Origin of the sequence: Tabrizicola sp., from assembly GCF_030373185.1 — a bacterium.
Lineage (GTDB): Bacteria > Pseudomonadota > Alphaproteobacteria > Rhodobacterales > Rhodobacteraceae > Tabrizicola.
In genome coordinates this window covers 226,610-282,135 of record NZ_JAUCZH010000007.1, presented here as the reverse complement: position 1 = coordinate 282,135, position 55,526 = coordinate 226,610, and the positions used below count along the sequence as shown (strand labels likewise).

At 64.3% G+C, this 55,526-nt stretch carries 51 protein-coding genes (2 of these 51 running past the window's edge); 29 read left to right on the top strand and 22 right to left on the bottom strand.

What is annotated here, in order from left to right; genetic code table 11:
* Positions 1-37, bottom strand: the beginning of a protein-coding gene (locus QUV21_RS14720; protein WP_300855940.1) for a sulfotransferase family protein. Its footprint begins 782 nt before the window's first position; 37 of the gene's 819 nt are visible here — the first part of the coding sequence; its start codon is at positions 35-37; the stop codon falls past the left edge of the window.
* A 147-nt stretch (positions 38-184) separates the two neighbouring features.
* On the opposite strand from QUV21_RS14720, the gene QUV21_RS14715 reads away from it, so the two are divergent.
* The 3 genes from QUV21_RS14715 to QUV21_RS14705 all read left to right on the top strand — a co-directional run bounded on the left by QUV21_RS14715 (position 185) and on the right by QUV21_RS14705 (position 2,664).
* Entirely contained in the window at positions 185-1,762 is a 1,578-nt protein-coding gene (locus QUV21_RS14715) for a DUF5928 domain-containing protein (RefSeq protein WP_300856081.1), read from the top strand.
* A 5-nt stretch (positions 1,763-1,767) separates the two neighbouring features.
* Complete coding sequence (locus QUV21_RS14710; RefSeq protein WP_300855939.1) at positions 1,768-2,139, top strand: HIT domain-containing protein; 372 nt, start codon at positions 1,768-1,770, stop codon at positions 2,137-2,139.
* A 66-nt stretch (positions 2,140-2,205) separates the two neighbouring features.
* Positions 2,206-2,664, top strand: a complete 459-nt coding sequence (locus QUV21_RS14705; RefSeq protein WP_300855938.1) for a DUF1203 domain-containing protein — start codon at positions 2,206-2,208, stop codon at positions 2,662-2,664.
* A 156-nt stretch (positions 2,665-2,820) separates the two neighbouring features.
* Here the strand turns inward: QUV21_RS14705 and polA are convergent, their stop codons facing one another.
* The 4 genes from polA to QUV21_RS14685 all read right to left on the bottom strand — a co-directional run bounded on the left by polA (position 2,821) and on the right by QUV21_RS14685 (position 7,367).
* Entirely contained in the window at positions 2,821-5,646 is a 2,826-nt protein-coding gene (polA, locus tag QUV21_RS14700; RefSeq protein ID WP_300855936.1) for a DNA polymerase I, read from the bottom strand.
* A gap of 65 nt (positions 5,647-5,711) precedes the next feature.
* On the bottom strand, positions 5,712-5,897 hold the full coding sequence (locus QUV21_RS14695) for a zinc-finger domain-containing protein (RefSeq protein WP_300855934.1): 186 nt from the start codon (positions 5,895-5,897) through the stop codon (positions 5,712-5,714).
* Positions 5,898-6,001: 104 nt separating this feature from the next.
* Entirely contained in the window at positions 6,002-6,778 is a 777-nt protein-coding gene (locus tag QUV21_RS14690) for a TIM barrel protein (protein WP_300855933.1), read from the bottom strand.
* Between the two features lie 16 nt (positions 6,779-6,794).
* Positions 6,795-7,367, bottom strand: a complete 573-nt coding sequence (locus QUV21_RS14685) for a DUF1285 domain-containing protein (protein ID WP_300855932.1) — start codon at positions 7,365-7,367, stop codon at positions 6,795-6,797.
* A 230-nt stretch (positions 7,368-7,597) separates the two neighbouring features.
* Between QUV21_RS14685 and QUV21_RS14680 the strand changes: the two genes are divergently transcribed.
* The 5 genes from QUV21_RS14680 to QUV21_RS14660 all read left to right on the top strand — a co-directional run bounded on the left by QUV21_RS14680 (position 7,598) and on the right by QUV21_RS14660 (position 15,799).
* Positions 7,598-8,602 (top strand): MoxR family ATPase, encoded by a 1,005-nt coding sequence (locus QUV21_RS14680; protein WP_300855931.1) that lies wholly within the window; start codon positions 7,598-7,600, stop codon positions 8,600-8,602.
* The gene (locus tag QUV21_RS14675) at positions 8,599-9,486 is read left to right on the top strand and encodes a DUF58 domain-containing protein (RefSeq protein WP_300855930.1); all 888 of its coding nucleotides are present in this window, start codon (positions 8,599-8,601) and stop codon (positions 9,484-9,486) included. The genes QUV21_RS14680 and QUV21_RS14675 overlap by 4 nt, the downstream gene beginning before the upstream one ends.
* A complete protein-coding gene (locus tag QUV21_RS14670) occupies positions 9,486-12,275 on the top strand; it encodes a DUF4159 domain-containing protein (protein ID WP_300855929.1) in 2,790 nt (929 codons plus the stop codon). Before QUV21_RS14675 ends, QUV21_RS14670 begins: the two co-directional genes overlap by 1 nt.
* Positions 12,272-14,344, top strand: a complete 2,073-nt coding sequence (locus QUV21_RS14665; protein ID WP_300855928.1) for a hypothetical protein — start codon at positions 12,272-12,274, stop codon at positions 14,342-14,344. The genes QUV21_RS14670 and QUV21_RS14665 overlap by 4 nt, the downstream gene beginning before the upstream one ends.
* Before the next feature lie 204 nt (positions 14,345-14,548).
* Positions 14,549-15,799 carry an NAD(P)/FAD-dependent oxidoreductase gene (locus QUV21_RS14660; RefSeq protein WP_300855927.1) on the top strand — a complete coding sequence of 417 codons (1,251 nt, stop codon included), beginning with the start codon at positions 14,549-14,551 and terminating at the stop codon, positions 15,797-15,799.
* Here the strand turns inward: QUV21_RS14660 and QUV21_RS14655 are convergent.
* Complete coding sequence (locus QUV21_RS14655; RefSeq protein WP_300855926.1) at positions 15,767-16,456, bottom strand: DUF599 domain-containing protein; 690 nt, start codon at positions 16,454-16,456, stop codon at positions 15,767-15,769. The two genes, QUV21_RS14660 and QUV21_RS14655, sit on opposite strands and share 33 nt — an antisense overlap.
* Positions 16,457-16,539: 83 nt before the next feature.
* On the opposite strand from QUV21_RS14655, the gene QUV21_RS14650 reads away from it, so the two are divergent.
* The 6 genes from QUV21_RS14650 (at position 16,540) to QUV21_RS14625 (ending at position 22,709) form a co-directional block, all read left to right on the top strand.
* Positions 16,540-17,973, top strand: coding sequence for an FAD-linked oxidase C-terminal domain-containing protein (locus QUV21_RS14650; RefSeq protein ID WP_300855925.1), 1,434 nt, complete (start codon positions 16,540-16,542; stop codon positions 17,971-17,973).
* A 66-nt stretch (positions 17,974-18,039) separates the two neighbouring features.
* Positions 18,040-19,122, top strand: a complete 1,083-nt coding sequence (locus QUV21_RS14645) for an FAD-binding protein (RefSeq protein WP_300855924.1) — start codon at positions 18,040-18,042, stop codon at positions 19,120-19,122.
* The gene (gene glcF / locus QUV21_RS14640; protein WP_300855923.1) at positions 19,122-20,408 is read left to right on the top strand and encodes a glycolate oxidase subunit GlcF; all 1,287 of its coding nucleotides are present in this window, start codon (positions 19,122-19,124) and stop codon (positions 20,406-20,408) included. The genes QUV21_RS14645 and glcF overlap by 1 nt, the downstream gene beginning before the upstream one ends.
* An 82-nt stretch (positions 20,409-20,490) precedes the next feature.
* Positions 20,491-21,300, top strand: coding sequence for a trypsin-like peptidase domain-containing protein (locus QUV21_RS14635; protein WP_300855922.1), 810 nt, complete (start codon positions 20,491-20,493; stop codon positions 21,298-21,300).
* Positions 21,297-22,118, top strand: a complete 822-nt coding sequence (locus tag QUV21_RS14630) for a trypsin-like peptidase domain-containing protein (protein ID WP_300855921.1) — start codon at positions 21,297-21,299, stop codon at positions 22,116-22,118. The genes QUV21_RS14635 and QUV21_RS14630 overlap by 4 nt, the downstream gene beginning before the upstream one ends.
* A gap of 120 nt (positions 22,119-22,238) precedes the next feature.
* Positions 22,239-22,709, top strand: a complete 471-nt coding sequence (locus tag QUV21_RS14625) for an Hsp20 family protein (RefSeq protein ID WP_300855920.1) — start codon at positions 22,239-22,241, stop codon at positions 22,707-22,709.
* Between the two features lie 83 nt (positions 22,710-22,792).
* Here the strand turns inward: QUV21_RS14625 and QUV21_RS14620 are convergent, their stop codons facing one another.
* The 7 genes from QUV21_RS14620 to trpS form a co-directional block, all read right to left on the bottom strand.
* Positions 22,793-24,790, bottom strand: coding sequence for a VWA domain-containing protein (locus QUV21_RS14620; protein ID WP_300855918.1), 1,998 nt, complete (start codon positions 24,788-24,790; stop codon positions 22,793-22,795).
* Positions 24,787-25,323: an RNA polymerase sigma factor gene (locus QUV21_RS14615; protein WP_300856080.1), complete on the bottom strand. Its 537-nt coding sequence runs from the start codon at positions 25,321-25,323 to the stop codon at positions 24,787-24,789. The genes QUV21_RS14620 and QUV21_RS14615 overlap by 4 nt, the downstream gene beginning before the upstream one ends.
* 164 nt (positions 25,324-25,487) lie before the next feature.
* The gene (locus QUV21_RS14610) at positions 25,488-25,958 is read right to left on the bottom strand and encodes a peptidoglycan-binding domain-containing protein (protein ID WP_300855916.1); all 471 of its coding nucleotides are present in this window, start codon (positions 25,956-25,958) and stop codon (positions 25,488-25,490) included.
* Between the two features lie 125 nt (positions 25,959-26,083).
* A complete protein-coding gene (locus QUV21_RS14605; protein ID WP_300855915.1) occupies positions 26,084-27,205 on the bottom strand; it encodes a pyridoxal phosphate-dependent aminotransferase in 1,122 nt (373 codons plus the stop codon).
* 46 nt (positions 27,206-27,251) lie between these two features.
* Positions 27,252-27,980: an SDR family oxidoreductase gene (locus tag QUV21_RS14600; RefSeq protein ID WP_300855914.1), complete on the bottom strand. Its 729-nt coding sequence runs from the start codon at positions 27,978-27,980 to the stop codon at positions 27,252-27,254.
* Complete coding sequence (locus tag QUV21_RS14595) at positions 27,977-28,333, bottom strand: cupin domain-containing protein (protein WP_300855913.1); 357 nt, start codon at positions 28,331-28,333, stop codon at positions 27,977-27,979. The genes QUV21_RS14600 and QUV21_RS14595 overlap by 4 nt, the downstream gene beginning before the upstream one ends.
* A 671-nt stretch (positions 28,334-29,004) precedes the next feature.
* Positions 29,005-30,063 carry a tryptophan--tRNA ligase gene (trpS, locus tag QUV21_RS14590; protein ID WP_300855910.1) on the bottom strand — a complete coding sequence of 353 codons (1,059 nt, stop codon included), beginning with the start codon at positions 30,061-30,063 and terminating at the stop codon, positions 29,005-29,007.
* A 96-nt stretch (positions 30,064-30,159) separates the two neighbouring features.
* On the opposite strand from trpS, the gene QUV21_RS14585 reads away from it, so the two are divergent.
* Positions 30,160-30,849: a rhomboid family intramembrane serine protease gene (locus QUV21_RS14585; protein WP_300856079.1), complete on the top strand. Its 690-nt coding sequence runs from the start codon at positions 30,160-30,162 to the stop codon at positions 30,847-30,849.
* Here QUV21_RS14585 and murJ read toward each other — a convergent pair.
* From murJ to QUV21_RS14570, 3 genes are read right to left on the bottom strand one after another with little or no spacing between them, the layout of a single operon-like run.
* Positions 30,840-32,384: a murein biosynthesis integral membrane protein MurJ gene (gene murJ / locus QUV21_RS14580; RefSeq protein WP_300855909.1), complete on the bottom strand. Its 1,545-nt coding sequence runs from the start codon at positions 32,382-32,384 to the stop codon at positions 30,840-30,842. The genes QUV21_RS14585 and murJ overlap by 10 nt on opposite strands.
* The gene (locus QUV21_RS14575) at positions 32,381-35,155 is read right to left on the bottom strand and encodes a [protein-PII] uridylyltransferase (RefSeq protein WP_300855907.1); all 2,775 of its coding nucleotides are present in this window, start codon (positions 35,153-35,155) and stop codon (positions 32,381-32,383) included. Before QUV21_RS14575 ends, murJ begins: the two co-directional genes overlap by 4 nt.
* 4 nt (positions 35,156-35,159) lie before the next feature.
* Complete coding sequence (locus QUV21_RS14570; protein WP_300855906.1) at positions 35,160-36,335, bottom strand: penicillin-binding protein activator; 1,176 nt, start codon at positions 36,333-36,335, stop codon at positions 35,160-35,162.
* Between the two features lie 88 nt (positions 36,336-36,423).
* Between QUV21_RS14570 and rsmI the strand changes: the two genes are divergently transcribed.
* The 3 genes from rsmI to gshB are packed head-to-tail and all read left to right on the top strand — an operon-like array spanning position 36,424 to position 38,740.
* Positions 36,424-37,314 (top strand): 16S rRNA (cytidine(1402)-2'-O)-methyltransferase, encoded by an 891-nt coding sequence (gene rsmI, locus QUV21_RS14565; protein WP_300855905.1) that lies wholly within the window; start codon positions 36,424-36,426, stop codon positions 37,312-37,314.
* Positions 37,315-37,340: 26 nt separating this feature from the next.
* A complete protein-coding gene (locus QUV21_RS14560; RefSeq protein WP_300855904.1) occupies positions 37,341-37,739 on the top strand; it encodes a YraN family protein in 399 nt (132 codons plus the stop codon).
* 56 nt (positions 37,740-37,795) lie between these two features.
* Positions 37,796-38,740: a glutathione synthase gene (gshB, locus tag QUV21_RS14555; RefSeq protein ID WP_300855903.1), complete on the top strand. Its 945-nt coding sequence runs from the start codon at positions 37,796-37,798 to the stop codon at positions 38,738-38,740.
* A 134-nt stretch (positions 38,741-38,874) separates the two neighbouring features.
* Here the strand turns inward: gshB and QUV21_RS14550 are convergent, their stop codons facing one another.
* From QUV21_RS14550 to cobU, 4 genes are all read right to left on the bottom strand, one after another.
* Complete coding sequence (locus QUV21_RS14550; protein ID WP_300855902.1) at positions 38,875-40,392, bottom strand: YifB family Mg chelatase-like AAA ATPase; 1,518 nt, start codon at positions 40,390-40,392, stop codon at positions 38,875-38,877.
* A gap of 170 nt (positions 40,393-40,562) precedes the next feature.
* Complete coding sequence (locus QUV21_RS14545; RefSeq protein ID WP_300855901.1) at positions 40,563-41,450, bottom strand: glutathione S-transferase; 888 nt, start codon at positions 41,448-41,450, stop codon at positions 40,563-40,565.
* Positions 41,451-41,525: 75 nt separating this feature from the next.
* Positions 41,526-42,104 carry a histidine phosphatase family protein gene (locus QUV21_RS14540; RefSeq protein WP_300855900.1) on the bottom strand — a complete coding sequence of 193 codons (579 nt, stop codon included), beginning with the start codon at positions 42,102-42,104 and terminating at the stop codon, positions 41,526-41,528.
* Positions 42,101-42,667: a bifunctional adenosylcobinamide kinase/adenosylcobinamide-phosphate guanylyltransferase gene (gene cobU, locus QUV21_RS14535; RefSeq protein WP_300855899.1), complete on the bottom strand. Its 567-nt coding sequence runs from the start codon at positions 42,665-42,667 to the stop codon at positions 42,101-42,103. Before cobU ends, QUV21_RS14540 begins: the two co-directional genes overlap by 4 nt.
* A gap of 66 nt (positions 42,668-42,733) precedes the next feature.
* Between cobU and QUV21_RS14530 the strand changes: the two genes are divergently transcribed.
* The 4 genes from QUV21_RS14530 to moeB all read left to right on the top strand — a co-directional run bounded on the left by QUV21_RS14530 (position 42,734) and on the right by moeB (position 46,619).
* On the top strand, positions 42,734-43,612 hold the full coding sequence (locus QUV21_RS14530) for an RNA polymerase factor sigma-32 (protein WP_300855898.1): 879 nt from the start codon (positions 42,734-42,736) through the stop codon (positions 43,610-43,612).
* 212 nt (positions 43,613-43,824) lie between these two features.
* Positions 43,825-45,033: a bifunctional phosphopantothenoylcysteine decarboxylase/phosphopantothenate--cysteine ligase CoaBC gene (gene coaBC / locus QUV21_RS14525; protein ID WP_300855897.1), complete on the top strand. Its 1,209-nt coding sequence runs from the start codon at positions 43,825-43,827 to the stop codon at positions 45,031-45,033.
* 52 nt (positions 45,034-45,085) lie between these two features.
* Complete coding sequence (gene dut / locus QUV21_RS14520) at positions 45,086-45,553, top strand: dUTP diphosphatase (protein WP_300856078.1); 468 nt, start codon at positions 45,086-45,088, stop codon at positions 45,551-45,553.
* 10 nt (positions 45,554-45,563) lie between these two features.
* Positions 45,564-46,619, top strand: coding sequence for a molybdopterin-synthase adenylyltransferase MoeB (gene moeB / locus QUV21_RS14515; RefSeq protein WP_300855896.1), 1,056 nt, complete (start codon positions 45,564-45,566; stop codon positions 46,617-46,619).
* Between the two features lie 47 nt (positions 46,620-46,666).
* On the opposite strand, the gene QUV21_RS14510 is transcribed toward moeB, so the two are convergent.
* Positions 46,667-47,362 (bottom strand): gamma-glutamylcyclotransferase, encoded by a 696-nt coding sequence (locus QUV21_RS14510; RefSeq protein WP_300855895.1) that lies wholly within the window; start codon positions 47,360-47,362, stop codon positions 46,667-46,669.
* A 157-nt stretch (positions 47,363-47,519) separates the two neighbouring features.
* Here QUV21_RS14510 and QUV21_RS14505 point away from each other — a divergent pair, with 157 nt between their 5' ends.
* The 3 genes from QUV21_RS14505 to QUV21_RS14495 all read left to right on the top strand — a co-directional run bounded on the left by QUV21_RS14505 (position 47,520) and on the right by QUV21_RS14495 (position 51,333).
* Positions 47,520-48,305 carry a transporter substrate-binding domain-containing protein gene (locus QUV21_RS14505; RefSeq protein ID WP_300855894.1) on the top strand — a complete coding sequence of 262 codons (786 nt, stop codon included), beginning with the start codon at positions 47,520-47,522 and terminating at the stop codon, positions 48,303-48,305.
* A 38-nt stretch (positions 48,306-48,343) separates the two neighbouring features.
* Positions 48,344-49,141 carry an amino acid ABC transporter permease gene (locus QUV21_RS14500; RefSeq protein ID WP_300855892.1) on the top strand — a complete coding sequence of 266 codons (798 nt, stop codon included), beginning with the start codon at positions 48,344-48,346 and terminating at the stop codon, positions 49,139-49,141.
* A 182-nt stretch (positions 49,142-49,323) separates the two neighbouring features.
* Positions 49,324-51,333 carry a M3 family metallopeptidase gene (locus QUV21_RS14495; RefSeq protein WP_300855891.1) on the top strand — a complete coding sequence of 670 codons (2,010 nt, stop codon included), beginning with the start codon at positions 49,324-49,326 and terminating at the stop codon, positions 51,331-51,333.
* 9 nt (positions 51,334-51,342) lie between these two features.
* Here the strand turns inward: QUV21_RS14495 and QUV21_RS14490 are convergent, their stop codons facing one another.
* A complete protein-coding gene (locus QUV21_RS14490; protein ID WP_300855890.1) occupies positions 51,343-52,422 on the bottom strand; it encodes a GlxA family transcriptional regulator in 1,080 nt (359 codons plus the stop codon).
* Between QUV21_RS14490 and QUV21_RS14485 the strand changes: the two genes are divergently transcribed.
* The 4 genes in view from QUV21_RS14485 to QUV21_RS14470 are tightly spaced (at most 25 nt apart) and all read left to right on the top strand, a layout consistent with a single transcriptional unit that may run on beyond the window.
* Positions 52,421-53,335 carry a 3-keto-5-aminohexanoate cleavage protein gene (locus QUV21_RS14485; protein ID WP_300855889.1) on the top strand — a complete coding sequence of 305 codons (915 nt, stop codon included), beginning with the start codon at positions 52,421-52,423 and terminating at the stop codon, positions 53,333-53,335. The genes QUV21_RS14490 and QUV21_RS14485 overlap by 2 nt on opposite strands.
* 1 nt (position 53,336) lies before the next feature.
* A complete protein-coding gene (locus QUV21_RS14480; protein WP_300855888.1) occupies positions 53,337-53,960 on the top strand; it encodes an HD domain-containing protein in 624 nt (207 codons plus the stop codon).
* Between the two features lie 25 nt (positions 53,961-53,985).
* Entirely contained in the window at positions 53,986-55,443 is a 1,458-nt protein-coding gene (locus tag QUV21_RS14475) for a carnitine 3-dehydrogenase (RefSeq protein ID WP_300855887.1), read from the top strand.
* On the top strand, positions 55,440-55,526 hold the beginning of the coding sequence (locus QUV21_RS14470; RefSeq protein WP_300855886.1) for an SDR family oxidoreductase. 666 nt of this gene lie beyond the right edge of the window; 87 of the gene's 753 nt are visible here — the first part of the coding sequence; it begins with the start codon at positions 55,440-55,442; its stop codon lies off the right edge, out of view. The genes QUV21_RS14475 and QUV21_RS14470 overlap by 4 nt, the downstream gene beginning before the upstream one ends.

The following is a 55,526-nucleotide window of genomic DNA, read 5'->3' as shown; positions in this document are numbered from 1 at the left end:
TTTCGCTTTCCGTCATCCAAGTGCCGGGAAACCCCATCTCAAGACCCTTTCCAACCGCCAGAACCAGACGCTGTGATGCAAATCCCGGCTTGTGGCACTCAACCAGACAAATTCAGGCTTTTCAAGAACGCTTGCCAAGGGTTAGGGAGTCCTGGATGTCCCCATGCGCGAGTGGCCAGGCCGGATGACGCGGATCGCCTATCTTCTTCTTTGCCACAAGGATCCGGAATGGGTGATCGCGCAGGCCCTGCGGCTTACGGCGGCAGGCGATTGCATTGCCATCCATTTCGATGCACGGGCGAAAGCGGCGGATTTTGACCGTATCCGGCTGGCTTTGGCGGGGAACCCATTGGTTACCTTTGCCCGGCGTCGGATCAGATGCGGCTGGGGCGAATGGAGCCTGGTGGCCGCCACGCTTGAAGCGTTGAAGGCCGCAGAGACGGATTTCCCGCAAGCGACGCATTTCTACATGCTTTCGGGTGATTGCATGCCGATCAAGACGGCCGAACATGTGCGCGACTTTCTGGAGCGTGAAGAGGTCGACTATATCGAGAGCTTCGACTTTCTGACGTCGGACTGGATCAAGACCGGCATCAAGCAAGAGCGGCTGATCTATCGGCACTGGTTCAACGAACGGCGCCAAAAGGCGCTTTTCTATCATTCGATGAGGCTGCAAAGGCAGTTGGGTCTGGTGCGAAAGGTGCCGCAGGATCTGCGGATCCGGATCGGCAGCCAGTGGTGGTGTCTGCGGCGGCAGACAGTCGAGGCGGTGCTGGCCTTCATCGCCAAGCGTCGTGACGTGCTGCGCTTTTTCCGCACCACATGGATCCCGGACGAGACCTTCTTTCAGACCATCGTGGCCCATCTGGTGCCAGAGCGCGAAATCCGGTCGCGGACGCTGACCTATCTCATGTTCACTGACTATGGGATGCCGGCCACCTTTTATGACGACCATTGCGAAATGTTGCTGGCGCAGGAATTCCTGTTCGCCCGCAAGATCAGCCCCGATGCGCTGGACCTGAAAGAACGGCTGGGCGCACTTTATGTTGAGACGGGGCGCAGTTTCCAGACCAGCAGTGAAGGGCGGCGGCAGTTCGAATTCCTGACCGGACGCGGTCGGCTCGGGCGCCGCTTTGCGCCACGGTTCTGGGAAACCGAGGCCAGTCTTGGCCGCGGTCGGACGTTGATGCTTGTCACCTGCAAGAAATGGCATGTCGCAAAGCGGCTGCTGGACCGGGTGCGCACCGCAACGGGGTTACCTGCCGTGAACTACCTGTTCAACGAAGAAGCGACCCCGATGCCCGATCTGGGTGGCCTTCAGAACGGTCTGGAAAAGCGGATGCGGCACCGTCGGGCGCTGGTTCGGATGCTGTTCGACTATTGGGAAACTGACCGGCTGGTTCTGTGTGTCGATCCGGCCAGCACCGATCTTATCCAGGATTTCTACAACGACCGCGCGAAGGTCCGTTTGCTGGAGATCGACTGCGCGTTCAGTGACGCCTATCTGGAAGGACACGCAAGGCGCGTCGGTCTGGCTGGCCCGCAGACCCCGGCGGCAGCGATGGCGCAGCTTCTGCCGACGATCCGCTATGATGTCAGCTTTGAAAGCGACCGGCTCCGGGACATGAACCTGACCGGATATCACCGCTTGCGCGAGGCCGCCCGTCCAGAGGACAATGCCTTTCCGCTGTCCGAGTTTCTGGATATCCCGATTGAAGCGGCGCGGGACATTCTGGCCACAGATCACCTATTCGTGGATTGAGAGACATGAGCTGGAGCTACGACCCGACAAATATCTTTGCGCGCATCCTGCGTGGCGAGATCCCGAACCGGACCGTGATGGAAACGCCGCACACGCTGGTCTTCCACGATATCCATCCGCAGGCACCAGTGCATGTGCTGGCGGTTCCCAAAGGGGCCTATGTGACGCTGGATCATTTCGCGGCCGAGGCTTCGTCGGAAGAGATCGTCGATTTTCACCGCACCGTGGCCAAGACCTGCGCGATCCTCGGGCTGAGCGGGCCGGACGGATTCCGCGCCATCACCAATGCCGGCGCGCATGGGTTGCAGGAAGTGCCGCACTACCATCTGCACATTCTTGGCGGGCGGGTTCTGGGGCGGATGCTGGAGCCAGAGTGATTGCGCATGCTTCGGGTCGCATGGGGTGCTCCGACCGGAATATCTTCCGTGTAAACGGAGGATGAAATGCGATTTCAGGCGATACCGACGGAAGTGGCCCGGCACTATCAGGCTGGCGGACTTGATGCCAACGGACAGGTGCCGGAGCGCCAGATCGCGGACGGGGACGGGAACCCTTGCCGGCATTGTCTGCGGATGATCCCGAAAGGGGCAGGGATGCTGGTGCTCGCGCACCGGCCTTTCCCCGCGCCGCAGCCCTATGCCGAGGTGGGGCCGACCTTCCTTTGTGATGCACCCTGTGAGGCAGGAGGTGGTGCGGCGCTGCCCGAAGCGCTCGGCTCGTCGGACTACATCCTCCGGGGGTATGGGGCGGATGATCGGATTGTCTATGGCACCGGGGGCGTGGTCGCGACAGGGGCGATTGTTGCGCGGGCAGCTGCCTTGTTTTCCGATGCGCGTGTGGCCTATCTGCATGTCCGATCGGCGCGAAACAACTGCTATCAGTGCCGGATTGATCGCGCCTGATGGGCGGTTTTCAAGCGGAGCGGCGTGCCGCCGCAGGTTTGTTCTCTCGGCCCCGCGCGAAGGCGCGGACCCGAGGCTGAGGGGGGCGCCGCCCCCCAGACCCCCCGGGATATTTGCCTGAAGAGAAAGGGCTGCGGGTTGTGCGACCTGCAAGCGTCAGTGCGCCTTGGCCCAGTTCTTGCCCGCGCCGGCCTCGACGGCGAGGTGGACCTTCAGGACCACGGCCGGATCGGCGGCGGTTTCCATCGTCTCTTTGGCGATGGGGACCAGCCGGTCGGCCTGATCCTCGGCCACCTCGAACAACAGTTCGTCGTGAACTTGCAGCAGCATCTTGGCGTCGATGCCGCCTATCGCGGAGGGGATCCGGATCATCGCGCGGCGGATCACGTCGGCGGCAGTGCCTTGAATCGGGGCGTTGATCGCCGCGCGTTTGGCAAAGCCTGCGCCGGGGCCTTTGGCGTTGATTTCGGGCGTGTTGATCTTGCGACCGAACAGCGTCTGCACATAGCCGTTGGCTTGCGCGAATTTGACCGTTTCGGACATGTATTCCTTGATGCCCGGGAAGCGTTCGAAGTAGCGGTCGATGAAACCCTGCGCCTCGGCCCGGGGGATGCGCAGGTTGCGGGCAAGGCCGAAGCCCGAGATGCCGTAGATCACGCCGAAGTTGATCGCCTTGGCCTTTCGGCGGATGTCTGGGGTCATGTCCGCAAGGGGGACGTTGAACATCTCGGACGCGGTCATCGAGTGGATGTCGATACCATCTTCAAACGCCTGCCGCAGGCTGGGGATGTCGGCGATATGGGCAAGGATGCGCAGTTCGATCTGGCTGTAGTCGAGGCTGACAAGGGTGCGCCCTTCGGGGGCCACGAAAGCCTCGCGGATGCGGCGGCCTTCTTCGGTGCGGATCGGGATATTTTGCAGGTTGGGGTCGGTTGACGCCAGCCGCCCCGTGTTCGCACCCGCGATGGAATAAGAGGTGTGGACGCGCCCTGTTTCCGGGTTGATCGCCTCTTGCAGCGCATCGGTATAGGTGGACTTCAGCTTGGCAATCTGGCGCCAGTCAAGGATGCGGGCCGCCAGTTGCGCGCCTTGCGGGTGATCTTCCAGCGTGGTGATGTCTTCAAGGATATCGGCACCGGTGCCATAGGCGCCGGTCTTGCCCTTTTCCCCACCCGGAATCTGCAACCGGTCGAACAGGATCTCGCCCAGCTGTTTGGGCGAGCCGACATTGAACTTTTCCCCAGCGATGCCGTGGATTTCCTCCTCCAGCTGCACCAGCTTTTGCGCAAAGACGTTGGACATGCCGCGCAGGGTTTCGCGGTCGACCTTGATGCCGGTCATCTCCATCTCGGCCAGAACGGGGACGAGAGGGCGCTCCATCGTCTCATAGACCGTGGTGACCTTCGTGCGGTGGAGTTGCGGCTTGAACAATTGCCACAGGCGCAGCGTCACGTCGGCATCTTCGGCGGCGTATTTCACGGCATCGTCGATCGTCACCTTGTCGAAGGTGATCTGGGATTTGCCTGACCCGAGAAGGGTCTTGATCGGGATCGGCTGGTGGCCCAGGTAGAGATCCGAGAGGGTGTCCATACCATGCGAATTAAGACCCGCCTGCATGGCGTAGCTCATCAGCATCGTGTCATCGAACGGGGCGATGCGGATGCCGTGGCGGGCGAAGATCTTCCAGTCATATTTCATGTTCTGGCCGATCTTGAGGACGCTTGGATCCTCAAGCACCGGTTTCAGAGCGGCAAGCGTGGCCTCCAGCGGCAGTTGGCCTTCGGCCAGCGCGGTGGCTCCAAAAAGGTCGCCACCGCCGGTGGTGTGGCCAAGCGGGATATAGGCGGCTTTGCCCGCGTCCACGCAAAGCGAGATGCCGACAAGATCGGCGCGCATCTCATCAAGGCTGGTGGTTTCGGTGTCTACCGCCACATGGCCGATGTCGGTGATATGGGCGATCCAGCGGTTGAGGGCATCCATGTCGCGGATGCATTCATAGACGGCATGGTTGAAAGGCAGGCGGTCGGGTTCCGGCGCGGTATCGGCCGTGGCGACCTGAAGCTGCGAGGTTTCGGGCAGGGAAGGGGGCGCGATGCCCAGTTTGTCGGCCACCCTCTTGGTCAAGGTGCGGAATTCCATTTTCGTCAGAAAATCCATCACCTTGTCCGACTCTGGCAGGCGAATCTCCAGATCTTCCAGCGTGGTGTCGAGGGGGGTGTCGTCCTTCAGCGTCACCAGATCGCGGGACAGGCGGATCTTGTCGGCGTTGTCTATCAGCGCCTCACGGCGCTTGGGCTGCTTGATTTCGGAGGCCCGCGCCAGAAGGGTATCAAGATCACCGTATTCGTTGATCAACAGGGCGGCGGTCTTCAGCCCGATTCCGGGCGCGCCGGGGATATTGTCCACGCTGTCGCCGGCAAGGGATTGCACGTCGATCACCTTTTCCGGCGGGACTCCGAATTTCTCCATCACCTCATCAGGGCCGATGGCGCGGGTTTTCATCGGGTCGAACATGTCGATGCCGGGGCCGACAAGCTGCATCAGATCCTTGTCCGATGAGATGATGGTGCAGCTGCCGCCAGCCTTCACCGCCTCGCGCGCAAGGGTGGCGATGATGTCGTCAGCCTCATAGCCTTCGGTTTCAAGGCAGGCGACGTTGAAGGCGCGGGTGGCTTCGCGGGTCAGCGGGAACTGCGGGCGCAGGTCTTCGGGCAGGTCCGGGCGGTTGGCCTTGTAGTCGGGATAAAGCGTGTTGCGAAAAGTCAGAGACGAATGGTCGAAAACCACGGCAAGATGCGTGGCCGCCTTGCCGTTCGAGGTGGCACGGGAAAGCTCGTTCCACAGGATGTTGCAAAAGCCCGCCACAGCCCCCACCGGCAGGCCGTCGGATTTGCGCGTAAGCGGCGGCAGTGCGTGGTAGGCGCGAAAGATATAGGCCGATCCGTCGATCAGATGAAGGTGGTGGCCTTTGCCGAAACTCATGGTTCTCTCCCTGCGATGGCCGGGATTATTGGCAGGGTTCGGGCCGGGGGTCTACCCGCTGGGCGTCAGTGGTCGTTGTCGGCGTGGTCCCGGTCGATGACATAGCGCTTGTCGCAATACCCACATTCGACAAAGCCCGTGTCCTGCGGGATCGTCAGCCAGACACGCGGATGACCAAGCGCGCCTTCGCCCCCGTCGCAGGCCACTTTCCATGTGGTGACAACCTGAGTTTCCGGGGCTTCGATCGGCATGGGCGCGTTTCCTGTCCTGATTGAGACCATTCTAGCGGTTCAGACCGGGGGGACACAAGGGCAGCCGTTCTGCGGCCGCTCAGGGCAGATGACTGGAATTGGGACTAGTCGCCGATAGGCGTACTGCGGGATTTGAGGGCGGCAAGCCAGCCAAGACCCAGCGCGGTTCCCTTGGCGGGGCGGTATTCGGCGGCGATCCAGATATCCGGCGAATGCGCGTCGATCTCGTCGCAAAGGTCAGGCAGCGAAAAGCCGCCACCGCCGGGTTCGTTGCGGCTGGGGAAGCCCGCGATCTGGACGTGGTTGATCCGGTGGCGGTGGTCGGCCCAGACCATACCCGCATCCCCATGCAGCCGCGCGGCATGCCACAGGTCAAATTGCAGGCCGATTCTGGGGTGGTCGAGGTCATCCAGAATCCGGGCTGCCTGATCGTAATCGTTCAGGAAATAACCCGGCATGTCTTCGGGGTTCAGAGGCTCGATCGTCAGCACCAGGTCCGGCGCTTCGGCCAAGGCCCAGGCCAGGTTCTCGCTATAGCACAACTCGGCCTGTGGTCCCTTGGCGACGCCGGCCATCACATGCAGCCGCGCGGCCGAAAGCCGCGTTGCGTATTCGGCCGCGCGCAGGAAGCTTTCCCGAAAGCGCAGCTCCATTCCCGGCACGGCGGCAAAGCCCCGGTCGCCAGAGGCCCAGTCGCCGGGCGGCGTGTTGATCAGCGCAAGCGGCAGGCCGTTCAGCGCGCGGTCCCAGTCGGCCATCGGGTGGTCATAGGGAAACAGCACCTCAACCCCGTCAAAACCGGACCGCGCCGCCCAGTCGGGGCGGTCAAGCATTGGCACTTCAGTAAAGAGAAGCGTCAGATTCGCGGCGAAACGGGGCATGAAATGCGGCGGCCTTTCAGGGCAATTCTGACGACGGAATGATCGGGAAGAACTGCCCCGAGGACCACAGCCCGAACCACATTTGCCCGTCATGCGGGTGATGGCAACCCAGATCAACCATCCGGTAGAAGGATTTCCGGTCGATCAGCGCCCAAAGGTTGGCTCGGATCAGGATATAGGGTGACGGCTCGCCCGATATCGGGTCGCGTTCCACCCGCAAGGGATGGTCAGGACCAAGGGTCGCTGCATCCTCGGTCTTGGTGGTAAAGGCAAGGGTCTGGTCCGCGCCTTCGCCCGAAACCTCAAAGTCGGTGGCAATCAGCGGGGCGTCGTCGACCGTGATGCCGACCTTTTCGACGGGGGTGACCAGAAAGTAATCGTCCCCCTCGCGCTTCAGGATCGCGGAGAACAGCTTCACCAAGGGCGCCCGGCCGATCGGGGTGCCAAGATAGAACCATGTGCCGTCCCGCGCGATCCGCATGTCGATATCGCCGCAGAAGGGCGGGTTCCACAGATGCACTGGCGGCGGACCCTTGCGGGCGGCGGCCTTGGCGGCGGCGGCGAGTGTGTCGGCGGTCGGTCGCGTCATGGCGTCTATTTAAGGGGCTTTGAGCCAGAGAGCAAAGGGCGCGATGTCTGGCCGGGGCGTGGAGCAGATTTTTTCCAGAAGATTTGCAAAAGCCTTCGAAGGCATTCGGGCGGCACAAGGGGCGGTGGCGGGGGTTTCACGATGATTTGTGTCAACTTGCCTTTTGCCATTTGTGCCGGGCGGCATAGTTCGGTCTAATGACGGCAACTCAGCCTGAAGGGAGCATTCGCATGGCCGACACCAAGGCGCTTGTCGCGGAAATCGAGGCGCTGGGCGCGACCTTGGCCGAGGCGAAGGCCTCGATCAACCGCCGCTTCATCGGGCAGGAAAAGGTGGTGGATCTGGTCCTTGCCTCCATGCTCTGCGGCGGGCATGCGCTTTTGGTCGGGCTGCCGGGCCTTGGCAAGACCCGGCTGGTGGATACGCTTGGCACCGTGATGGGGTTGAAGGCGAACCGCATCCAGTTCACGCCTGACCTTATGCCCGCCGATATTCTTGGGTCCGAAGTGCTGGAAAGCTCAGCCGACGGCAGCCGTGCCTTCCGCTTTGTCGAAGGGCCGATCTTCTGTCAGCTTCTGATGGCAGATGAGATCAACCGCGCCAGCCCCCGGACTCAATCGGCGCTGTTGCAGGCGATGCAGGAAAAGGAAGTCACCATTGCGGGCCAGCATCGGCCCTTGGGGCGGCCGTTTCATGTGCTGGCCACCCAGAACCCGATCGAACAGGAAGGCACTTATCCTTTGCCTGAGGCGCAGCTGGACCGGTTCCTTGTGCAGGTCGATGTGGAATATCCGACCCGCGCCACGGAACGCGACATCCTGATTGCCACCACCGGGGCCGAGGAAGCCGAGGCGCATCAGGTGTTTACCGCCGACGGGTTGATCCATGCGCAAGCGGTGATCCGGCGGATGCCGGTGGGCGAACAGGTGGTCGAGGCGATCCTTGACCTCGTGCGCGCCTGCCGCCCCGGCGAGGCCGAGGGCCGCGATCTGGCCGACAGCCTGTCATGGGGGCCGGGGCCACGCGCGGCGCAGGCCCTTATGCTGACGGTGCGGGCGCGCGCACTTCTGGACGGGCGCTTGGCGCCTTCGGTTGCGGATGTGGCCGCATTGGCGCAGGCGGTGCTGGTTCACCGCATGGCGCTGTCTTTCGCGGCACGGGCGCGCGGCGAGACACTGTCAGGCATCATCAGCCGGGTCACCGGGCGCGTCCTGGGTCTTGAGGCCGCCGCGTGAGTGCAGCCCCGGCATCCTTGAACGCCGACCTTCGGGCAAGGGCCGAGGCGCTTGGCCAGACATTGCCCCCGCTTTTGGCTGAGGCCGAAATGCTGGCGGCCACAGTGATGCTGGGCGAACACGGACGCAGGCGGGCGGGCTTGGGCGACGAGTTCTGGCAATACCGCCCCGCACATCAGGGCGATAGCGCCCGGATGGTCGATTGGCGGCGGTCGGCGCGGTCGGATGCCCATTTCGTGCGCGAGCGGGAATGGCAGGCGGCGCAATCGGTGACGCTTTGGGTCGATCCGGCGAAATCGATGACCTTTACCGGCGACAAGGGGCGCGCGCCGAAATCAGACCGGGCGAAACTGCTGGCGCTGGCGCTGGCGGTGCTGTTGCTGCGCGGTGGTGAACGGGTGGGTCTCGCGGGCATGGCCGCGCCGCGCGCGGGGCGTACGCAGATGTTGCGGCTGGCCGCAAGGTTAGCGGGCGAGGAAGCCGGCGACGAATACGGCGCGCCGGAAACCGAGGGCATGGTCAGCCATGGCCGGGCGGTGTTCCTGTCGGATTTCCTTGGTGATCTGACGACGGTCGAGGCCGGTCTGGCCCGCGCGTCAGACCGCGGGGTGAAGGGCGTCCTGATCCAGATCCTTGACCCTGCCGAAGAAGAATTTCCCTTTGACGGGCGCACGATCTTTGAATCGATGGGCGGCACGATGCGCCATGAAACGCAGCGGGCGGGCGACCTGCGCGACCGTTATCTGGCGCGGCTTGCAGAACGGAAGGACCGGCTTGCGGGGCTGGCCCGCGCGGTCGGCTGGCATTTCACCACGCATCACACCGGGCATCCGGCGCAATCGGCGCTCCTTTGGGCCTATGCCGCGTTGCAGGGGGGGCGCTGATGTTCATGATCGGCCCTGTTGGCTTTGCCGTTCCCTGGCTTTTGCTTGGGCTGATTGTCTTGCCGATCCTGTGGTTCCTCTTGCGCGCCGTGCCACCAGCACCGATCCGGCGGCGGTTTCCGGGGGTGGCGCTTCTTTTGGGCCTGAAGGACGAGGAAGCCGAGACGGACAAGACCCCGTGGTGGCTTTTGCTTTTGCGGATGCTGGCGGTGGCGGCGGCGATCATCGGTTTTGCCGGGCCGATCCTGAACCCCGAAGTACGGGCGGGCGGAACAGGGCCGTTGCTGGTGGTGGTCGACGGGTCATGGGCTGACGCCCGCGACTGGCCGCGCCGGGTTGAAAAAGCCACGGCCCTTGTCGCCGAAGCCGGGGCCGAGGGCCGGGCGGTTGCGCTCATCCGGCTGACCGATGCGCCGCAAGCGGTGGCGTTCCAGACCTCGGAAGCCTGGGCAGGCCGCGCGGCTGGCTTGCAACCATTGCCTTGGGCGCCCGCAGGTCTTGCGGATTGGGCGGCCGTTCTGCCCGATGGCGGGTTTGAGACGGTCTGGCTGTCGGATGGTCTGGCACACCCGGGGCGTGAGGATCTTTTGCAGGCGTTGCAGGCCAAGGGGCCGGTCCGTGTGATCGAAAGCCCACGCCCGGTGCTGGGTCTGCATCCCGCCGGGTTTCAGGATGGCGCGGTGATCGTGTCGGCCAGCCGGATGCCCGCAGCCGACGCGGTGGCGGTCGAAGTGATCGCCCGCGGGCCGGACCCTTCAGGGATCGAGCGCGAACTGGCAAGGGTTGCCTTGCCTTTCGCCACGGGCGAGGCGCGGGCGGAGGCGGTGCTGGACGTGCCGCCGGAACTGCGCAACCGGATCACCCGGTTTGAACTGGAAGCGGTGCGGACGGCCGGTTCGGTCAGCCTGACCGACGATAGCCTGAAGCGCCGCAAGATCGCCCTGATTGCCGCCGGGCCGGATCAGGAAGGGCTTCAGCTGCTGTCGCCGACCCACTATCTTCGGCAGGCTCTGGACCCGGTGGCCGAGATCATCGAGGGCAGCCTGACCGAGGTCTTGCTGGCAAACCCCGATGTCGTGATCCTTGCCGATGTGACCCGGCTGACCCAGCCGGAAACCGATGCGACGCTGGACTGGCTCGAAGAGGGCGGGCTGTTGCTGCGCTTTGCCGGGCCAAGGCTGGCGGCCAGCGATATCAGCCGGTTCACCGAAGACCCGCTGTTGCCGGTGCGGCTGCGCGAAGGTGGGCGCACGGTCGGCGGCACGATGAGTTGGGGTGAGCCGAAGGCGCTGGCGCCGTTCGTCGAAGGCTCGCCGTTCTACGGGCTGGCGGCACCTGGCGATGTGGTGGTGCGTGCGCAGGTATTGGCCCAGCCGGACCCGGACCTTGCCAGCCGCACGATTGCCGCGCTGGATGACGGCACCCCCTTGGTGACCCGCAAGGTGGTGGGCGATGGTCAGGTGGTGCTGGTCCATGTAACCGCGAACGCCGAATGGTCGTCGCTGCCCTTGTCGGGGCTTTTCGTGCAGATGCTGGAACGTCTTGCGGTTTCCACCCGCCCTGCGATGCCCGAGGCCGCCGATCTTGCCGGTCAGGTCTGGTCGCCCGAGGTTGTGCTGGACGCCTATGGCCAGCTTTCTGACGCGGGTGACCTTCCCGGCACCGACGGCGAGGCCTTGGCAGATGCCATTGCGGCTGGCCCGACGCTGGCGATGCCGCCGGGGCTTTATGCCGGGGCGGATCGGCGGGTGGCGCTGAACGTGATGGCACCAGAGACCCGGCTTTCGGCTGCGGTATGGCCCGCCTCGGTCCCGGTCGTGGGGCTGGAGGGGCGCGAGGCGCAGGCGCTGAAGGGCGCGTTCCTGACTGGTGGGCTGGCGCTTTTGCTGGCCGATGTGCTGGCAGCGCTTTGGGTGGCGGGACGGTTGTCCGGCCTGCGCCGCGGGGCCGCGGTGGTGGCGCTTGTGGCCCTACCGATCGGTCTGATGCCAACGGGCGGGGCGCATGCTCAGGATGCCCCCTTGTCGGACGACGGGCTGGCGCTTCGGGCGACAACAGCGGTGGTCCTTGCCCATGTGCTGACCGGGGATGCACGGGTGGACGAGGTGGCCTCGGCCGGGCTGATGGGACTGGGTGACCGTTTGTGGCAGCGCACCTCGATCGAACCTGACATGCCGATCGGTGTAGATATAGAACGCGATGAACTTGCGTTCTTCCCGTTTCTCTACTGGCCGGTCACGGCCGGTCAAAAGCAACCGTCGCCCGAGGCCTATGCCAAGCTGAACCAGTATCTGCGCACCGGAGGCATGATCCTGTTTGACACGCGCGACGCCGATGTCGCCAGCTTTGGCGGGGCTACACCAGAAGGCCAGACCTTGCAGATGATCGCCTCGGGCCTTGATATCCCACCGTTGGAACAGATGCCGGGTGACCATGTCTTGACCCGCACCTTCTACCTTTTGCAGGAATATCCCGGCCGTCATGCGCGTGGGGCCATCTGGGTCGAAGCCGCCCCGCTGGCCGAGGCGGAAGCCGCCGAGGGGATGCCGTTTCGCAACCTCAACGACGGGGTGACCCCGGTCGTGATCGGCGGCAACGACTGGGCCGCGGGCTGGGCGGTGGATGATTTCGGGGTGCCGATGCTGCCGGTCGGGCGCGGCTTTGCCGGGGAACGCCAGCGCGAAATCTCATACCGTTTCGGGATCAACCTGATCATGCATGTGCTGACCGGCAACTATAAATCCGATCAGGTGCATGTGCCGGCGCTGTTGGAAAGGCTGGGGCAATGACCGGGTCCATCGTCTTTGCCCCGCTTGTCGGTTGGCCGCTGATCTATTCGCTGCTTGCGGCGGCAGTGCTTTTGGTGGCGCTGGCGCTGTGGCGAGGGCTTGGCGGCTGGTGGCTGCGCGCGCTTGTGTTTGCAGCGCTGCTGGCGGCGCTGGCCAATCCGGCCTTGCAGGAAGAGGAACGCACGCCCCTGACGGATATCGTGCTTCTGGTCGTGGATGAAAGCGCGTCTCAGGGGCTGGGCAACCGGGCCGATCAGGTGGCCCTCGCGGTTGCGGCGGTGGAGGCCGAGGTCGCGGGCCTGCCCAATACCGAACTGCGCATCCACCGGGTTGGCGACGCGACCGATGATTCCGGCACGCTGGCCCTGACCGCACTGGCCGAGGCATTGGCCGAAGAACCCCGCGCCCGGGTGGCCGGGGCAATCATGATCACGGATGGTCGAGTGCATGACCCGGGGCTGGTGCCAAACCTGCCCGCTCCCTTGCAGGTGCTGCTCACCGGGCAAGAGGCGGACTGGGACCGACGGCTGGTGGTCAAGGACGCGCCCGCCTTCGCCATCATTGGCGAGGAATTCAACCTGACCTTGCGGATCGAGGATATTGGCGCGGTGCCGGGCCTTGCCGGGGGCGAGGCCGATCTGACAATCTCTGTCGATGCCGAAGAACCGGCGACCTTCCGGGTGCCGGTCAATCAGGATCTGGATCTGCCGGTCAAGCTGCCGCATGGCGGAATGAACGTGCTTCAGTTCAGCGTCGCCCCGGTTGCGGGCGAGTTGACTGATCGCAACAATGCCTCGGCGATCCAGATCAACGGGGTGCGTGACCGGTTGCGGGTGCTGCTGGTATCGGGCGAACCGCATGCCGGCGAACGGGTCTGGCGCAACCTCTTGAAGTCGGATGCCAGCGTGGATCTGGTGCATTTCACCATCCTTCGTCCGCCGGAAAAGCAGGACGGGGTGCCGGTGGATGAGCTGTCGCTTATTGCCTTCCCGACGCGTGAGCTGTTCATCGAGAAGATCGACGAATTCGACCTGATCGTATTTGACCGCTATCGGATGCGGGGCATCCTGCCGATGTCCTATATCGAGAACGTGGTGAACTACGTCCGAGGTGGTGGCACGGTCCTGGTGGCGGCGGGGCCGGAATACGGTGCGGTGGACAGTCTTTACCGCTCGCCCTTGTCAGAGATTCTGCCGGTCGCGCCTACGGCACAGGTGGTCGAACAGGGCTACCGTCCGACGCTGACCGACCTTGGTCGCCGCCATCCGGTCACCGAAGGTCTGGAAGACGGCGCGCCCGAGGGGGGCTGGGGCCGCTGGTTCCGGCTGGTCGAGGTCGTGCAGACCGGCGGGCAGCTTCTGATGACCGGTCCGGACGACCGCCCGCTTCTGGTGCTGGACCGGGTGGATCAGGGCCGGATCGCAGTGCTTGCCTCGGACCACGCGTGGCTTTGGGGCCGGGGGTATGAAGGCGGCGGGCCGCAATTGGAGCTTCTGCGCCGTCTGGCGCACTGGATGCTGAAAGAGCCGGAACTGGAGGAAGAAACCCTGACCGCCACCCTGCGCGGCCAAGCGGTGACGATCACCCGCAGATCTCTGGCCGAAGAAGCGCCGGGGCCGGTGACGATCACCGGGCCGGACGGGTCGCAGGTGGTGCTGGAAATGCTCGAGGCCGGTCCGGGTTGGTATGAGGTGGTCTGGCAAGCGCCGCTACTGGGGCTTTTCCGGCTGGAACAGGGTGACCTGACGCGGGTGATCGCTGTCGGCCCCGCCGCCCCGCGCGAGTTCGTGGAAACGATCGCCTCGGGCGAGGTGCTGGCACCGATGGCGACGGCGGTTCTTGGCGGAGTCACGCGGCTGGAAGACGGGTTTCCCGATATTCGGGCGGTGGCCGAAGGACGCCCGGCAGTGGGGCGCGGCTGGATCGGGGTCACCCCGCGTGAGGCTTATCTGACGGCGGATGTGAATGTGACAACGCTCTTGCCCGCATGGGTCTGGCTGCTGATTGCCGCCGGGCTGGCGATTGCGGCCTGGCTGATCGAAGGCCGCAAGGGCGCGCGGGTGGCCTGAGCCCTGCCTTGGGCTGGTTGCGGATCTTCGGGCCGTATGCCGGCTTGCGGGGCCTGTCGCGGATCGGGGGTTTTCCACCCCCAAACCCCCGGAGAGTATTTCGCAAAAGAGCAAAGACGCGCGTGTCGGCGGATCGCCAAGACCATTGGCCCGAATCGCCTCAGTTGTCATCCTGACCGCATTTGATTGCGGGGAGGATTTCGGATGACGGACGTGGATGTGGTGATCGTGGGCGCGGGCTGCGCCGGGTTGGCGGCGGCAAAGCGGCTGCGGGCTGCGGGGGTAAACTTCGTGGTGCTGGAGGCGATGGCCCGGATCGGCGGCCGGGCCTTGACCACGACCGAGGATTTCGGAGTGCCGTTCGACATCGGCTGCGCCTGGATCCACGCCGCCGACCGCAACCCCTTCTTTGCCGAAGCCGAGATGGCGGGCTGGACCCTGCATCATCATGACATGGGGCTGGATCACCTGTGGTTTGGCAAACGGCCGGCAACGGCTGACGAAATGCAGCGGGTCAAGGCAGCGGATGCCGCGCTGAACGCTTGTCTTGAGTCGCATGACGGGCCGGACGACCGGCTGTCCAGCCTGATCGCCGATTGCCACTGTCTGCGGGCGAATTCCACCTTTGCCGGCCCGATGGATTTTGGCGCGGATGATGACGAGATCTCGGTCGAGGATTTCCGCAGCGCTGCGGATCTGGATCCCAATTATTTCACGAAGGAGGGTTTCGGCGCGCTGATCCACCGTTGGGGCGCGGATGTGCCAGTGCAGCTCTTGACCCCGGTGCGGCGCATCCGTTGGGACGGACCGGGGGTGGAGGTGGAGACCGCCAGAGGTTCGATCCGGGCGCGTGCGGTGATTGTCACGGTGTCGACCGGCGTTCTGGCCTTTGAAGAGATCGCCTTCACGCCCGATCTGCCGCAGGGCCACCAGGAAGCGATCTTTGATCTGCCGATGGGGCTTTTGACCAAGATTCCGGTCAAGATCCAAGGCACCCGGCTTGGGCTCTTGCCATTCGATGACCTCCTGATCGAACGCCATGCGCGGCACGATCTGTATTTTCTGGCCTTTCCCTTCGACCTCGACCTTATGGTCGGTTTTGTCGGCGGCGATTTCGCCTGGGAAATGGAAGCAGCGGGTCCGGCGGCAGCGGTGGATTTCGTGACTGACCGGCTTGTGGATGTCTTTGGCTCGGACCTGCGTCGCTCTGTTACTCACGGAACCATGACCAACTGGGGGGCGGAGCGCTATGTCCGCGGGGCCTATGCGGCGGCGCGGCCCGGCAAGGCGCATGCGCGCGAGGTGCTTGGCGAACCGATTGGCGAAAGGATCTGGTTTGCAGGCGAAGCTTTGGCCGCTGGACTGAAGCAGACCGCTGCGGGTGCGCGGCTGTCGGGAGATGCGGTGGCGGGCAAGGTGGCGCTATGGCTCGCGCATAAGAAAGACCCGGCGTGAGGCCGAGGCAAACTCGCGCCGCAGAAGGACGGAAGTCGACAGAAGCGCCCCCGCCAGAAGACCCAAGGGGCCAAGCAGCCAGCCAAGTGCCGCCAGAGCGAAATAGATCGACCGCAAGCCACGATTGAAACTTTTCGCCGCCGATATGTTGATCTCGGCCGCCTGGCCTGCGCGGTGGAAGGCAAGGGGATCGGTCGGCTCATTCGGGACAGCGGCCATCAGGATGGAGCAGTAGCCGAACAACCGGTGCGCCCAGATGAACTTGAGGAGCGCGTTGCCCAGCAGGCCGATCACCGGCAGCATGTGCAGTGCGACTTCCTGACCGCCACTGGCAAGCGGCAGATCGGCTGTCAACGTTTCCACCGTGCGGGCGTTGCCGATCAGGGCAACGCCGCCGCCGATCGCGATCATCGAGGCCGAGGCAAAGAAGGCGGTGCTTTGGCGCAGGCTGTCGATCAGGGTGGCGTCGAAAATGCGCGGCTGCCGGGTCACGAAAGTGCGCATCCAGTCGCGCCGGTAGTCCTGCATGAGGTGCGACACCGACAGATGTCCTTGCGGCGGGTGCTCGATGAGCCAGCCTGACAGAAGCCAAAGGGTCAACAAAACGCCAAGCGCCATGGCATCCAGAGGGGCGAGGGGGCCAAGTGGGAAATCCATGCCGCCGACAGTAGGGGCGGGGTTTTTGCTTGTCAGCCGGGAAAATTGGTTATATTTATTTACCAATAACGGGAGGGATCACCATGGAAATGCCGCTGCCCGATGCTGCCATCCTGTCTGCCAAGGCGCGGATCGTCGCCCGGCTGCGCGATGTTCTTCCCGATGATGCCGTGATCGACGATCTGGCCGAACTGCGCGCCTATGAATGCGACGCCCTGACCGCCTATCGCTGCCCGCCACTTGCTGCCGTGCTGCCGCGCACGACCGAGGAGGTCAGTGCGGTGCTGCGCTCCTGCTGGGAAGAAGGCGTGCCGGTTGTGCCTAGGGGCTCTGGCACCAGTCTGGCAGGGGGCGCGCTGCCAACGGCGGATTCTGTGATCCTTGGCGTGGCGCGGATGAATGCGGTTTTGGAGACGGATTACGACAACCGCTTCATCCGGGTGCAATCGGGACGGACCAATCTTTCGGTCAGCGGCGCGGTCGAGGCGGAGGGGTTCTTTTACGCCCCCGACCCCTCCAGCCAGCTGGCCTGCGCGATTGCGGGGAATATCGCAATGAACTCGGGCGGGGCGCATTGCCTGAAATACGGGGTGACGACGAACAATCTTCTGGGCGTCACGCTGGTCAAGATGGATGGCACCGTGGTCACACTTGGCGGGCCGTGGGCCGAGCCCTCGGGGCTTGACCTGCTGGGTGTGGTCTGCGGATCGGAAGGCCAGTTGGGCGTGGTGACCGAGGCATGGCTGCGGATCCTGCCCAAGCCCGAGGGCGCGCGGCCGGTGTTGGTCGGTTTCAACTCCAACGAAGTGGCTGGGGCCTGTGTCGCCGACATCATCCGCGCGGGCCTCTTGCCGGTGGCGATCGAGTTCATGGACCGCCCCTGCATCCGCGCGACCGAGGCATTTGCCAAGGCGGGCTATCCCGATTGCGAAGCGCTTCTGATCATCGAGGTCGAGGGGTCGGAGGCCGAGATTTCCGAACAACTGACCCGCATCCGCCAGATCGCCATGGCGCATGACCCGGTGGAGTTCCGAGAGGCGGCGGACGAAGACCAGGCAAAGCGCATCTGGCTTGGCCGCAAGAGCGCGTTCGGCGCGATGGGCCAGATCAATGATTACATGTGCCTCGACGGAACGATCCCGGTCTCCAGCCTGCCGCATGTCCTGAAGCGGATCGGCGAGATGAGCGCCGAGTTCGGGCTGGATGTCGGCAACGTCTTTCATGCGGGCGACGGCAACATGCATCCGCTGATCCTGTTCAACGCGAACAAGCCCGGCGATCTGGAGAAATGCGAGGCCTTCGGGGCGGAAATCCTGAAACTCTGTGTCGAGGTTGGCGGCTGCCTGACCGGCGAACATGGCGTGGGCATCGAAAAGCGCGACCTGATGGCGGTGCAGTTTGCGGCTGCTGATATGGAGGCGCAGATGCGGGTCAAGGATGTGTTCGATCCGAAATGGCTGTTGAACCCGGCGAAGGTGTTCCCATTGGCGACAAGCGCGGCGCGGCGCGCGGGTTGAAAGCGCCGGGGGTTTTGCACCCCCGGACCCCCGCAGGATATTTTTGCAGAGAGGAAAGGCGCGACAATGCGGCCTGAGACCGAAGCGGAACTGGTGGACGTGATCTTGGGGGCGGCCGGTCCTCTGCTGGTGCGGGGCGGCGGCACGCGGACCATCGGGCGCGCGCTGGGTGAGGTGCTGGAGACCGGTGGACTGTCAGGGGTCGAATTGTACGAGCCGGGCGCGCTGACGCTGGTGGTGCGGGCAGGAACGCCCTTGGCCGAGGTCGAGGCGGTGTTGGCGGGGGACCGGCAGCGGCTGGCGTTTGAACCGCCGGATCTGCGCGGGCTTCTGGGGCGAGAGGGGGCATCAACCATCGGTGGCGTAGTGGCGGCCAACGCCAGCGGCCCGCGCCGGGTGCAGGTGGGGGCGTGCCGGGATGCGCTTCTGGGTGTGCGGTTCGTTGATGGGGCCGGCAATGTCGTGAAGAACGGCGGGCGGGTCATGAAAAATGTCACCGGCTACGATCTGGTCAAGCTGATGGCCGGCAGTCAGGGAACCTTGGGCGTGCTGAGCGAGGTCAGCTTCAAGGTTCAGGCCCTGCCCGAGGCCGAAGCGACGCTGGTGGTCGAAGGGCTGGACGATGTCGCTGGGCTGGCGGTGCTGCGCAAGGCGCTGGGGTCGCCTTTCGACATCTCGGGTGCCGCGCGGGAAGGCGGGCGATCGCTGATCCGGGTTGAGGGGATGGCGGGGTCGGTTACCTATCGTGTCGGGCAGCTTCGCGCGTTGTTGGCGGCGGATGTGACAGTGGTGGAGGGCGCGGAAAGTGCCGACCTTTGGCGTCGGGTGCGGGATGTGGAGGCCTTTGCCGGCAGGAAGGGTGATGTCTGGCGGCTGGCGGTTGTCCCGACGGCTGCCGCCGATGTGGTGGCGGCTGAGGCTGGTGAGGCGGTCTGGGATTGGGGCGGCGGCCTTGTCTGGTTGCTGGTAGCTGAAGGCCGGGCCGAGGCGGTGCGCGACGCCGTGGCCGGGCGCGGCCATGCGACGTTGATCCGGGGCGAAGGCACCCCGGTCTTTCCTCCGGAAGCCGCCGAAGTGGCGGCGCTTGCTGGCGGTCTGCGCGACCGGTTTGATCCGCGCAATATTCTGAACCGGGGGATGATGGGCTGATGCAGACGACCTTTTCGCCCGAGCAGTTGAAAGACCCCGGCATCGCCCGCGCAAACGAGATCCTGCGGTCTTGCGTGCATTGCGGCTTCTGCACGGCAACTTGCCCGACCTATCAGGTGTTGGGCGATGAGCTGGACAGCCCGCGGGGGCGGATCTACCTGATCAAGGACATGCTTGAAAAGGGCCGTCCGGCGGATGAGAAGACGGTCAAGCATATCGACCGCTGCCTGTCCTGTCTGGCCTGTATGACGACTTGCCCCAGCGGCGTGCATTATATGCATCTGGTCGATCAGGCGCGCGCCTATATCGAAAAGACCTACAAGCGTCCCTTCACCGACCGCGTGCTGCGCGCGGTGCTGGCGCGGATCATTCCTTACCCCAGGCGCTTCCGGCTGGCACTTCTGGGGGCCAAGATCGCCAGGCCCTTCGCCTTTCTGGTGCCGGACAAGCGCCTGAAGGCGATGCTGGCGATGGCGCCAAAGCAGATCCCGCCCGTCAGCCGCAATGACGACGCGCAGGTGTTTCCGGCGATCGGCGAACGCAGGATGCGGGTGGCGCTGATGACCGGCTGCGCTCAGAAGGCGCTGAACACGGATATCAACGACGCGACGATCCGCCTTCTGCGCCGGTTGGGCTGCGAGGTGGTGGTGGCCAGGGGCGCGGGTTGCTGCGGGGCGCTGACGCACCACATGGGCAAGGAAGATCTGTCCCACGCCAGTGCCGCGGCCAATATCCGGGCCTGGATGGCCGAGAAGAACGGGCCGGGTCTGGACGCGATTGTCATCAATACCAGTGGCTGCGGGACGACGGTCAAGGATTATGGCCACATGTTCCGCACCGATGCCCTTGCCGGCGATGCCGCCACGGTGGCCGGTCTGGCCAAGGATGTCAGCGAGGTTCTGACCACACTCGGCCTGCCGCAGGGCGCTGCGAAAGGTCTGCGCGTCGCCTATCACGCGGCTTGCAGCCTCCAGCACGGCCAGCAGATCAAGACCGCGCCGAAAGACCTTTTGAAGCGTGTGGGGTTTGAGGTGGTGGAGCCCGCGGACAGCCACCTGTGCTGCGGGTCAGCAGGCACCTACAACCTTTTGCAGCCCGAAATCAGCCAGCAACTGAAAGCGCGCAAGGTTCAGACGCTTGAGGCAAAGGCCCCGCAGATCATCGCCGCCGGCAATATCGGTTGCATGATGCAGATCGGGTCTGGCACCGGCGTGCCGGTGGTGCATACGGTCGAGCTTCTGGATTGGGCGACAGGTGGGCCGAAGCCCAGGGCGCTGGAGCCCTGAGGCAAACGCAACTCTTGCGCGAGGGGACAAAAATCCGCCAAACTTGACCAGTAGCCAGAGCGTCATGCAGAGGGGAGGCTTCATGCGTCAGATCTTCCCCGGCCTTCTGGCTGTGGCCGTCGCCCTTGCTGGCGCGGCCTTTGCACAAGATGCCGCAATGGTCAGCCTGCAAACAGCAGACGATTCGCGCGGCTGGGACGCGGTGGGCAAGCTGATACTGGGCGACCGGGGCTTTTGCACCGGTGCGCTGATCGAACCGCAACTGGTGTTGACCGCCGCGCATTGTCTTTACGACAAGGCAACGGGCGTGCAGATGCGGCCCGAGGATATTGAGTTCCATGCCGGTTGGCGCAACGGACGTGCAGTGGCTTACCGCAGCGTGACCCGCACCCTTACCCATCCCGACTATCGTTATGGCGGCAACGACAAGCTGGGTCGGGTGACCGCGGATCTTGCCTTGCTGGAACTGAGCCAGCCGATCCGCCTGCCGTCTCTGGCCCCGTTCGAGACTGGTGCCACCCCGGTTGAGGGGGATTCTGTTGGCGTCGTCTCATATGCGCAGGACCGTGCGGAAGCGCCCTCAATCCAGGAGTTCTGCAAGGTGCTGGCCGGCCGCCGGGAAACCCTGATCCTGTCGTGCAATGTCGATTTCGGATCTTCCGGGGCGCCGGTGTTTGCCATTACGGACGGTGTGGCGCGGGTGGTATCTGTCATCTCGGCCAAGGCCGAAGTTGATGGGCGCAAGGTGGCGCTGGCGGTGCCATTGGCGGTGCCGCTTGCAGTGCTGCGCGCGGCCCTGGATGACAGCAAACGTACCGGACGCATGCCGCAAGGCGGGGTCAGTGTTCTGTCTGGCGGGCAGGGCAATGGGGCCAAGTTCGTCAAGCCATGAAGGCGCTGTGGATTGCCCTCGTTCCTTTGCTGGCGCTGCCAGTGGCGGCGCAAGACAACACCGGCCTCAACCGGCTTGAAACGCGGGATCAGTTGCGTGGCTGGGAATCGGTCGGTCGGGTGGATATCGACGGTGGCGGGTTTTGCACCGGGGCGCTGATCGCGCCGGATCTGGTCTTGACGGCGGCGCATTGTGTATTCGGTCCTGCCGGGGCGGCGATCGATGCCGGACGTATCCGCTTTCGCGCCGGACTGGCCGATGGCGTGGCGATTGCCGAGGCCGAGGTCTTGCGGACAGTGACGCCCGAAGGTTACCGCAGCCCGAACGCGGCACCGCCGGATCAACTGCTGCTGGACGTGGCCTTGCTGCAACTGGCCACGCCGATCCCGTCCAGCGTGGCGGCCCCTTTTACCGTGGCCCGGCCCGGAGTGGGCGACAAGGTCAGCGTGGTCTCTTATGCCGCGGGGCGCGAAGAGGCGCTGTCATGGCAGCGGGTGTGTCGGGTGCTGGGGCAGCAAGGCGGACTGGTCGCGGTTGACTGCGATGTGACCTTCGGGTCGTCAGGCGCGCCAGTTCTTGACCGTTCGGGGTATCGGGCAAAGATCGTGTCGATCATCTCTGCCGGTTACAAGGAGGATGGGCGGAGCGTTGCCTTCGGGATGGAACTTCCCGGGATCGTCGACGACCTGAAGGCTCGGCTGCGCGCGGGCAAGGTCACGAGCGAAGCTGTCGGCAAGGCCAAGGCCGCCCAGCCGGGGGAAAAGCGGATCACTCTTGGCGCTGGCAATGATACCGGTGCGCGGTTCGTGAAGCCTTGAGGGTCTTGAAAGCCGGGGCTGGCTTTCCCAAATCATCGGTATCCGGGTGCTATGACGGGCTCGGGAAACCTGCCTTGCCCCCAAAGGGAAGGCCTTTGACATCGCTTCCAGGAGGATGACATGCGCAACCTTGATTTCGCACCGCTTTACCGTGCCACCGTCGGTTTTGACCGGGTCGCCGATCTGATGGATCGGGTATTGTCCAATGATGTGGCTCAGCCGACCTACCCGCCCTACAACATCGAAAAGACCGCCGAGGATGCCTATCGCATCTCGATCGCCGTTGCCGGCTTCGCGCCCGATGAACTGAGCGTCGAGGTCCGCGATGGCAATCTGCACATCGCCGCCCGCAAGGCAGCGGATGAGGCTGACCGCAACTACCTGCACCGTGGCATTGCCACCCGTGCCTTCGAGCGCCGCTTTGCGCTGGCCGATCATGTGCGTGTGGCCGGTGCGACACATGAGCATGGCATGCTGCACATCGATCTTGTGCGCGAGATGCCCGAAGCGCTGAAACCGCGCCGGATCGAGATTGCCCGTGCCAACGGTGCGACCCCGGTGCTTGAAGCGCAGGCCGAAACCGTCAACTGAGTCGACGATACCCTGTCACCGCTCATGGCGCGTCCCAAAATGGGGCGCGCCTTTTTCATGCATCTGGACAGCCTGAAGATTGATCAGTTCGCGGCCAGCGACTGCGCCAGACGCATCAGGTTGACCGCCTCGATCCGGTAGCCATAGGGGTCGTCGCCGCGTGCCGACAGCGCAAGGTCGATCGCCTGATCCCAGCCCCAGTCGCCCAGGTAGACCGAACCTTGCAGTAACTGCCCGAAGCCCGCGATGGCGGCAGCGAAGCGGGTTTCGGCCGTGGCCTCCTCGGTCCCTGTGATCGGCGTCTCGATCAGGGTTGAGGCGTCTTCGCCCGGCGCCTTCCAGCGCAGGCGCAGAAAGCCCAGTTCGGCCCCGGCAACCGGGGCTGTAGCGGCGGTGCCATAGCGGAGCGGGTCGTTCCGCAGGGCATCAGAGCCCGGCGCGGTGATCTCATATATCGCGGTCACCTGACGGCCGGCACCGATCTCGCCCGCGTCCACCGCGTCATTGTTGAAATCCTCGCGCCGCAGGGCGCGGGTCTCGTAGCCGATCAGGCGGTATTCTGCGACCGTGGCAGGGTTCCATTCCACCTGAATCTTCACATCATCGGCAATCGGGAACAGCGCGCCGGTCAACTGGTCCACCAGCACCTTGCGGGCCTCGGACAGCGTGTCGATATAGGCCGCCTGGCCGTTGCCGTTCTGCGCCAGCGCCTGCATCGTGGCATCATCCAGATTGCCGCGCCCAAAGCCAAGGACGGACAGATAGGTTCCCGTCCTGCGCTGCTTTGCGACATAGGCTTCCAGCCCGTCCGGGTCGCTGATGCCCACGTTGAAATCGCCGTCCGTGGCCAGCAGGATGCGGCTGACCTCGCCTTCCGCCTTCATGCCTTCGGCCACGCGGTAAGCCAGTTCCAGCCCCTCGGCCCCGGCGGTCGATCCACCCGCCGACAGATTGTCGAGTGCGGCAAGGATGGCGGCTCGGTCGGCGGCCTTGGTGGGGGCCAGCACCTGCCCGGCGGACCCGGCATAGGTCACGATGGCAATCTGATCATCCGGGCGCAGTTCGGCCAGCATCATTGTCAGCGATTGCCGCAGAAGACCAAGCCTGTCCGGCCCTTCCATTGAGCCTGAGGTGTCGATCAGGAACACAAGGTTCAGCGGCGGGCGATCCTCGACCGCTGGCAATGCGCCCTGAATACCTATCGTCACCAGCCGCGTGCCGGGGTTCCATGGGGTTGGCATCACCGAAACGGTCGAGGAAAACGCCGCTTCTGCCGCAGGGGCTGGGTAGGAGTATGGGAAGTAGTTCACCATCTCTTCAACCCGGACCTGTTCGGCGCGGGGCAGAACGCCCATGCCAAGTGTTGACCGGATAACCGACCATGACGCGGTATCCACATCGATCGAGAAGGTTGAAACCGGCTCTTCCGCCGTGACCTTCACCGGGTTTGCCGGGGCGTTTGCATAGGCCTCGCTGTCATCAGGCTGCGTTAGCCGGGCATCGGGCAGGGGCGCGAATGCGGGATCAAGGGCGATGTATCCGACCGCACCGCCAGGGGCATCAGATTCCATCCGCTGGCCCAGTTCGCTTTCGGCAATGGCGGAAGGGGCAGAAGGCAGGGCCTCATCGGAAAGCCCCGTCGGAACTGCCAATGGCTCGATTGCGGCCTCGACTGCGGGTGGCGCCTCTGCGATCGAAGTGGATATCTCCGATTCTGTGCTGCGGGCCAGATCCTTGGCTGGCGCCGATTTCGGAGCCGGCCCGGGGACGGGTTCCTGCATGGAAACAGGCAGCCGCAGATCGGTGACCGGCAGGATAACAGCAATGCCGATCACAAGGGCTGCGGCCGAGGTGCTGGCAGCAAGGGCGGGACGGGAAGTCAGAAAACTCAGCATGCGACGCACTCCGTTCAAGGGGGCCGCCGGGGATTGGCGGTCCTCACTGGAACGGTCGGGGTCGGTCGATCCTTGGAGCCGGTCGAAATTTTCCATCGCCAGCGCCAACGCGCGGGCCTTTGCTGCCGCCTCGGGTGCGGGGGTGGATTTCAGCGCGGCGCGCAGGTCGTCAAGATCGTCGGTCATCTCGCGTCCTCCCGTGCCATGGCCCTGAGGCGCTTCTTCACTTCGCTCATCCGCCAGGCAATCGTGCCTTCCGACAGGCCAAGCACAAGCCCGGCTTCGGCCTGCGTCATCTCTTCGCCCAGAACCAGCGCCACGGTGTCGCGCAGTTCCGGAGGCAGCCGGGTCATTGCCTGCGCCAGCCAGTCCTGTGCTTCGGCCTGCACGGCTATCTCATCCTGCCGGGCCAGTTCCCAGTCGCCCCAGCCAAGCGCCGCCCGCGACCGGGTGGCCCGACGGCGGCGCTGGTCATGGGCGGCGTTCACCACCACACGGTAAAGCCAGGTGGTAAAGCGCGCCTCGCCGCGCCAGTTGCGCAGCTTTGACGGCAGGGCGGCGCAGATGTCCTGCGCGAGATCCTCCGCCTCGGTCAGGCTACCGGTCAATCGCCATGCCAGCCCGTGAATCCGGTCGTAATGCCGGTGGACCAGCGTGGCAAACGCCGCGCGGTCGCCGTCAGCGGCGGCAGTCGCAAGGGTTTCGTCGGGCGTGTCCATCAGCATCACGTTATCTGAGACGCAAGCGCCGGAGCAATCCTTGGAACGGTCCTTTGCGCGCGCGCGAAAATCCTTGCCCCGGACAAAAAGCGCCCCGGACCGGGCGGGTGCCGGGCCGGGGGATCGAGGGGTGTCCATGTGTCCGACCATTTGGGAAAAAGGGGTCAGAAGATCAGCCCGTCATAGACGGCAAAGGCGCCGCCGGTGCTGGAAAGACTGGCAGATGCCCCTTCGTCGCGGGCATAGGCCGTAATGGCGTTGTAGGTGCCGGGGCCAAAAGCACCGTCAATCCCGCCGCGATAGTAGCCCCATGCGCGCAGGTTGCGCTGGATCGCCTTCCTCTCGGACGCCGAGTAGGAGTTGAAGGCGCGTGCGGCTGGGGTGGAATGGATTGAGGCATGGGCCGGGCGGGGTTCCACATAAACCGGCGCCGGGGCAGGTGCCGGGGCCACCGCACGCGCCCTGCGGTTCTGTTTCAAAAGCTCGTCAACGATGATGGCCGTGGCGACACCGGCAACAAAGCCCTGTTCCTTCTTTCCCCAGGCATGGGCTGGGGCCGAGGGCAGGGCGGCGATTGACAGAGCAGCAAGGGCTGCGATCATCATGGATTTCGCGGTCATGACAGTGGGCAGCATGTCGTTTCCTTTCACAGTTGGCCCCCGATCAGCAGGGCAATGAGGAAAGGAATGGGGATGTGGACCACGCTAAGCAAAAACAGCGCAATGTTATCGGATAGCCTAAATATTATCAGATGGTTGCGTCAGTCTTTCCAGCTACGCAGCAGGGCGGAAAGACGGGCCAGCCCGTCAGTCAGCCGGGTTTCCGGCCCGCCGCCGACGCCCAGACGGATGTGGTTCGGGCAACCATAGGCCGATCCGGGCAACAGGAAGGTGCGGTATGGGGCGGCCAACAAACGGCGGGCAAGGGTTTCGCCATCGATCCCGTCAAGCTGGGCCAGTCCGATCAGCCCGGCCTCTGGCCGGTGCCAGTCAAGACGTGGTTCTGCGGTCACGAAAGCATCCATCTGGTCCAGCGTCGTGCGGCCTTCTGTCCGGGCATTGGTCAGCGCGGCGGTCAGACGGTCGGGGCGCAGGGCAATTTCCGCGATATGTTCGCCAAGGGTGTTCATGATTTCCGAGGCGTTCTCGCGCAGGATCATCGCATCGCGGATCACCCCCGGATCCTGACAGATGATCCAGCCCGTCCGCAGGCCTTGCAGGCCAAGCGCCTTTGACACCGATCCCGTGGTGATCCCGAACTGCGTCAGCCCGGCTATCGAAGGAGGGCGGGGATGGTCCCACTCCAGCCCGGCATAGACCTCATCCACCACCAGCCAGATGCCGTGATGGTCGGCCAAGGCCGCCAGCGCGCGCAGGTCGGCTTCGGGGATCAGCCGACCGGTCGGGTTGTTGGGATTGGTCAGAAAGATCATTCGCGTGCGCGGGGTGATGGCGGCGGCCACGGCATCGGGGTCAAGGTGCCAACCCCTAACCTCATCCCGCGCCACTTCGCGCAAGGTGGCGCCGATGGCCTTTGCCATGACGCCCGCCTGCGGCCAGCCCGGGGCTTCGGTGATGATTTCGTCCCCGGCTGTCAGTAGCTGGCGAAACAGCAGATAATTCGCCTCGGCGGCGCCGGCGGTGATCAGGACGCTATCGGGCGAAACGGTCAACCCGGCCTGATCCAGTACCCGCTGGCGCAAGGCGGGCAGGCCAAGAAAGCTGGCTCCGTTCCAGTCAAGCAACAGGTTGGGGTCCAGATCGGCGATGAAATCCTTCAGCCGTGGGGACCGGGCCAGCGAAAAGCCGATGAAACATTCGGGCGGCTCGCTGGCGGTTGTCTCCAGGAGATAGTCGAACAGCTTGTGAATCGTGACCTTCATGCCGGACGACCCCCAGGAATTTTCGCCAAGAATTCCCGGGCCTTGGTCATCGAACGTCGCGGCCCTGATTGAGGATGATGACATTGCCCGACGACACGTCCCCCGCAGGCGAGATCAGGAAACCGACCCAGGCGGCGATCTGGTCAGGCTGCATCGCCGCCCCGTGCGGCATGGCGCTGATGGCGCGGGCCAGCACGTCTTCGGTCAGCACGTTGAACAGCGGCGTTTCGGTCATCGCAGGCGCAATGGAATTGACCGCGATCTTGTCGCGCGCATAACGGCGGGCAAGGTCTTTGGTCAGCGTGTCCATTGCGGCCTTGGACGCCCGGTAATGCGGCGGGTCGAACACATCGAAGTTATAGGCCCCGTTCGATGAGATATTGACGATCTTGCGCACGCCGGGCCGCCCGGCCATGGCCTTTACTGCCTGTTGGCAACAATGGAAGGCGGAGTGAAAGTTGATCTCCATCTGCCGGGTCAGTTCTTCTGCCGGGATGTCGGGGAAATCGGACATGAAGCAGGTGCCGGCGTTGTTGACCAGCGCGTCCACACCGCCAAAGCGCGCGGTCACCCGGTCAAACAGGTCTGCGACTGCGTTGGCGTCGGTCAGGTCCACCGCCTCGGGGGTGAAGGCGTCACGGTTGGCGGCCATCGTCAGGAGCGCCGCACCATCGATATCGACGCCAACGACATGCAGCCCGTCCGCCAGAAGCCGGTCGCTGATCGCCCGGCCCATGCCGCCCGCAGCCCCGGTGACGATGGCAAGCCGGGTCATGCCTTTACGACAAAGTCAAAGTGCTTGCGGACCGGCTCTTCGATCTTCCAGATGCCCTTGAAGTCCTTTTCCACCACGAAGGCATCGCCTGCTTTCACGGTAACCGGGGTGCCGCCATCCGGGGTGATCACGATCCGCCCGCTGATCAGCACGACGTATTCATAGGCGGTATAGGTGGCGTGGTAGCTGCCGACAGTGCATTCCCAGATGCCGGAAACCATCGCCCCGTCCTTCGATGTATGCAGCACCCATGTCTTCATGCTGGGGTTGCCTTCGGTCACGACCCAGCCGTCAAGATCGGCGGTCGAGGGTTCGATTCCGTCAGTCGGGGGCAGCTTGGTGATGGATTGCATGGGATGTCCTTTTCAAAAAACCGTTTCGTGGCACGATCAGGGGCCGCGTCCGGCCTGTCAGTCCCGCCCGCGACGGCGGCGGGCTTGATCGCGACCAATCCGCTGAACCTGTCGCCGCCTGCCGCCGAAGGGTACCCGGATTGCGGGGGCAAGTTTGAGTTCTGTAATCCTAATCGACAGCATCCCTTGCGGGCAAGCCGCCCGGCCTGAAAATCGCACAGTGGACAAAGTCATGATCCGGACTTTGCGGGGCTGTCACGAGGGGTGCATGGCCTGCCGACAGAGTTCGCTTTGACAGATTTCGATACGCTGGAATTGCAGGGTGGAAACCCCTTTCCTTGATCCGACGCGCCATTGCGGGGGAGGCTCAAAAAAACCCCCGTGCGGGGGGCGCACGGGGGTATGTCGGGAAAGCCTCGACCGCTCAGGGGACAGGTTGGCCGGGGCCGGAGCGATGGGGACAGATCGCAACTCCGAACCCCGTCAGGTATAAGGGCAGCCGGAATCGGGAATGTGACAGCGCCGATGTGCGACGGCTATTCCTGTGGATGGAATGAAGACTGGTGCAGCGTGGCCTGGGCATTGCCAGGCAGGCCCCCACCCTCTGCCTCCCGCACAAAGGGGGAAGGCAAGCGCAGGGCGCCGGTGGTGCGGGACAGCGCTGACGGGTTTCAGATCTGACGCGACCGGATCATGCCGACGATGTCCTTGGTCTGTTCCAGAATAGGTCGGGCAATAGCTTCGGCGCGGTCGGCACCCTTGCCAAGGATACGGTCGATTTCGCCGGGGTCAGCCATCAGGCGGTTCATTTCCGTCGTGATCGGCGACAGCTTTGCCACGGCAAGGTCGGCCAGCGCGGGCTTGAAGGTGCCGAACTGTGCGCCGGCGAAATCCTGGATGACCTGATCGACGCTGTGACCGGCAAGGGCTGCGTAGATGTTCACCAGGTTGCGCGCTTCGGGCCGGTCTTTGAGGCCTTCCGCCGTTTCCGGCAGGGGTTCCGGGTCGGTCTTGGCCTTGCGGATCTTCGAGGCGATGGCATCGGCGCTATCGGTCAGGTTGATCCGGCTTTGGTCGGACGGGTCGGATTTCGACATCTTCTTGGTGCCGTCGCGCAGGGACATGACGCGGGTGGCGGCGCCTTCGATCAGGGGTTCGACCACGGGGAAGAAATCCACGCCGTAGTCGTTGTTGAACTTGATGGCGATGTCACGGGTCAATTCAAGGTGCTGCTTCTGGTCATCGCCCACCGGGACCATGGTGGCGTGATAGGCCATGATGTCGGCGGCCATCAGCGAGGGGTAGGCGTAAAGGCCAAGCGACGCGGCCTCGGCGTTCTTGCCGGCGGTCTTGTCCTTGAACTGGGTCATCCGGTTCATCCAGCCAAGCCGGGCAACGCAGTTGAAGATCCATGCCAGTTCGGCATGGGCCGAAACCTGCGACTGGTTGAACAGGATCGACCGCGCGGGGTCGATCCCGGCGGCGATGAAGGCGGCGGCACCCTCACGGGTCTGCTGGCGCAGCTTTTCGGGATCCTGCCAGACGGTAATCGCGTGCAGATCGACAAGGCAGTAGATCGTCTCGATCCCCTCGTCCTGCTTTTCGACGAAGCGCTTCAGCGCGCCAAGGTAGTTGCCCAGCGTCAGCCCGCCCGACGGCTGGATGCCCGAGAAGATGCGGGGTTTGAAGGCTTTCGGCGTTTGGACCGCCGAAGTCTCTGACACTGACATGGTAGGCTCCGTCTGGAATTCACTGACGAACCCGCGTAATCGAAGGGGGCAGGGGCGTCAATTGCCCCGGAGCCATGACGCGGGATGAGGGACAAGATGCAGCCAGACCACAATGCAGCGCCGATCAATCCGTTGCCGATGATTGTCTGGGTGATGGCCCTGCCCCTGATCGCGATGGAACTGGTGCTGGCGCTGGCCGAGGCAGGGCTGATCGGCGGCGCGGGAGGCATCGGCTGGCGGCTTCAGGCGGTGGAGCGGTTTGCGATGTTCCCGGAACTGTTGCGCTATCAGGTGGACAACATCGGCCAACCCTACCCGGAGCTGCTGCGGCTGGTCGCCTATCCCTTGATCCATGCCAGCTTTACCCATGCCTTGTTCGCGGTGGTGATCTTGCTGGCGCTGGGCAAGATGGTTGGAGAGATCTTTCGCTGGTGGGGGGTGCTTGTGGTGGTCTTCGGCGCGTCGATCGCCGGGGGGCTGGCCTATGGCCTCTTGATCCCCGATCTGCGCGCGCCCTTGATCGGGGCCTATCCGGCGGTTTACGGGTTGATCGGGGCTTTCACCTTCCTGCTCTGGACCAACCTTGCCCGCAAGGGGGCGAACAAGTACCGCGCCTTCAGCCTGATCGGCTTTCTGTTGTTTTTCCAGCTGGTTTTCGGGGTTCTGTTCGGGGGCAACTGGGACTGGGTGGCCGATATCACCGGTTTTGCGGCCGGGTTCCTTTTGTCCTTCATCGTCAGCCCCGGCGGCTTCGGCCGGGTGGTGGAGATGATCCGTCAGCGCTGACGGCGCAGCGCGCTGCGCAGTTCAACCCAGCTCATCCCGCCGATCAGCATGACCGTGCCGAAGTAGAAAACCATTGCCGCAAGGATCATGCCGCCAAGCGCCACGGTCCGGATGCCGGGGGTTGCCAGCGGCACGGCCAGCAGGACCGACAGCCCCCACAGCACCAGCCCCATCAACGCCGAGGCCGCGATCATGCGGGGCAGGCGATAGCGGAACCGGTCATCAAACCGGGCGGCATCGCCCATGGTGCGTGAGCCGCGCCAAAGCTGCCAGACCATCACCCATGCCGCAACAGAGGTGGCAATGGCGGCGGCCATGAAGCCGATCATCGGCATCAGGCCGATGGCAAGCACCGCGTTCACCACCATCGACCAGACGGCGAAGCGAAACGGGGACCGGGTGTCTTCGCGCGCGTAGTAAAGCGGTTGCAGCACCTTGTGGAGCACGAAGGCGGGCAGACCCACGCCATAGGCCGCCAGCGCAAGGGCGGTGTTCGCCGTCGCCTCGGCCCCATAGGCACCGCGCTGGAAGAGGACACTGATGATCGGCCAGGAAATGACCACCAGCGCCACCGCGGCAGGCAAGGTCAGGAGAAGCGCGAACTCTGTCCCACGGTTGAAGCTGGCGCGCGAGCCTTCGTCGTCGCCCGCGCGCAGGCGGCGGGAAAGGTCTGGCAGAAGAACGATCCCGATGGCGATGCCCACGACGCCAAGCGGCAGCTGGTAGATGCGGTCGGCGTTGTAAAGCCAGACGACGGCGCCTTCGGTCATGGATGCGACCTGACGACCGACGATCAGGTTGATCTGCACCACGCCCCCGGCCAGCACGGCAGGCGCGGCGATGATGGCAAGGCGTTTCAACTCGGGCGTCAGGACCGGCCAACGGAACGGCAGCCGGTAGCCAAGGTGTCGGACGGCGGCCCAGGTGACCAGCATTTGCAGGATGCCCGACAGGGTGACCGACCATGCCAGCGTACGGCCCATGTCCCAGCCCATGCGGTTGGCAAGGATCATGCCCGCGATCATCGTGGCCGACAGCAGGATCGTTACCGCCGAGGTGATGACGAAACGCCCGGCCGCGTTCAGCATGCCCGACAGCAGGGCGGTCAGTGAGATGAACAGGATGTAGGGAAAGGCGATCTTGCCCAGCGTCACCGCGATGTCGAAGCGCGCATCCCCGACAAAGCCCGACGCCATCATGATGACGAGAAGCGGCATGGCCAGAATGGCGAGAAGGGAGAAGACCGTCAGCAGCGCGGCCATGCCCCAGAAGGCATCACGGGCGAAGGCCTCGGCGCCCTCACCCGCCTCGACCTTCTTGGCGAACATCGGGATGAAGGCGAAGTTGAAGGCCCCCTCGGCAAAGAAACGGCGGAACATGTTGGGCAGGGATTGGGCGATGACGAAGGCCTGCGCGACGGGGCCGTCGCCCAGATACTTCGCAAGGAAGATGTCACGCACAAGGCCCGCGAAGCGGCTGACCAGCGTCCAGAAGCCGACGGTCAGGAAGCCCTTGACGATGCGGACGGGTTTCATGCAGGCGCGCCCTGCGCGCGTTCCGCGCCTTCGGCGATGGCGGCGCGGAGCTTGCGGTCAAGCGCCTCCTGCTTGTGCTTCTGGTGCAGCTTCAGGCCGAACATGTCCTTGACATAGAAGGTATCTACCACCTGCGCCCCGTAGGTCGCGATGACGGCACTTGCGATGTAGATGTTGTTGGCGGCAAGCGTCCGGGTAAGATCGTAAAGCAGGCCCGGACGGTCTCGGGTGTCAACCTCGATGATCGTGTAGATTTCAGACCCTTCGTTGTCGAAGGTGATGTGGGTCGGGAACCGGAATTCGCGGTCGCGTTTCTTGAGTTTGTCGCGGTCCTTCAGGGCTTCGCGCGCCACAACCTCACCGCGCAGGGTCTTTTCGATCATTCCCCGCAGACGGGGCAGGCGCGATACCTCATAGGGCTTGCCTTCGATGTCCTGCACCCAGAAGACGGCGGTCGCGTAACCGTCCTTCGACGTGTAGGTCCGTGCGTCCACGACATTGGCACCGACCAGTGCAAGAGCGCCGGCCAGTCGGCTGAAGATGCCCGGGTGATCGGCCAAGGCAAAGCAGGCGCGGGTGGCGTCGCGGTCGGGGTCGGGGTGCAGGTCGATGCGGATCTCGTCATCGGCAAGGCCTTGCAGAAGGCGGGCAAAGACCAGATGCGTGTCGGTCGACAGGCCCTGCCAGTAGGGGGCGTAATGGCGGCTGACCTCGTGATCCAGCGCCGCCTTGTCCCAGTCTTTCAATCGGGCGCGCAGGGCGCTGGTCGCATCATCCTTGCGGTTTTCCCGGTTGACGTTTTCCAGCCCACCCTCAAGCGCCTCGGCTGTCTGCTTGTAAAGCTGGCGCAGCAGCATGGCCTTCCAGTTGTTCCATGTCCCCGGGCCAACGCCGCGAATGTCGCAGACGGTCAGAACGGTCAGAAGGTCCAGGCGTTTCCTTGTCTTCACCGCCTTGGCAAAGTCACGCAGTGTGCGCGGGTCGCCGATATCGCGTTTTTGCGCCATGTCGGACATCAGAAGATGATAGCGCACCAGCCATTCGACGGTTTCACATTCCTCCGGCTCCAGCCCCAGCCGCGGGGCGATGCGCCGCGCCAGCTGCGCGCCAAGGATCGAGTGATCCTCGGGCCGCCCCTTGCCGATGTCATGCAGGAGGAGCGCCACATAAAGCACCTTGCGGTTCACGCCTTCTTTCAGGATGCCCGAGGCGACGGGAAGCTCTTCGACCAGTTCCCCCCGTTCAATCTGGGCAAGGCAGCTGATGGTCTGGATGATGTGCTCATCCACCGTGTAGTGGTGGTAAAGGTTGAACTGCATCATCGCGACGATGGGTTCGAATTCCGGGATGAAGGCTGAAAGGACGCCAAGTTCGTTCATCCGGCGCAGGCTGCGTTCGGGGTTGCCGTGTTTAAGAAGGAGATCAAGGAAGATGCGCCGCGCCTCGGGGTCGTCGCGCATGTCTTCGTCGATAAGGTCAAGGTTTGCGGCCAGAAGGCGCATGACATTTGGGTGAAGGAGATAGCCGGTGCGCAGCGCTTCTTCAAACACGCGCAGCAGGTTCAGCTTGTCTGACAGAAAGGTATTCGGATCGGCCACGTCGATCCGGCCCTGCACCAGCTTGAAGCCGGCCCTGACCTGCTTGGTGCGCTTGAAGATGCCGAAAAGGCTGGCTTCACGCTTGGCGTGGCGGGCTTCCAGTTCGGTCAGGAATATGCGGGTCAGTTCACCCACCCGGGTGGCCAGCCGGAAATAGTGCTGCATGAAATGTTCCACCGCACGGCGCCCGCCGGCATCGCGGTAACCCATTCGGGCTGCTACCTCGACCTGCAAGTCAAAGGTCAGGGTATCGGTCGGACGTCCGGTGACATAGTGCAGGTGGCAGCGCACGGCCCACAGGAAATCTTCGGCCTGCGCAAAGCTGTCAAATTCGTCCCGGCTCAGAAGTCCGGCGGCCACCAGCCCTTCGGCCGACGGCACCCGGTGCAGATACTTGCCGATCCAGTAAAGTGTCTGGAGGTCGCGCAAGCCCCCCTTGCCTTCTTTGACGTTCGGTTCCAGCACATAGCGCTGGCCGCCTTGCCGTCTGTGGCGCTCGGCCCGCTCGGCCAGCTTTGCCTCGATGAATTCCGGGCCGGAGTTCTTGAACAGCTCCGACCAGAGCCTGTCGGCAAGATCGGTCGCAAGGGGCGCATAGCCGCAGATGAATCGATTCTCCAGAAGGGCGGTGCGGATCGTTACATCCTCGCGCCCCAGTCGCACGCAATCCTTGACCGTCCGACTTGAATGGCCGACCTTCAGTTTCAGATCCCAAAGCATGTAAAGCATCGTCTCGATGACGCTTTCGGCCCATGGGGTGATCTTCCACGGGGTCAGGAACAACAGGTCCACATCCGATTGCGGCGCCATTTCGGCCCGCCCATAGCCGCCGACGCCCAGAACGGCGATCCGTTCCGCCTCGGTCGGGTTCGGGACCGGGTGCAGCTTGAGGGCGGCGGAAAGTGTCACCTGCACCAGCACATCGGTCAGTGCGGCCTGAGCCGTCACCAAGGCGCGGGCAGATCGGGGGGCGGCAAGGAAGGCCGCCTCAAAACCGGCATTGGCCGTGATCTTGGCCGCTTGCAGATGCCCGACCACCACGGACCGTGCCTCGCGGGCGTCTGCTGCATCGCCAAGATCAGCCAGAACAGCTTCTGTCAGGGTTGTGGCGTCCGGCACCGTGTAAAGTGCCGCACCCGATGGGTCCGCTGCGGCCGTTGCCGCCTTGGTCATGGTCTCAGAACCCGGAGCCGGCAAAGCTGCGCGGTGCCGCGTCGATCACCACGACCTGATTGCCGCGGATCGCGGCGACCGCAAGGCCACGCTCGTTCGTGCCATTGGGCAACAGGCGGAAGATGCCCGAAACGCCGGCAAATCCGGCGCCCTGGGTCAGCGCCTCACGAGAGAGCGGAGCGCCCTTTGAAGTCCGCGCCAAGGCGCCGATCGCGGCAATCCCGTCGTAGGCAAGCCCGGCAACCGCAACCGGAGCCGACCCATAGGCCGCCTGATAGCGCGACTGGAACTGTGCCTGAAGCCCCGGGTCCGGCATCGCAAACCAGCCGCCCTGCACGCCGGGCAGGGCCAGCGTGGCGGGTGGGATATCCCAACGGGTCAGGCCGATGAACTGGGTGCTGGCCCGGTCGATGCCGTTATCGACCAGAAGTTGGCTCAGAAGCGGCAGCGCCCCGGCTGTGTCGGCTGTCAGAAAAAGCGCTGTGGCACCGGAAGACCGCGCGGTTGCAACAATGCCCTGCGCCGCCTGCACAATCCCGTTTTGCGAGAATTCGTAGGACGTGACACCGACCACCGATCCGCCAGCACCAGCGACGCCGCGTTCGATTGCCGACTTGCCGACATTGCCGGCGACATTGCGGTCATGGACGATCAGGATCTTGGACTTGCCATTTCGGACCGCATAACCTGCCAACCGCCGGGCGGTATTGTCGAAGGTCTGGCCCAGAACAAAGACGTTCCCCCCCGCAATCGCGGCATTGTTGGAAAAGGCCAGAACGTTCACCCCGGAGCCTGCGGCGGCTGCGCCTGCGGCGTTCGCCTCTTCCGAATAGAACGGCCCGAGGATCACCTGCGCGCCCTCATCCACCGCCTGCTTGGCCTGTGCGCTGGCCTGCGCCGGATTGCCGCCGGTGCGGTAGACCTTGAGATCGATCTTCACGCCCGAAAGGTCTGCCATGGCAAGGCGCGCGGCATTCTCGAGGTTCTGGCCGAAAAGCTCGTCCTGCGCCTGACCGGAACCGGAGGGGATCAGCAGCGCCACCTGAACCGCACCTCCGGCGCCAGTTGCCGGGCCGGTCGATGGCCCACCACCGGGTACGCAAGCCGAAAGCAAAGCAGCGCAGAGAACAAGGAAAGACTGACCCAGCGACTTGCGGGTCCGGCGAATTGCGGACAACATGAAGGTTCCTCACTCTGCAGCGGCACGCCGAACACGGGCCAAGGTAAACACGGGTCAAGGTAATTGGTTCGGGAAGGGAAGTAAACTTGTGAGGCAGTCACCTGACGCCCCCGATGCGGCCCATAAACCGGCCCTGCGCGCCATTCCGCCGGGGCTGCACTTCATCGCCACACCGATTGGGGCTGCCCGCGATATCACCTTGCGGGCGCTGGATGTGCTGGCGGGGGCGGATGTGCTGGTTGCCGAAGACACCCGCACGCTGCGGCACCTGATGGAAATCCACGGTGTGCCGCTTGGAGGCCGTCAGGTCATTGCCTATCATGACCACAGCGGAGAAGGTGCGCTTGCCCGCCTGCTGGCACTGATCGGCGAGGGCAAGAGTGTTGCCTATGCCTCCGAGGCGGGGACGCCGCTGATCTCGGACCCCGGGTTTGAACTGGCGCGGGCGGTTGCTGCGGCGGACCTGCCGATGACCGCCGCCCCCGGCCCCTGCGCCGCCATCTGTGCGCTGACCCTGTCGGGCCTGCCATCGGACCGGTTCCTGTTCGCCGGGTTCCCGCCTGCAGCCCGAGGCGCGCGCCGGTCGTTTCTGGCGGAACTTGCGGGCGTTCAGGCAACGCTGATCTTCTACGAAAGCCCGAAGCGGCTGCGTCAGCTGCTTGCAGACATGGTCGAAACACTTGGGGAAGGCCGGCAGGGGGCTGTCTGCCGCGAACTGACCAAGCGCTTTGAAGAAGTTTCGCGCGGTACTGTCGGACAACTTGCGGCAGATTTCGCGGACCGGGATGTCAAAGGCGAGATCGTGGTGCTGGTCGACCGCGCCCCGCCACCCGAGGCCAGTGCCGAAAGCATAGCAGCTGCGCTGGGTGCTGCGCTGGCCACGATGAGCGTTAAGGATGCAGCAACGTTTGTGTCGCAAACTCTGGGTGTATCGCGCAAGATTGTCTACCGGATTGCGATTGATCTTGACCGCGACTGATCCGCCCGAGCTGCAATGAGGCTGCCATGCCCTTCGACTTTGTCTCTGATCCCGTGCGTCGTAGCCGGTCCACGCGTGGTCGGATGAATTATCACGCCGGTCATGCGGCAGAAGCCTCGGTCGCGCGGTATTATGAAGCGATGGGCGTTCGGATCTGCGCACAGAACTGGCGGGGGATCACTGGCGAAATTGACCTGATCGGTCGGCATGACGGCGCGGTAATCTTTGTCGAGGTGAAGCAAAGCCGCAGTCATGACATGGCCGCGTCGCATATTTCATCGCGCCAGATCGGACGCATCTTTGCGACGGTGGATGAATTTCTCGCAGGGGAACCGAATGGCCTTCTGACCGATGTTCGCATTGATCTTGCCCTTGTTGACGGGCAGGGCCGGATCGAAGTTGTGGAAAACGCTTTCGCGGGTTGAATTGCATCTTTCCCTGCCTTGGGTCATCACTCTGTCCGAACATGGTGGAGAGAGTCATGCCGCTCAAGGTAGCCTTGCAGATGGATCCGATCGGATCGGTCAATATCAATGCCGATTCGACCTTTCGTATTGCGGTTGAAGCGCAGGCCCGGGGACATTCGCTGTTCTACTATTCGCCCGACCGTCTGGCCTATGTCGAAGGTCGTGTGATAGCGACGGGTTGGCCGGTCGAGTTGCGGCGTGAGGTTGGCAATCATGTCAGCTATGGCGAAGAGACCGAAGTCGATCTTGGCGAGATGGATGTTGTCTGGCTGCGACAGGATCCGCCGTTTGACATGGGCTATATCACCACGACCCATCTGCTGGAGATGATTCACCCCCGCACGCTGGTGGTGAACGACCCGTTCTGGGTGCGCAACAGCCCCGAAAAACTTTTGGTGCTGCGGTTCCCGACCCTGACCCCGCCAACCGCCATTGCGCGCGACCTTGGCACGATCCGGGCGTTCAAGGCGCGGCATGGCGACATCATCCTGAAGCCGCTTTATGGCAATGGCGGAGCGGGGGTGTTCCGGCTGGATCCGAATGATCGCAATCTGTCGTCGCTGCATGAATTGTTCATGGGCATCAACCGTGAGCCTTTGATCGTGCAAAAGTTTCTGCCGGATGTATCGAAAGGCGACAAGCGGGTGATCCTTGTTGATGGCGAGCCGGTGGGGGCGATCAACCGGGTGCCGCAGGCCGGAGAGACCCGATCGAACATGCATGCTGGCGGTCGTCCCGAGAAGGTGGGGCTGACCGCGCGGGATCTGGAGATCTGCGCCGCCATCGGTCCAGTCTTGCGTGAGAAGGGGCAGGTTTTCGTTGGGATCGACGTGATCGGCGATTGGCTGACCGAGATCAACGTGACCTCGCCCACCGGGATTCAGGAGTTGGAGCGTTTTGACGGAACGAACGCCGCCGCGCGGATCTGGGAAGTGATCGAGGCCAAGCGCGCGGGCTGAGCCTTGCCGCAGGGTCGCAGCCCGCGAATGATGCGTGTGCTGAACGGTTGCAGGTGGGGGTTTTGCACCCCCACACCCTTGCAGAGTATTTCTGAAAAGAGCAGGTCAGGCTTTCAACACAGTGTGCGCCGCCCTCAAAGGCCGCCTGTGGCCGAGGACAGCCGGAAGCTGATCGCTTCGGCGATGTGGGGTTTGCGGACCTGATCGCTTCCGTCGAGGTCGGCGATCGTGCGGGCGACCCTGAGGACGCGGTGGTAGCCTCGGGCCGAGAGCCCCATCCGTTCGGCTACGCGAGAGATCAGCGATTTGCCTTCGGCATCGGGGGTGGCGAAGGTTTCAAGCGTGGCGCCTTCCAGGTCTGCGTTCACCCGGGCTTCGGGGTGGTTGGCAAAGCGTCGGGTCTGGACGGCTCGTGCTGTGGCGACCCGGGCGGCGATGGTGGCCGAGGGGTCGCCAGAGGCCGGCAGGTCCAAATCTGCGAAAGCCACGGGGGGAACTTCGACGCGGAGATCGAAGCGGTCCATCAAGGGGCCGGAGATGCGGCCGAGGTAGTCTTCGCCACAGATCGGGGCGCGGCCACAGGCACGCGATGGATCCGAGAGGTAGCCGCATTTGCAGGGGTTGGCGGCGGCGATCAGCAGGAACCGGCAGGGATAGCGGATATGTGCATTGGCGCGGGCCACCATGACGGTTCCCGTCTCTATCGGCTGGCGGAGGGTATCAAGCACGGTGCGGGGAAACTCGGGAAATTCGTCAAGGAAAAGGACGCCGTTGTGGGCAAGACTGATCTCGCCCGGTTTGGCGCCGCGCCCGCCGCCGACGATGGCGGCCATGGAGGCGGTGTGGTGCGGTTCGCGGAACGGACGGTCACGGGAGATGCCGCCTTCGGTGAGGAGGCCCGCGAGGGAATGGATCATCGATGTTTCCAGCGCCTCGACCGCCGAAAGAGGCGGCAGGATGCTGGGCAAGCGGGCGGCGAGCATGGATTTGCCAGACCCCGGTGTGCCGACCATGAACAGGTGATGCCGTCCGGCAGCGGCGATTTCCAATGCGCGCTTGGCGCGTTCCTGACCTTTCACCTCGCAAAAGTCGCGGGGGTTCCGGGTTCGGGTAACCTCACCCGCTTCGGCGGGGATGATCGGGGCGCGGCCGGTATAGTGGTGCAGCACCTCTTCAAGAGAAGCGGCGGCAAGAACCTGAGTCGCGCCGACCCATGCCGCCTCGGCACCGCAGGCCTTTGGGCAAAGAAGCGCGCGGTCCTCAACGGCGGCGGCCATGGCGGCGGGCAGGGCGCCAGCGACTGGGATCAACCGACCGTCAAGCGAAAGTTCGCCCAAGGCGACGATGCGTTCAACCTCGTCGCGGGGAATGATGTCGAGTGCGGCGAGAAGGGCGACGGCGATCGGCAGGTCGAAGTGTGAGCCCTCCTTGGGCAGATCGGCAGGCGACAGGTTCACCGTGATCCGCTTGGCGGGAAGGGCAATCGACAGCGCCTGAAGGGCGGCGCGGACACGTTCTTTTGCCTCGGACACCGCCTTGTCGGGCAGGCCCACAAGGTTGAACGCGGGTGAGCCGGGAGAGAGGGCGCATTGCACCTCGACCAGCCGGGCCTCTACCCCCTCGAAGGCGACGGTATAGGCGCGGGCTGTCATGCAGGATGCCTGCGATGGGGCCAGCGACTGAGCCAGCGACTGAGCCAGCGACTGGGCCAGCGACTGGGCCAGAGACTGGGCCGGGGGGTGTGTTGTCTGATCATTCTGGCCCGCCGCCCCACATTCACATGCCCCACGTTCACATTGGTTAACGGGTAGGGCTGAATGGTTTACGATTGGTAAAGAGCCATGAATTTCGGCCATGCCTCGGGATCGGCGGCGGTCTTGTCGCGGCAAAAGGCATTGCAAAAGCCGAAGCGGCGACCATTCAGGTCCAGGAAATGGGTCACGGGGGCGCCGGAGTACGGGCAAGTGGTATTTTCAGCCTTGGTCCCGTCAATCTTGGTCCCGTCAACCGCGAGGGCGGAAAGCGGGGTGGGGCCGGGCCAGTCGCGCCGGGGGTAGTCGCGGCGGTAGAAATCCTGATCGGGGCCGTCGGCCATGCCCATCGCGCGCCAGCGGCGAAAGCCGGGGTGGGAAAGATGGGCGTTCACATAGGCCATCGCGTCGGGGTTGACCGGCAGGTTGTAACCGGCGATGCGGGCGGCGACGGGGGCGAAGAAAGCATCGGCTGCGCAATAGTCACCGCACAGCCATGGGGTGACAGAGCCGGTGGTCTGCCGCGCCCAGGCCCAGAGGGTTTCAAGTCGGGAAAGGTCGGCAAGCACCGCCTCGGGGGGCTGGCAATCGGTATAGCTGACGCGCAGGTTCATCGGGCAATGGCTGCGCAGCGCGGTGAAACCTGCGTGCATTTCCGCCGCGAGCACGCGCGCCGTGGCGCGGGCGTGGGGGTCTGATGGCCACAGGCCTGCGTCGGGGTGGCGGCTGGCCAGTTCCTCGGCGATGGCGATGGTCTCGGGGACGACCGAGCCTTCGGGGGTGCGCATGGTGGGGGCGGTTCTGGCCGGGAAGTAGCCTTGCAGCAGCTTTGGCAACTCGTCGCTGTAAAGCCGGGCGCGGTGGCAGTTGACCGGGATGCCAAAGGCGTCGAACAAGAGCCAGCCGCGCAGGCTCCAGCTGGAATAGGCGCGGTCGCCGATCACAAGGTCATAGGGCATGGTGTTTCCTTTCCGCTGGCTGCATCTGACCTAGGCAGGGCTGCAAAGGGAAACGCTGAATTGTGCGGGTCTTGATCACGGGCGGTGATTGATCGACAGCGCCTGCCACTGGCCCGCGTCATGGGCAAGGCAGGTGACCGACAGCGGATCGATCGTCTGGGCCAGCACCTGATGGGGCGTCTGTCCGGTTGCGCGGGCAAGCTGGGTCAGGATGATGCCGAAATGCGCCACGATGATCAGGTCCTGGCCATGGTGGCGGGCGACAAGCCGGTCGGTGGCAGTGCTGGCGCGGGCGGCGGCGTCATCCCAGCTTTCCCCATTGGGTGCGCGGTGGGAACCGGGCTGTTCCCAGAACAGGCGGGACAGGTCGGGGTCGGTCGTGGCGATGTCAGACCAATGGCGGCCGTCCCAGTCGCCAAAATGGATTTCGCGCAAGGATGAGTCTGGGGAAAGGCGGCTGCGCCCCTGGGCAAGCACTTCGGCGGTGGCGGTGGCGCGAAGCAGGTCTGACGATGTAACGATCGCCGCCCGTGGCAGGTGGGCGTCAAGGCGGGCAATGGCTGCGGTGTCGGACAGATCAGCCGGCACGTCGCGCCATCCTGTCATGGCCTTTTCATGCGTCGGGCCGTGGCGAACCCACCAGAGCCGGGTCACGTCGGGGCCTTTGGCAGCGGCGGGATGCTGCCCTTCAGCGCCAGCGGCAGGCCCGCGATCACGGTGACGACAAGCGACGCTTCGGCGGCGAGGCGCTGGTTCAGTTGGCCTTGTGCATCGCGGAAACGCCGGACGAGGGCATTGTCGGGAACGATGCCCCAGCCGGTTTCGTTCGAGACGATGACCACAGGCGCGGGACAGGCGGCGAATGCGGTGACGAGGTCTTCGGTTTCAGCCGCAAGGTCGTGGTTGGCCAAGAGATGATTGGTCAACCACAGGGTGGCGCAGTCGATCAACACTACTTCGTCTTTGCTGGCAGAGCCAAGTGCCACGGGCAGGTCGAGTGGGGCTTCGACCGTCACCCAGTCAGCGCCGCGATCCTCTTGGTGCTGGGCAATGCGGGCGCGCATTTCTTCATCCCACGCCTCGGCGGTGGCGATGTAGCGCCGGGGGCGGGTTGTGGAAAAGATCAGCCGCTCGGCGAAGGCGGATTTGCCTGACCGCGCGCCGCCGACGACAAGCGTAAGTTGTGGCAATTCGGTGCGGTGAAGTGATCCGGACATGCTCAGGCCTCGTATTATGGGAAAGGGCAGGCAAAAGCGCTGCAGTTAACCGATCTGGAGGTCATCATGGCATTTGACGGATATACTGACCAGACGATGTCGCGCAAAGCGATGAAAGCTGAATTGCTGGACGCAGAAACCGAATTGCGGCTGGCCTATGCGTGGCGTGACCAGCGCGACGAACAGGCGCTGCACCGGCTGATCACCGCCTATATGCGGCTGGCGATCAGCATGGCGTCAAAGTTCCGTCGCTACGGCGCGCCGATGAATGACCTTATTCAAGAGGCCTCTCTGGGCCTGATGAAGGCCGCTGACAAGTTCGATCCGGATCGTGGCGTGCGCTTCTCGACCTATGCGGTCTGGTGGATCAAGGCGTCGATTCAGGATTACGTCATGCGCAACTGGTCGATGGTGCGGACCGGGTCCACCTCCAGCCAGAAGGCGCTGTTTTTCAACCTGCGCCGGGTTCAGGCCAAGCTGGAGCGTGAGGCGTCGCAGCGCGGCGAAACGCTGGATCAGCACCAGCTGCGCCAGATGGTCGCGGCAGAGGTTGGTGTGCCGCTGCACGATGTCGAGATGATGGAAGGGCGGCTTTCGGGGTCCGACTATTCACTGAACGCCACGCAGTCTTCGGATGAGGACGGGCGCGAATGGATTGATGCGCTGGAAGATGACGGCGTGCAGGCCGCCGAAGCGGTGGAAGGCGAACATGACACCGGACGGCTGCGCGGCTGGCTGGTCAATGCGATGCAGTCGCTGAACGCGCGCGAACGCTACATCGTGGCCGAGCGCAAGCTGAAGGAAGAGGGCCGGACCCTGGAATCGCTGGGCGAGGAGTTGGGGCTTTCCAAGGAGCGGGTGCGTCAGCTGGAAGCTGCGGCCTTTGCCAAGATGCGCAAGAGCCTTGAGGGCCAGTCGCGCGAAGTGCGTCACTTTCTGGTGTAGGCTTTCTTTGCCAGTGGAGATCCAGCAGAGCGGGCGCCAAGGGGCGCCCGCAAGTTTTTTTCGGTCGCCTGCGCGCGGGCGCGCTTCGGCTTCGGTGCCTTGGGCGGGGATATCTGGCGAAGGGAAGGCCGGGGGTCGCGCAGGCAGGGCGGGTGTTGAGTTTGCGTCACTTGGCCCCTACACCTTGAATTCACACCAAGGGGGGCCGGACCATGCTGTCAGGCAAGCGTATTCTTCTGATCATCGGCGGCGGGATCGCGGCCTACAAGGCGCTGGAGCTGATCCGGCTGGTTCAGAAGGCCGGTGGGTCGGTCGTGCCGGTGCTGACCCGTGCGGGATCGCAGTTCGTGACACCCCTGAGCGTGGGCGCATTGGCGGGGGCGAAGGTCTATCAAGACCTGTTCGATCTGACCGATGAGGCCGAGATGGGCCATATCCAGCTGAGCCGAGCCGCCGATCTGGTGGTGGTGGCCCCGGCGACGGCGGACCTTCTGGCCAAGATGGCGGGGGGGCGGGCGGATGATCTGGCCTCGACCCTGCTTCTGGCGACGGACAAGCGGACGCTGGTGGCCCCGGCGATGAATGTGCGGATGTGGGATCATCCGGCGACGCGGCGCAACCTGGCGGCTCTGCGAGGTGACGGCGTGCTGGTGGTCGGCCCGGATGAGGGTGAGATGGCCTGCGGCGAATTCGGGCCGGGGCGGATGGCGGAACCGCCCGCGATTGTCGCGGCGATCGGTGCGGCGCTGGGGCCGGGTGACGGAAGTGGACCTTTGGCGGGGCGGCATGTGCTTGTCACCTCGGGTCCGACGCATGAACCGATTGATCCGGTGCGCTATATCGCCAACCGATCCTCGGGCGCGCAGGGGGCGGCGATTGGTGCGGCGCTGCGCGATCTGGGCGCGCGGGTGACCTTTGTGACCGGACCTGCCGCCGTGCCGGCCCCGTCAGGGGTGACGGTGGTGGCGGTCGAGACCGCAGCGGAAATGGCTGCGGCGGTGGCGGCGGCCTTGCCGGCGGATGCGGCGGTGATGGCGGCGGCGGTGGCGGATTGGCGGGTGGCCAATGCGGCGGGCGAGAAGCTGAAGAAGGGTGCGGCGGGCATCGGCCCCGCGCTGGAGTTTGCCGAGAACCCGGACATTCTGGCGCAGCTGTCGCAAAGCGCGCAGCGCCCGCGGCTGGTGGTGGGGTTTGCGGCGGAAACGACCGATGTGGTGGCCCATGCTACCGCCAAGCGAGCGCGCAAGGGCTGTGACTGGATCGTCGCGAATGACGTGTCGCCCGGCACCGGCATCATGGGCGGCGCCGAAAACGCGGTCACCCTGATCACCGGGGCGGGGGCCGAGACATGGCCCCGGATGGGCAAGGACGCTGTGGCGCGGCAGTTGGCTTTGCGAATTGCCGACGCCTTGGCGGGTTGAGGCGGTGGAAGCCTCCGGCGGGGATATTTGGAGACAGATGAATGGACATCCGATGCGGCCTCTGGTGAGTGTGGTTTGGGAAAGCTGGGCCGACCGGTCGCTGCCGTTGCCCGCCTATCAGACGGCAGGGGCGGCGGGGGCGGACCTCTGTGCGAACTTTCCGCCCGAGGCGCGGGAAAGTGGGCTGGTGCTGGCGCCGATGGGGCGGGCGATCTGTCCCACCGGGATCAGGGTGGCAATCCCGGTCGGGTATGAGATGCAGGTTCGGCCCCGGTCGGGGCTGGCGTCAAAGCATGGGATCACCCTGCCGAACACCCCCGGCACCATCGACAGCGATTACCGCGGGCCGCTGGGTGTATCGCTGATCAATCTGGGGCCTGAGCCGTATACGATCCGGCATGGCGACCGGGTGGCGCAGGTTGTGGTGGCACCCGTGGTGCAGGCGGGTTTTGCGGTGGTCGAGGCGCTGGACGAAACCGCGCGGGGGACGGGGGGCTTTGGCTCTACCGGACGGGCGTGAGGGCGCGGGCATGATCGGGCTTCTGGGCTTTGTTGGCCTGTGGGCGTTGGGCCGCTGGCGCGGCTGGGGCGACAGGTGGTTCGTGCTTGCGGTGGGCTGGTGGGTGATCCTGATGGTCGCGCATATGCCGATGCAGGTGGAAAACCCATTGGCCCGGGTGGTTGGCGGGGATTTCGGCGGCTGGCTGGTCTTTGGTCTGTTGGCCGCGCTGGGCCTTGGGTATCGCAGCCTGTTGCGGGCAGTGCGGCGCCGGAAAGCGGCGGACCCGGTGGCAGCTGCCCCGGTCGCCGGCACCTTCCGCGAGGCGGAACTGGAGCGTTACGCCCGCCATATCCTTCTGCGCGAGATCGGTGGGGCGGGGCAGAAGCGGTTGAAGGCGGCGAAGGTACTGGTTGTTGGGGCGGGGGGCCTTGGGTCGCCGGCGCTGTTGTATCTGGCAGCAGCCGGGGTCGGGACGATCGGGGTGATTGATGCCGATGTGGTCGAAGGGTCGAACCTGCAACGGCAGGTGATCCATGCCGATCAGCGGATCGGGATGCCCAAGGTCTTTTCCGCCGAAATCGCGATGCGGGCGCTTAATCCGTTCATCGAGGTGCGCCCCTATCATCGCAAACTGTCGGAAGAAAACGCCGCCGCGCTGGCGGCGGAATATGATCTGGTGCTGGATGGAACGGATGATTTCGACACCCGCTATCTGGTCAACCGGGTTTGCGTGGCAGCCGGGGTGCCGCTGATCTCGGGCGCGCTGACGCAGTGGGAGGGGCAGGTGAGCCTTTTCGATCCGGCGAAGGGTGGGCCTTGCTATGCTTGCGTCTTTCCGGTGCGGCCTGCGGCGGAGCTGGTGCCGAGTTGTGCTGAGGCGGGGGTGGCGGCCCCCTTGCCGGGGGTCATCGGGGCGACGATGGCGATGGAGGCGGTGAAGCACCTGACAGGGGCAGGCGAAACCCTCATGGGGCGGCTGTTGATCCATGACGCGCTTTATGCCGAGACCCGGGTGATCGGGGTGAAGCGCCGGGAAGATTGTGCGATTTGTGCCGGCAAGCGGGCGGGGGCAGCAGCGGGCTGAGCCGTCGCGCAGCCGATCGAAGCGCGGCATCGCAAACGCATGGGCCGCTATTGCAGCGCATCGATTTGCGCCGCGACAAGACGCTGCAAGGTCCACAAGGTGCGGTCGTGGATGCCGCGCGCTTCAAGGTGGGTCACGGTGTTCAGCAGGTATTCCGCCCCGCTGCCCCAATGCCCGCAGGCGCGTGACAGCATTTTTGCCTGATCGCCCGGGGACATCCGGCCGGTATAGGCGGGTGAGGCGCGGTTCATCGCAAAGGCAAGTGCGGTTGCCGGGCCTTGCGGGGTGCCGACGGTGATCCACTGGGGCATCGAATTTATCGGCTTGACCGTGAATTCACGCCGGAAAAGCCGGTCAAGCGTCGGGGCAAGTGCGCCATTTGGCAGGTCGTAAAGAACACCCCTGCAACTGCCGCCCCGATCAAGCGCCATCATCAGGCCGGGGCAGTCTGGCGTGGCGCGAAAGCGGATCATCCGGAGGCAGAAGCTTCGGTGCCAGCCATGGGCAATGGCGGGCGTCTCGGCGGTATGGTCGATCTCGGGCTTCCAGATCAGTGAGCCATAGGCGAAAAGGCGCAGCGGGCCGGGCGGCGCATCTTGCGACATGCGGGAAACCCAATCGGCATAGTCGGCGTCGTTGTGCAAGTCCATCCCCGGCGGCGGGCCAGTGTCTGGCACATCTCGGTGAACGCGGGCGATATGGGCTGCCGAAAGTGACATGGCGCGGGGCGTGGGATGGGACATTGGGCAGGCCCTCCTGGCCAGAGGGTCGGTCATCCGGCTGGTGCGGTCAAGGGACTTGGCACAGGGCGGTCTTGGTACAAGGTCGACCGGGCATCTTGTGCTTAGGTCGGGCGCGCGGCATGGTTGCGCAAAACAATCATCATGGGGAGCCTGACTTATGAAACTGACCGCTGCCGCCCTTTTGGGCCTTGGCCTGCTTGCCGCACCTGCCTTCGCCCAGAGCTTGCCTGATCTGGCCGGGCGCGAGGTGGTTGTGGTGACCGAAAATGCCTATCCACCGCTTCAGTTCCTTGATGCCTCGGGCGCGGCTGTGGGCTGGGAATATGACGCGATGGCTGAAATCGCCAATCGGCTGAACATTGCGGTGAAATATGAGAACATCTCCTGGGATGCGATGATCCCGGCGGTGTCGGAAGGCCAGTTCGATCTGGGGATGACCGGGATCACCATCCGCGATGACCGCAGGGAGCAGGTGGATTTTTCTGACAGCTACATGACCAGCGAAATGGTGATGATGGTGCGCGGCGATGAGGAACGCTTCAGCGATGCCGTCAGCTTTGCCGCAGATGCCGATCTGTTGATGGCGGCGCAGCCGGGGACCACTCCGTTCTATGTTGGCGTCTATGATGTGCTGGATGGCAATGAGGCCAACCCGCGGATCAAGCTGTTCGAGACCTTCGGCGCAACGGTCGAGGCGCTGAAATCCGGTGACGTCGATCTGGTGCTGACCGATGGGACGGCAGGGGCGGGCTATGTCGAAGCCAGCGCCGGTGGTCTGAAGATCGTGGGCGAAAAGCTGGGGACCGAGGATTTCGGCTTCATCTTCCCCAAGGGCAGCGACCTTGTGGCACCGATGAATGCCGCGATTGCCGCGATGCGTGCGGACGGCACGATCGATGCGCTGAACACCAAATGGTTCCTTGACTACAAGATGGGCGAGTAAGGCCAGATGGCCCGGGCGGTGACGTCCGGGCCTTGTCGATGACCCCGAACCCCGAACCCGACAAGGACTTTCCATGGTGGCTGGTGATCGTGACGGTCACCGGCCTTTGGCTGTTTTATGAGGTCTGGGCGAGCGACGTCTATTCCGCTGCACTGAACACGCTGTCCAAGGGTATCTGGATCACGGTTCTGGTGACGCTGGTGGCCTATTTCGGGGCCTGCCTGATCGGCCTTGGGCTGGCGCTGGCGGGGATGTCGCGCTTCATCGTACTGCGGCAGGCGGCCCGGCTTTATATCGAGGTGATGCGGGGCATCCCGATCATCGTCTTGCTGCTTTATGTGGCTTTCGTGGTGGCGCCGGGGCTGGTGGCCGGGTGGAACTGGCTGGCGGTGCCTTTGGGCCTTGATGAGGTGCGGGGGCGGGATTTTCCGCTTTTGTGGCGCGCGGTGATTGCGCTGATGCTGGCCTATTCGGCCTTTCTGGCCGAAATCTTCCGCGCCGGTTTGCAGGCCGTGGACAAGGGCCAGATCGAGGCGGCCAAGGCCTTGGGCCTGAACGGCTGGCAGCGTTTCCGCCATATCGTCTTTCCGCAGGCGTTCCGGATGGTGCTGCCACCCCTTGGCAATGATTTCGTGGCGATGGTGAAGGATTCGTCATTGGTCAGCGTGCTGGGGGTGACGGACATCACCCAACTGGCCAAGGTCACGGCGGCGGGAAATTTTCGATATTTCGAAACCTATAACGTGGCGGCGCTGATCTATCTGACGATGACGATCGGCCTCAGTCTGGTGTTGCGGCGGCTGGAGGCGCGGTTGCGCGGGCGGGACCGGCGGTAAGCATATTGAGCGCGTTCCGCGCATTCCTCTTTCTTGCCTCCGCGCGCAAGCGCGCAACCGGCTTCGACGTCGGGGGCGCTTCGCCCCCCAATCCCCCAGAGAGTATTTCCAAAAAAGAGCAAGGGCGAAGGGTGGACCTTGGAGGTGGGCGCGCCTAGGTTTTCGGGCAAAGGAGAGTTGCCATGAATGTTCTGCTTCAGGCTTGGGAAACGCCGTTCGGCTTGCCGCCCTTTGCGCAAGTGCGGGATGAGGATTTCGGACCGGCGTTCGATGAGGCCCTTGGGCGGGCGCGGGCGAACATCCGGGCGATTGCCGAGGGGCCGGGGAGATCATTCTCCGAGGTGATCGAAGCGCTGGAACTGGCGGAAGGGGATCTGGATCGGGTGGCGGGGTTGTTTTACAACCTTGCCGGGGCCGACAGCACCGAGGCTCGAGAAGCGTTGATGCGGGATCTTGCGCCGAAGATGAGTGCGTTTTCCAGTGAAGTGACCAACAACAAGGCATTGTGGGGCAAGGTCGAGGCGCTTTGGCAGGGGCGTGAGGGGTTGGGGCTGACGGGTGAGCAGATGCGGGTGCTGACGCTTTACCGGCAGATGTTCGTCCGGTCTGGCGCGGCGCTGGAGGGGGCGGCGGCGGAGCGGTTGACGGCGGTGAAATCCCGGCTGGCGGTCTTGGGGACGGCGTTCGGGCAGAACCTTCTGGCGGACGAGCGCAGTTGGTTCATGGAACTGGCCGAGGCCGATCTGGCCGCGCTGCCGGGCTTTGTGCAGGACGCCGCCCGGGCGGCGGGGGCAGAGCTCGGGCTTGGTGCGGTGGTGACGTTGAACCGCAGCCTGATCGTGCCGTTCCTGCAGTTTTCACCGGATCGTGCGCTTCGGCAGAAGGCCTATGAGGCTTGGGTGGCGCGTGGGGCCAATGGGGGCGAGACGGACAACCGGGCTGTGGCGGCGGAGATTCTGGCGCTGCGGGCGGAGCGGGCGGGGCTTTTGGGCTATGCTGATTTCGCGGCCTTCAAGCTTGAGCCGGAGATGGCAAAGACGCCGGGCGCAGTGCGCGATCTGTTGATGCGGGTCTGGGAGCCCGCCAAGCGCAAGGCCGAGGCTGATGCGGCGGTGCTGGAGGCGATGATGGTGGCCGATGGGTTTCCCGCACAGCTGGAAGCATGGGACTGGCGCTATTACAGCGAGAAGCGCCGCAAGGCCGAGCATGATCTGGATGAGGCGGCGCTGAAGCCTTACCTGTCACTGGACGCAATGCTGGGGGCGCAGTTTGACTGTGCCAACCGATTGTTCGGGCTGGAGTTCCGCGAGATCGAGCGCCCGTTCTATCACCCGGATGTGCGGGGGTGGGAGGTTACCCGGGCGGGTAATCATGTGGCGGTGTTTCTGGGTGATTACTTCGCGCGGGCGTCCAAGCGGTCGGGCGCCTGGTGTTCGGCGATGCGGTCGCAGCGCAAGTTGGGCGGTGATGTACGGCCGATCGTGGTGAACGTCTGCAACTTTGCCAAGGGCGACCCGGCGCTTTTGTCCTATGACGACGCGCGGACGCTGTTTCACGAGTTCGGCCATGCGCTGCACCAGATGTTGTCGGATGTGACCTATGGCTTCATTTCCGGCACCTCGGTGGCGCGGGATTTCGTGGAACTGCCGAGCCAATTGTATGAGCATTGGCTGGAGGTGCCAGCCGTGCTCGAGGCGCACGCGCGGCATCATGAGACAGGCGAGCCGATGCCCGGTGACATGCTGGAGCGGCTGCTGGCGGCCGGAACCTATGATCAGGGCTTTGCGACGATGGAGTTTGTAAGCTCGGCGCTGGTGGATCTGGAGTTTCACACCGGGGCGGCACCTGCGGACCCGATGCAGAAGCAGGCCGAGGTGCTGGAGGCCTTGGGCATGCCGCGCGCCATCCGGATGCGCCACGCCACGCCGCATTTCGCGCATGTCTTCAGCGGCGACGGCTATTCGGCCGGCTACTACAGCTACATGTGGTCGGAGGTGATGGACGCCGATGCCTTTGCCGCATTCGAGGAGACATGCGATCCGTTTGATCCGGAGGTGGCGGCGCGGTTGGAGCGGTTCATCCTGTCGGCGGGCGGGTCGGAAGACCCCGAAGCGCTTTACCTGCAATTCCGGGGCCGGATGCCGGGGGTAGAGGCATTGCTGAAAGGCCGGGGCTTGCTGGACGCGGCGTAAGGGGGGGTTTCACACCCCCGCACCCCCGTGGGATATTTGGGCAGAGAGGAAGCCTGCTGGTCGAAGTGATCCCGGGGGCTGGCCAAACCTTGCCCGGAAGGCGCGGGACAGGGTCGCCGGGCTTGAAAAGCCTGTGCGGAGCGCGATTTCGGACAGGGGGTGTCTGGTGTCGGTCAGCATGCGGCGGGCGGCGGCGAGGCGCAGGCCAAGGGCGTAGGCGCCGGGTGTGAGGCCGAGGTTCTGCCGGAACAGGGTTTCAAGGCGGCGGGGGGACAGGCCGAGGCTTGCCGCGATGATCGGGATAGGTGCGGGGGCGTCCAATGCTGCCTCCATCTGCGCCACGGCGCGGGCGACCCGGGGGTCAAGGGCGGGGTCCTGTCTTGTTGGGGCGATCTGAGGCTCGGTTCCCTTGCGGACGGTTGCAAGAAAGCTGGCGGCGACCTGGCGGGCCAGCGCCGCCCCATGGCGGGCGTGGATCAGGTGCAGCATGAAATCCGATGCGGCCGCGGCACCGCCGATGGTGGCGCGGTTGCGGTCGATCACGTAGCGGTCGGGAACCACGTCGATTTCGGGATGGGCGGCGGCGAGATCTTCGAGGTCTTCCCAATGCACGGTGGCACGGTGGCCGTCCAGCAGCCCTGCGCGCGCCATGACCCAGGGGGCGGCGTCGACACCTCCTACCAGCTGAAAGCGCGGGGCGATGCGTCGCAGGTCGCGGATCAGGGGGCGGGTGGCGACCTCGGCCAGCCGATAGCCCGCAATGACGACAAGAGCGTCGGCTCCGCTGGCGTCTGCGAGATTTCCGGAGGAGGGGAGTTCGATACCGCAGGTCAGCGGTACGGGTTGGCCATCGGGTGTGACGACGCGCCAGCGGTAGGCTTCATGCCCAAGATGGCGGTTGGCGTTGCGAAGGGGATCGAGTGCCGACGCGACCTCAAGGATCGAGGCTTGTGGAAGAACGAAAAGAGCGATCGTCAGGGGACTGGTCGCGCGAGTGAAGATTGCGTTTTGCGTCATGAAGATTTCGTAAAGTGCAAAGCGTGGGCGCGCAAGCGGGCTATGCTGGGTCTCAACAAGGGAGGGTGCCATGCCGCTGACCATGAACCGCGAAGTCTTCATCACCTGTGCCGTGACCGGATCGGGCGGCACGCAGGACCGCAGCTCGCATGTGCCTCGGTCGCCAAAGCAGATCGCAGATAGCGCCATCGCGGCCGCCAAGGCGGGGGCGGCTGTGGTGCATTGCCATGTGCGCGACCCCGAGACGGGCAAGCCCTCTCGTCGCCTGGAATATTACCGCGAGGTGACCGAGCGCATCCGCGACAGCGATACAGACGTGGTGCTGAACCTGACCGCTGGCATGGGCGGCGACATCTACTTTGAAGGCACCGAGGACATGGGGCGCATTGGCCCGCGGTCCGATATGGCGGGGGCCGAAGAGCGGGTTGCACATGTGGTGGAATGCCGGCCGGAGATCTGCACGCTCGACTGCGGCACGATGAACTTCAACGAGGCCGATTATGTGATGGTCAACACGCCGGGCATGCTGCGCGACATGGCCAGGCGGATGACGGCGGCGGGGGTGCGGATCGAGATCGAGGCGTTCGACACCGGGCATCTGTGGCTTGCCAAGGAACTGGTGCGTGAGGGTGTGATCCCCGACCCGGTGCTGGTGCAACTGTGTATGGGCGTGCCGTGGGGCGCGCCGGATGATCTGAACACCTACATGGCGATGGTCAACAACGTGCCGCAGGGCTGGCACTGGTCGGCATTCGGCCTTGGACGGAACCAGATGGCTTATGTGGCGGCGGCGGTGCTGGGTGGTGGCAATGTGCGCGTCGGGCTGGAAGACAACCTCTGGCTGGACAAGGGCGTTCTGGCAACCAACGCGCAACTGGTGGAGCGGGCCTGCACCATCGTGGAAAGCATGGGCGCACGGGTGATCACCCCGGCGGAAGTGCGCGCCCGGCTGAAGCTGGAAAAGCGCGCGCCGGTGGGGTGCTGACATGGACAAGGTCAAATTCACCGCGATGAAGGAAGGCGATGCGAGCGATTACGCAATGCTGGATGTGCATGAGCGGGAGTATGCGGCGGGGACGGCGGATCGTTTGTTGGGCGCCTTGGTGGCGCTGGATGAAAGCCTGTCGGGTTATCAGGTGACGCGGCTGGGTCATTCGTTGCAGGCGGCGACGCGGGCCTGGCGGGCGGGGGCGGATACAGACTGGGTGGTGGCTGCATTGCTGCATGACATCGGCGACATCTTCGCGCCCTACAATCACGATGAATACGCCGCAGCGATCCTGAAGCCCTTCGTGCGCGAGCAGGTCACATGGGTGGTGGAAAAGCACGGTGATTTCCAGCGGCTGTATTATGCGCACCACACTGGCGGCAATCGCCATGCGCGGGACCGTTTCAAGGGTCACGCCTATTTCGACGACTGCGATGCCTTCTGCGAGCAGTGGGACCAGTCGAGTTTCGATCCGGCATATCCGACGATGCAGGTCGAGGATTTCGCGGACCTTGTGCGCGAGGTGTTTGCGCGCAAGGCCTATGACCCTGCGGTGATCCGGGCGGGTGAGCGCGTCCCGTTGACCGATGCTACCCTTGCAACGGCGCGGGCGGCACAATGAAAAGCAAGACGTGAGGGGAAGCGTGATGGCGCGCAAGGCGGCAATCATTGGCGGTGGGGTGATCGGCGGCGGCTGGACCGCTCGGTTCTTGCTGAACGGCTGGGACGTGGCGGTGTTCGATCCCGACCCCGAGGCGGAGCGCAAGATAAATGAAGTTCTTGCCAATGCCCGGGCCGCCCTTCCGGCACTGTCGGACGTGCCGATGCCCGCAGAGGGACGGCTGAGTTTTGCCGGCACAATGGCCGAGGCGGTCGAGGGGGCGGAGTATGTCCAGGAAAGTGTCTCGGAACGGATCGAGCTGAAGCACAAGGTCTATGCCCAGTTGCAGCAATCGAACCCCGGGGTGCTGATCGGGTCCTCGACCAGCGGCTTCAAGGCGTCGGACCTGCAGAAATCCAGCTCGGCACCTGAAAACATCATCGTCGCCCATCCGTTCAACCCGGTCTATCTGCTGCCCCTGTCCGAGATTTCCGGCAGCCCGGCGAACCCGCCCGAGGTGGTCGAGCGGACGGTGCAGATCATGAAGGACATCGGGATGTTCCCGCTGGTTCTGCGCAAGGAGATCGACGCCTTCATCGGCAACCGTTTCCTAGAGGCGGTCTGGCGCGAGGCCCTGTGGATGCTGGTCGATGGCGTCGCCACGACCGAAGAGATCGACGACGCGATCCGCATGGGCTTTGGCCTGCGCTGGGGCCAGATGGGCCTTTTCGAGACCTACCGCGTGGCGGGTGGCGAGGCCGGGATGCGGCATTTCATGGCGCAGTTCGGACCGGCGCTGAAATGGCCATGGACCAAATTGATGGATGTACCGGAATTCAACGACGCGTTGGTGGATCTGGTGGCGGACCAGTCGGACGCGCAGTCGGGGCATCACACCATCCGCGAATTGGAGCGGATCCGGGACCAGAACCTTGTGGGGTTCCTGCGGTCCCTGAAGGACCGCAATTGGGGCGCGGGCAAGGTGTTGCGGGACCATGACGAGCGGCGCCGAGAGGCTTTCCACGCAGGCGAGTTGACCGGAACGCCTCTGAAGATGGCAGAGTTGCAGGTGCTGCCCTCATGGATCGACTACAACGGCCACATGACCGAAAGCCGCTATCTGTTCTGCGCCTCGGAAGTCGCGGATGCCTTCTTGCGGTTGATCGGGGCGGACATGGACTATGTCGCGGGCGGCCACAGCTACTACACGGCGGAAACCCATATCCTGCACCGGGGCGAGGCAAAGCTGGGCGACCGTCTGACCGGGGCGCTGCAGGTCATTCATGCCGACGACAAGCGACTGCACCACTTTATCACTCTGTCCCGTGGCGACGAGGTCGTCGCGACGATCGAGCAGATGTGCCTGCACGTCGACATGAAAGCCGGCAAGACCTGCGCGGCGGCGCCTGAGGTGCTGGCACGGTTGATGCCAATTGCGACGGCGCACGCCGTTCTGGCGCGGCCAGATGGTGTCGGGCGGGCGATTGGTGCGCGGCGGGCATGAGGCGGGTTCTGATCACGGCAGGCGCGGGCGGGATTGGCCTTGTCATGGCGCAGGCCTTTGCCGCGTCGGGGGACCGCGTCTGG

What these genes read in the sequence shown, in the direction of transcription:
- QUV21_RS14685 (WP_300855932.1), bottom strand. Translation starts at nt 7,367, where the DNA reads ATGACGCGACCGACCGCCGACACACTCGCCGCCGCCGCCAAGGCCGCC.
- QUV21_RS14505 (WP_300855894.1), top strand. Translation starts at nt 47,520, where the DNA reads ATGAAACTGACCGCTGCCGCCCTTTTGGGCCTTGGCCTGCTTGCCGCA.
- QUV21_RS14645 (WP_300855924.1), top strand. Translation starts at nt 18,040, where the DNA reads ATGCGGCCTGAGACCGAAGCGGAACTGGTGGACGTGATCTTGGGGGCG.
- QUV21_RS14705 (WP_300855938.1), top strand. Translation starts at nt 2,206, where the DNA reads ATGCGATTTCAGGCGATACCGACGGAAGTGGCCCGGCACTATCAGGCT.
- cobU (WP_300855899.1), bottom strand. Translation starts at nt 42,667, where the DNA reads ATGTCCGGATCACTTCACCGCACCGAATTGCCACAACTTACGCTTGTC.
- dut (WP_300856078.1), top strand. Translation starts at nt 45,086, where the DNA reads ATGCGGCCTCTGGTGAGTGTGGTTTGGGAAAGCTGGGCCGACCGGTCG.
- QUV21_RS14605 (WP_300855915.1), bottom strand. Translation starts at nt 27,205, where the DNA reads ATGAAGGTCACGATTCACAAGCTGTTCGACTATCTCCTGGAGACAACC.
- QUV21_RS14480 (WP_300855888.1), top strand. Translation starts at nt 53,337, where the DNA reads ATGGACAAGGTCAAATTCACCGCGATGAAGGAAGGCGATGCGAGCGAT.
- QUV21_RS14630 (WP_300855921.1), top strand. Translation starts at nt 21,297, where the DNA reads ATGAAGGCGCTGTGGATTGCCCTCGTTCCTTTGCTGGCGCTGCCAGTG.
- trpS (WP_300855910.1), bottom strand. Translation starts at nt 30,063, where the DNA reads ATGTCAGTGTCAGAGACTTCGGCGGTCCAAACGCCGAAAGCCTTCAAA.
- QUV21_RS14660 (WP_300855927.1), top strand. Translation starts at nt 14,549, where the DNA reads ATGACGGACGTGGATGTGGTGATCGTGGGCGCGGGCTGCGCCGGGTTG.
- QUV21_RS14635 (WP_300855922.1), top strand. Translation starts at nt 20,491, where the DNA reads ATGCGTCAGATCTTCCCCGGCCTTCTGGCTGTGGCCGTCGCCCTTGCT.
- QUV21_RS14510 (WP_300855895.1), bottom strand. Translation starts at nt 47,362, where the DNA reads ATGTCCCATCCCACGCCCCGCGCCATGTCACTTTCGGCAGCCCATATC.
- QUV21_RS14715 (WP_300856081.1), top strand. Translation starts at nt 185, where the DNA reads ATGACGCGGATCGCCTATCTTCTTCTTTGCCACAAGGATCCGGAATGG.
- QUV21_RS14570 (WP_300855906.1), bottom strand. Translation starts at nt 36,335, where the DNA reads ATGTTGTCCGCAATTCGCCGGACCCGCAAGTCGCTGGGTCAGTCTTTC.
- QUV21_RS14670 (WP_300855929.1), top strand. Translation starts at nt 9,486, where the DNA reads ATGTTCATGATCGGCCCTGTTGGCTTTGCCGTTCCCTGGCTTTTGCTT.
- QUV21_RS14545 (WP_300855901.1), bottom strand. Translation starts at nt 41,450, where the DNA reads ATGCCCTATGACCTTGTGATCGGCGACCGCGCCTATTCCAGCTGGAGC.
- QUV21_RS14530 (WP_300855898.1), top strand. Translation starts at nt 42,734, where the DNA reads ATGGCATTTGACGGATATACTGACCAGACGATGTCGCGCAAAGCGATG.
- QUV21_RS14560 (WP_300855904.1), top strand. Translation starts at nt 37,341, where the DNA reads ATGCCCTTCGACTTTGTCTCTGATCCCGTGCGTCGTAGCCGGTCCACG.
- moeB (WP_300855896.1), top strand. Translation starts at nt 45,564, where the DNA reads ATGATCGGGCTTCTGGGCTTTGTTGGCCTGTGGGCGTTGGGCCGCTGG.
- murJ (WP_300855909.1), bottom strand. Translation starts at nt 32,384, where the DNA reads ATGAAACCCGTCCGCATCGTCAAGGGCTTCCTGACCGTCGGCTTCTGG.
- coaBC (WP_300855897.1), top strand. Translation starts at nt 43,825, where the DNA reads ATGCTGTCAGGCAAGCGTATTCTTCTGATCATCGGCGGCGGGATCGCG.
- QUV21_RS14695 (WP_300855934.1), bottom strand. Translation starts at nt 5,897, where the DNA reads ATGCCGATCGAAGCCCCGGAAACTCAGGTTGTCACCACATGGAAAGTG.
- QUV21_RS14710 (WP_300855939.1), top strand. Translation starts at nt 1,768, where the DNA reads ATGAGCTGGAGCTACGACCCGACAAATATCTTTGCGCGCATCCTGCGT.
- QUV21_RS14575 (WP_300855907.1), bottom strand. Translation starts at nt 35,155, where the DNA reads ATGACCAAGGCGGCAACGGCCGCAGCGGACCCATCGGGTGCGGCACTT.
- gshB (WP_300855903.1), top strand. Translation starts at nt 37,796, where the DNA reads ATGCCGCTCAAGGTAGCCTTGCAGATGGATCCGATCGGATCGGTCAAT.
- QUV21_RS14600 (WP_300855914.1), bottom strand. Translation starts at nt 27,980, where the DNA reads ATGACCCGGCTTGCCATCGTCACCGGGGCTGCGGGCGGCATGGGCCGG.
- QUV21_RS14665 (WP_300855928.1), top strand. Translation starts at nt 12,272, where the DNA reads ATGACCGGGTCCATCGTCTTTGCCCCGCTTGTCGGTTGGCCGCTGATC.
- QUV21_RS14490 (WP_300855890.1), bottom strand. Translation starts at nt 52,422, where the DNA reads ATGGCACCCTCCCTTGTTGAGACCCAGCATAGCCCGCTTGCGCGCCCA.
- QUV21_RS14690 (WP_300855933.1), bottom strand. Translation starts at nt 6,778, where the DNA reads ATGCCCCGTTTCGCCGCGAATCTGACGCTTCTCTTTACTGAAGTGCCA.
- QUV21_RS14655 (WP_300855926.1), bottom strand. Translation starts at nt 16,456, where the DNA reads ATGGATTTCCCACTTGGCCCCCTCGCCCCTCTGGATGCCATGGCGCTT.
- QUV21_RS14595 (WP_300855913.1), bottom strand. Translation starts at nt 28,333, where the DNA reads ATGCAATCCATCACCAAGCTGCCCCCGACTGACGGAATCGAACCCTCG.
- QUV21_RS14485 (WP_300855889.1), top strand. Translation starts at nt 52,421, where the DNA reads ATGCCGCTGACCATGAACCGCGAAGTCTTCATCACCTGTGCCGTGACC.
- QUV21_RS14625 (WP_300855920.1), top strand. Translation starts at nt 22,239, where the DNA reads ATGCGCAACCTTGATTTCGCACCGCTTTACCGTGCCACCGTCGGTTTT.
- glcF (WP_300855923.1), top strand. Translation starts at nt 19,122, where the DNA reads ATGCAGACGACCTTTTCGCCCGAGCAGTTGAAAGACCCCGGCATCGCC.
- QUV21_RS14680 (WP_300855931.1), top strand. Translation starts at nt 7,598, where the DNA reads ATGGCCGACACCAAGGCGCTTGTCGCGGAAATCGAGGCGCTGGGCGCG.
- QUV21_RS14585 (WP_300856079.1), top strand. Translation starts at nt 30,160, where the DNA reads ATGCAGCCAGACCACAATGCAGCGCCGATCAATCCGTTGCCGATGATT.
- QUV21_RS14615 (WP_300856080.1), bottom strand. Translation starts at nt 25,323, where the DNA reads ATGGACACGCCCGACGAAACCCTTGCGACTGCCGCCGCTGACGGCGAC.
- QUV21_RS14620 (WP_300855918.1), bottom strand. Translation starts at nt 24,790, where the DNA reads ATGACCGACGATCTTGACGACCTGCGCGCCGCGCTGAAATCCACCCCC.
- QUV21_RS14610 (WP_300855916.1), bottom strand. Translation starts at nt 25,958, where the DNA reads ATGCTGCCCACTGTCATGACCGCGAAATCCATGATGATCGCAGCCCTT.
- QUV21_RS14550 (WP_300855902.1), bottom strand. Translation starts at nt 40,392, where the DNA reads ATGACAGCCCGCGCCTATACCGTCGCCTTCGAGGGGGTAGAGGCCCGG.
- QUV21_RS14475 (WP_300855887.1), top strand. Translation starts at nt 53,986, where the DNA reads ATGGCGCGCAAGGCGGCAATCATTGGCGGTGGGGTGATCGGCGGCGGC.
- QUV21_RS14650 (WP_300855925.1), top strand. Translation starts at nt 16,540, where the DNA reads ATGGAAATGCCGCTGCCCGATGCTGCCATCCTGTCTGCCAAGGCGCGG.
- polA (WP_300855936.1), bottom strand. Translation starts at nt 5,646, where the DNA reads ATGAGTTTCGGCAAAGGCCACCACCTTCATCTGATCGACGGATCGGCC.
- QUV21_RS14500 (WP_300855892.1), top strand. Translation starts at nt 48,344, where the DNA reads ATGACCCCGAACCCCGAACCCGACAAGGACTTTCCATGGTGGCTGGTG.
- QUV21_RS14495 (WP_300855891.1), top strand. Translation starts at nt 49,324, where the DNA reads ATGAATGTTCTGCTTCAGGCTTGGGAAACGCCGTTCGGCTTGCCGCCC.